General features: G+C 58.5%; 55 protein-coding genes, 1 tRNA gene, 3 pseudogenes and 1 riboswitch (1 of these 60 cut by a window edge). Of the genes and pseudogenes, 27 read left to right on the forward strand and 32 right to left on the reverse strand.

The window, feature by feature from the left end:
• Positions 1-140 precede the first annotated feature (140 nt).
• From EC915_RS04965 to EC915_RS05015, 11 genes and pseudogenes are all read right to left on the reverse strand, one after another.
• Positions 141-1,673, reverse strand: a complete 1,533-nt coding sequence (locus EC915_RS04965; RefSeq protein ID WP_133749434.1) for an IS66 family transposase — start codon at positions 1,671-1,673, stop codon at positions 141-143.
• A 17-nt stretch (positions 1,674-1,690) separates the two neighbouring features.
• A complete protein-coding gene (tnpB, locus tag EC915_RS04970; protein ID WP_256658665.1) occupies positions 1,691-2,050 on the reverse strand; it encodes an IS66 family insertion sequence element accessory protein TnpB in 360 nt (119 codons plus the stop codon).
• Positions 2,051-2,137: 87 nt separating this feature from the next.
• A pseudogene (locus tag EC915_RS04975) lies at positions 2,138-2,302 on the reverse strand (transposase); the annotation flags it as partial.
• A gap of 246 nt (positions 2,303-2,548) precedes the next feature.
• Entirely contained in the window at positions 2,549-3,649 is a 1,101-nt protein-coding gene (ychF, locus tag EC915_RS04980) for a redox-regulated ATPase YchF (protein WP_133749435.1), read from the reverse strand.
• Between the two features lie 21 nt (positions 3,650-3,670).
• Complete coding sequence (gene pth / locus EC915_RS04985) at positions 3,671-4,255, reverse strand: aminoacyl-tRNA hydrolase (RefSeq protein WP_133749436.1); 585 nt, start codon at positions 4,253-4,255, stop codon at positions 3,671-3,673.
• A 75-nt stretch (positions 4,256-4,330) separates the two neighbouring features.
• Entirely contained in the window at positions 4,331-4,939 is a 609-nt protein-coding gene (locus EC915_RS04990; RefSeq protein WP_133749437.1) for a 50S ribosomal protein L25/general stress protein Ctc, read from the reverse strand.
• A 139-nt stretch (positions 4,940-5,078) separates the two neighbouring features.
• The gene (locus EC915_RS04995) at positions 5,079-6,020 is read right to left on the reverse strand and encodes a ribose-phosphate pyrophosphokinase (protein ID WP_133749438.1); all 942 of its coding nucleotides are present in this window, start codon (positions 6,018-6,020) and stop codon (positions 5,079-5,081) included.
• 47 nt (positions 6,021-6,067) lie between these two features.
• Positions 6,068-6,142, reverse strand: a tRNA-Gln gene (locus EC915_RS05000).
• 35 nt (positions 6,143-6,177) lie between these two features.
• Positions 6,178-7,035: a 4-(cytidine 5'-diphospho)-2-C-methyl-D-erythritol kinase gene (gene ispE / locus EC915_RS05005; protein ID WP_133749439.1), complete on the reverse strand. Its 858-nt coding sequence runs from the start codon at positions 7,033-7,035 to the stop codon at positions 6,178-6,180.
• Positions 7,032-7,649, reverse strand: a complete 618-nt coding sequence (gene lolB / locus EC915_RS05010; RefSeq protein ID WP_133749440.1) for a lipoprotein insertase outer membrane protein LolB — start codon at positions 7,647-7,649, stop codon at positions 7,032-7,034. The genes ispE and lolB overlap by 4 nt, the downstream gene beginning before the upstream one ends.
• A gap of 3 nt (positions 7,650-7,652) precedes the next feature.
• Positions 7,653-9,380: a tetratricopeptide repeat protein gene (locus tag EC915_RS05015; protein ID WP_133749441.1), complete on the reverse strand. Its 1,728-nt coding sequence runs from the start codon at positions 9,378-9,380 to the stop codon at positions 7,653-7,655.
• Positions 9,381-9,637: 257 nt separating this feature from the next.
• Here EC915_RS05015 and hemA point away from each other — a divergent pair, with 257 nt between their 5' ends.
• The 6 genes from hemA (at position 9,638) to EC915_RS05045 (ending at position 15,020) form a co-directional block, all read left to right on the forward strand.
• The gene (hemA, locus tag EC915_RS05020; RefSeq protein ID WP_133749442.1) at positions 9,638-10,915 is read left to right on the forward strand and encodes a glutamyl-tRNA reductase; all 1,278 of its coding nucleotides are present in this window, start codon (positions 9,638-9,640) and stop codon (positions 10,913-10,915) included.
• Complete coding sequence (gene prfA, locus EC915_RS05025; RefSeq protein ID WP_133749443.1) at positions 10,912-11,994, forward strand: peptide chain release factor 1; 1,083 nt, start codon at positions 10,912-10,914, stop codon at positions 11,992-11,994. Before hemA ends, prfA begins: the two co-directional genes overlap by 4 nt.
• Positions 11,995-12,828, forward strand: a complete 834-nt coding sequence (gene prmC / locus EC915_RS05030) for a peptide chain release factor N(5)-glutamine methyltransferase (protein ID WP_133749444.1) — start codon at positions 11,995-11,997, stop codon at positions 12,826-12,828. It abuts the gene before it with no gap.
• Complete coding sequence (locus tag EC915_RS05035) at positions 12,822-13,577, forward strand: molybdopterin-synthase adenylyltransferase MoeB (protein WP_133749445.1); 756 nt, start codon at positions 12,822-12,824, stop codon at positions 13,575-13,577. Before prmC ends, EC915_RS05035 begins: the two co-directional genes overlap by 7 nt.
• An 11-nt stretch (positions 13,578-13,588) precedes the next feature.
• Complete coding sequence (gene murI / locus EC915_RS05040; RefSeq protein ID WP_133749446.1) at positions 13,589-14,389, forward strand: glutamate racemase; 801 nt, start codon at positions 13,589-13,591, stop codon at positions 14,387-14,389.
• A 112-nt stretch (positions 14,390-14,501) separates the two neighbouring features.
• A complete protein-coding gene (locus tag EC915_RS05045; RefSeq protein WP_133749447.1) occupies positions 14,502-15,020 on the forward strand; it encodes an acyloxyacyl hydrolase in 519 nt (172 codons plus the stop codon).
• A gap of 136 nt (positions 15,021-15,156) precedes the next feature.
• Here the strand turns inward: EC915_RS05045 and EC915_RS05050 are convergent, their stop codons facing one another.
• From EC915_RS05050 to EC915_RS05075, 6 genes are all read right to left on the reverse strand, one after another.
• The gene (locus tag EC915_RS05050; protein ID WP_133749448.1) at positions 15,157-15,474 is read right to left on the reverse strand and encodes a YkgJ family cysteine cluster protein; all 318 of its coding nucleotides are present in this window, start codon (positions 15,472-15,474) and stop codon (positions 15,157-15,159) included.
• Between the two features lie 129 nt (positions 15,475-15,603).
• Positions 15,604-17,049, reverse strand: a complete 1,446-nt coding sequence (gene phrB / locus EC915_RS05055) for a deoxyribodipyrimidine photo-lyase (protein ID WP_133749449.1) — start codon at positions 17,047-17,049, stop codon at positions 15,604-15,606.
• A gap of 9 nt (positions 17,050-17,058) precedes the next feature.
• Positions 17,059-17,994 (reverse strand): MerR family transcriptional regulator, encoded by a 936-nt coding sequence (locus EC915_RS05060; protein WP_133749450.1) that lies wholly within the window; start codon positions 17,992-17,994, stop codon positions 17,059-17,061.
• A gap of 3 nt (positions 17,995-17,997) precedes the next feature.
• Positions 17,998-18,978: a DUF523 and DUF1722 domain-containing protein gene (locus EC915_RS05065; protein ID WP_133749451.1), complete on the reverse strand. Its 981-nt coding sequence runs from the start codon at positions 18,976-18,978 to the stop codon at positions 17,998-18,000.
• A 167-nt stretch (positions 18,979-19,145) separates the two neighbouring features.
• Complete coding sequence (locus EC915_RS05070; protein ID WP_133749452.1) at positions 19,146-19,361, reverse strand: TIGR02450 family Trp-rich protein; 216 nt, start codon at positions 19,359-19,361, stop codon at positions 19,146-19,148.
• Positions 19,358-20,344 (reverse strand): NAD(P)/FAD-dependent oxidoreductase, encoded by a 987-nt coding sequence (locus tag EC915_RS05075; RefSeq protein WP_133749453.1) that lies wholly within the window; start codon positions 20,342-20,344, stop codon positions 19,358-19,360. The genes EC915_RS05070 and EC915_RS05075 overlap by 4 nt, the downstream gene beginning before the upstream one ends.
• A gap of 284 nt (positions 20,345-20,628) precedes the next feature.
• Between EC915_RS05075 and EC915_RS05080 the strand changes: the two genes are divergently transcribed.
• Positions 20,629-21,531, forward strand: coding sequence for a TIGR01777 family oxidoreductase (locus tag EC915_RS05080; RefSeq protein WP_133749454.1), 903 nt, complete (start codon positions 20,629-20,631; stop codon positions 21,529-21,531).
• A 14-nt stretch (positions 21,532-21,545) separates the two neighbouring features.
• A complete protein-coding gene (gene hemH, locus EC915_RS05085; protein ID WP_133749455.1) occupies positions 21,546-22,571 on the forward strand; it encodes a ferrochelatase in 1,026 nt (341 codons plus the stop codon).
• 169 nt (positions 22,572-22,740) lie between these two features.
• Here the strand turns inward: hemH and EC915_RS05090 are convergent, their stop codons facing one another.
• Entirely contained in the window at positions 22,741-24,021 is a 1,281-nt protein-coding gene (locus tag EC915_RS05090; RefSeq protein ID WP_133749456.1) for a uracil-xanthine permease family protein, read from the reverse strand.
• Positions 24,021-24,659: a uracil phosphoribosyltransferase gene (gene upp, locus EC915_RS05095; RefSeq protein WP_133749457.1), complete on the reverse strand. Its 639-nt coding sequence runs from the start codon at positions 24,657-24,659 to the stop codon at positions 24,021-24,023. The genes EC915_RS05090 and upp overlap by 1 nt, the downstream gene beginning before the upstream one ends.
• A 197-nt stretch (positions 24,660-24,856) precedes the next feature.
• Here upp and EC915_RS05100 point away from each other — a divergent pair, with 197 nt between their 5' ends.
• From EC915_RS05100 to EC915_RS05115, 4 genes are all read left to right on the forward strand, one after another.
• Complete coding sequence (locus EC915_RS05100) at positions 24,857-25,414, forward strand: hypoxanthine-guanine phosphoribosyltransferase (protein WP_133749458.1); 558 nt, start codon at positions 24,857-24,859, stop codon at positions 25,412-25,414.
• A gap of 173 nt (positions 25,415-25,587) precedes the next feature.
• On the forward strand, positions 25,588-26,073 hold the full coding sequence (locus EC915_RS05105; RefSeq protein ID WP_133749459.1) for a hypothetical protein: 486 nt from the start codon (positions 25,588-25,590) through the stop codon (positions 26,071-26,073).
• A 68-nt stretch (positions 26,074-26,141) separates the two neighbouring features.
• Positions 26,142-26,429 (forward strand): PA4642 family protein, encoded by a 288-nt coding sequence (locus tag EC915_RS05110; protein ID WP_133749460.1) that lies wholly within the window; start codon positions 26,142-26,144, stop codon positions 26,427-26,429.
• A gap of 245 nt (positions 26,430-26,674) precedes the next feature.
• Entirely contained in the window at positions 26,675-27,136 is a 462-nt protein-coding gene (locus tag EC915_RS05115) for a hypothetical protein (RefSeq protein WP_133749461.1), read from the forward strand.
• An 89-nt stretch (positions 27,137-27,225) separates the two neighbouring features.
• Here the strand turns inward: EC915_RS05115 and mqo are convergent, their stop codons facing one another.
• Complete coding sequence (gene mqo, locus EC915_RS05120) at positions 27,226-28,731, reverse strand: malate dehydrogenase (quinone) (protein WP_133749462.1); 1,506 nt, start codon at positions 28,729-28,731, stop codon at positions 27,226-27,228.
• A 727-nt stretch (positions 28,732-29,458) separates the two neighbouring features.
• Positions 29,459-29,692 carry a hypothetical protein gene (locus EC915_RS05125; RefSeq protein ID WP_133749463.1) on the reverse strand — a complete coding sequence of 78 codons (234 nt, stop codon included), beginning with the start codon at positions 29,690-29,692 and terminating at the stop codon, positions 29,459-29,461.
• Positions 29,693-29,923: 231 nt separating this feature from the next.
• Here EC915_RS05125 and EC915_RS05130 point away from each other — a divergent pair, with 231 nt between their 5' ends.
• The gene (locus tag EC915_RS05130; RefSeq protein WP_133749464.1) at positions 29,924-30,505 is read left to right on the forward strand and encodes a YajG family lipoprotein; all 582 of its coding nucleotides are present in this window, start codon (positions 29,924-29,926) and stop codon (positions 30,503-30,505) included.
• Between the two features lie 124 nt (positions 30,506-30,629).
• Here the strand turns inward: EC915_RS05130 and EC915_RS05135 are convergent, their stop codons facing one another.
• Positions 30,630-30,833, reverse strand: coding sequence for a hypothetical protein (locus EC915_RS05135; protein ID WP_133749465.1), 204 nt, complete (start codon positions 30,831-30,833; stop codon positions 30,630-30,632).
• 136 nt (positions 30,834-30,969) lie between these two features.
• Between EC915_RS05135 and EC915_RS05140 the strand changes: the two genes are divergently transcribed.
• The gene (locus tag EC915_RS05140; RefSeq protein WP_256658666.1) at positions 30,970-31,239 is read left to right on the forward strand and encodes a hypothetical protein; all 270 of its coding nucleotides are present in this window, start codon (positions 30,970-30,972) and stop codon (positions 31,237-31,239) included.
• A 186-nt stretch (positions 31,240-31,425) separates the two neighbouring features.
• Here EC915_RS05140 and EC915_RS05145 read toward each other — a convergent pair whose 3' ends face one another.
• Positions 31,426-32,589: a 1-acyl-sn-glycerol-3-phosphate acyltransferase gene (locus tag EC915_RS05145; RefSeq protein WP_133749467.1), complete on the reverse strand. Its 1,164-nt coding sequence runs from the start codon at positions 32,587-32,589 to the stop codon at positions 31,426-31,428.
• Positions 32,590-32,703: 114 nt separating this feature from the next.
• Here EC915_RS05145 and EC915_RS05150 point away from each other — a divergent pair, with 114 nt between their 5' ends.
• The 4 genes from EC915_RS05150 to EC915_RS05165 all read left to right on the forward strand — a co-directional run bounded on the left by EC915_RS05150 (position 32,704) and on the right by EC915_RS05165 (position 34,891).
• A complete protein-coding gene (locus EC915_RS05150; protein ID WP_081565514.1) occupies positions 32,704-32,895 on the forward strand; it encodes a CPXCG motif-containing cysteine-rich protein in 192 nt (63 codons plus the stop codon).
• Positions 32,895-33,155 carry a DUF2007 domain-containing protein gene (locus EC915_RS05155; protein WP_133750146.1) on the forward strand — a complete coding sequence of 87 codons (261 nt, stop codon included), beginning with the start codon at positions 32,895-32,897 and terminating at the stop codon, positions 33,153-33,155. Before EC915_RS05150 ends, EC915_RS05155 begins: the two co-directional genes overlap by 1 nt.
• 50 nt (positions 33,156-33,205) lie before the next feature.
• Positions 33,206-33,835, forward strand: coding sequence for an SOS response-associated peptidase (locus EC915_RS05160; protein WP_133749468.1), 630 nt, complete (start codon positions 33,206-33,208; stop codon positions 33,833-33,835).
• 237 nt (positions 33,836-34,072) lie between these two features.
• Positions 34,073-34,891, forward strand: a complete 819-nt coding sequence (locus EC915_RS05165) for a M48 family metallopeptidase (RefSeq protein ID WP_133749469.1) — start codon at positions 34,073-34,075, stop codon at positions 34,889-34,891.
• 154 nt (positions 34,892-35,045) lie between these two features.
• Here EC915_RS05165 and EC915_RS05170 read toward each other — a convergent pair whose 3' ends face one another.
• The 3 genes from EC915_RS05170 to EC915_RS05180 form a co-directional block, all read right to left on the reverse strand.
• Complete coding sequence (locus EC915_RS05170; protein ID WP_133749470.1) at positions 35,046-35,630, reverse strand: TMEM165/GDT1 family protein; 585 nt, start codon at positions 35,628-35,630, stop codon at positions 35,046-35,048.
• Between the two features lie 90 nt (positions 35,631-35,720).
• A riboswitch (yybP-ykoY riboswitch) is annotated at positions 35,721-35,840 on the reverse strand.
• 39 nt (positions 35,841-35,879) lie between these two features.
• Complete coding sequence (locus EC915_RS05175) at positions 35,880-36,878, reverse strand: class I SAM-dependent methyltransferase (protein WP_133749471.1); 999 nt, start codon at positions 36,876-36,878, stop codon at positions 35,880-35,882.
• Positions 36,879-36,963: 85 nt separating this feature from the next.
• Positions 36,964-37,929: a 2-hydroxyacid dehydrogenase gene (locus EC915_RS05180; protein WP_133749472.1), complete on the reverse strand. Its 966-nt coding sequence runs from the start codon at positions 37,927-37,929 to the stop codon at positions 36,964-36,966.
• An 87-nt stretch (positions 37,930-38,016) separates the two neighbouring features.
• Here EC915_RS05180 and EC915_RS05185 point away from each other — a divergent pair, with 87 nt between their 5' ends.
• From EC915_RS05185 to EC915_RS05200, 4 genes and pseudogenes are all read left to right on the forward strand, one after another.
• On the forward strand, positions 38,017-38,646 hold the full coding sequence (locus EC915_RS05185; protein WP_133749473.1) for a LysE family translocator: 630 nt from the start codon (positions 38,017-38,019) through the stop codon (positions 38,644-38,646).
• Positions 38,647-38,823: 177 nt separating this feature from the next.
• Positions 38,824-40,500, forward strand: coding sequence for a fatty acid--CoA ligase (locus tag EC915_RS05190; RefSeq protein ID WP_133749474.1), 1,677 nt, complete (start codon positions 38,824-38,826; stop codon positions 40,498-40,500).
• A 353-nt stretch (positions 40,501-40,853) separates the two neighbouring features.
• The gene (locus EC915_RS05195) at positions 40,854-42,776 is read left to right on the forward strand and encodes a DUF1302 domain-containing protein (RefSeq protein ID WP_133749475.1); all 1,923 of its coding nucleotides are present in this window, start codon (positions 40,854-40,856) and stop codon (positions 42,774-42,776) included.
• Positions 42,777-42,909: 133 nt separating this feature from the next.
• Positions 42,910-43,104, forward strand: a pseudogene (locus EC915_RS05200) (response regulator transcription factor); the annotation flags it as partial.
• 46 nt (positions 43,105-43,150) lie between these two features.
• On the opposite strand, the gene EC915_RS05205 reads toward EC915_RS05200, so the two are convergent.
• Together EC915_RS05205 and EC915_RS05210 are read right to left on the reverse strand one after the other, a co-directional pair.
• On the reverse strand, positions 43,151-44,350 hold the full coding sequence (locus EC915_RS05205) for an HD-GYP domain-containing protein (RefSeq protein WP_133749476.1): 1,200 nt from the start codon (positions 44,348-44,350) through the stop codon (positions 43,151-43,153).
• Positions 44,351-44,706: 356 nt separating this feature from the next.
• On the reverse strand, positions 44,707-45,471 hold the full coding sequence (locus EC915_RS05210; RefSeq protein WP_133749477.1) for a helix-turn-helix domain-containing protein: 765 nt from the start codon (positions 45,469-45,471) through the stop codon (positions 44,707-44,709).
• A 110-nt stretch (positions 45,472-45,581) separates the two neighbouring features.
• On the opposite strand from EC915_RS05210, the gene EC915_RS05215 reads away from it, so the two are divergent.
• Together EC915_RS05215 and EC915_RS05220 are read left to right on the forward strand one after the other, a co-directional pair.
• Positions 45,582-46,391: a sulfite exporter TauE/SafE family protein gene (locus EC915_RS05215; protein ID WP_133749478.1), complete on the forward strand. Its 810-nt coding sequence runs from the start codon at positions 45,582-45,584 to the stop codon at positions 46,389-46,391.
• A gap of 313 nt (positions 46,392-46,704) precedes the next feature.
• Positions 46,705-47,406: an OmpA family protein gene (locus tag EC915_RS05220; RefSeq protein WP_133749479.1), complete on the forward strand. Its 702-nt coding sequence runs from the start codon at positions 46,705-46,707 to the stop codon at positions 47,404-47,406.
• Between the two features lie 105 nt (positions 47,407-47,511).
• Here EC915_RS05220 and EC915_RS05225 read toward each other — a convergent pair whose 3' ends face one another.
• The 3 genes and pseudogenes from EC915_RS05225 to EC915_RS05235 all read right to left on the reverse strand — a co-directional run bounded on the left by EC915_RS05225 (position 47,512) and on the right by EC915_RS05235 (position 51,066).
• The gene (locus EC915_RS05225) at positions 47,512-48,417 is read right to left on the reverse strand and encodes an acyltransferase (RefSeq protein WP_133749480.1); all 906 of its coding nucleotides are present in this window, start codon (positions 48,415-48,417) and stop codon (positions 47,512-47,514) included.
• 84 nt (positions 48,418-48,501) lie between these two features.
• Entirely contained in the window at positions 48,502-50,592 is a 2,091-nt protein-coding gene (pta, locus tag EC915_RS05230; RefSeq protein WP_133749481.1) for a phosphate acetyltransferase, read from the reverse strand.
• A gap of 140 nt (positions 50,593-50,732) precedes the next feature.
• Positions 50,733-51,066 (reverse strand): annotated as a pseudogene (locus EC915_RS05235) (DUF3565 domain-containing protein).
• On the opposite strand from EC915_RS05235, the gene EC915_RS05240 reads away from it, so the two are divergent.
• The 3 genes from EC915_RS05240 (at position 51,065) to EC915_RS05250 (ending at position 53,559) form a co-directional block, all read left to right on the forward strand.
• Positions 51,065-51,550 carry a peptidylprolyl isomerase gene (locus EC915_RS05240; protein WP_133749482.1) on the forward strand — a complete coding sequence of 162 codons (486 nt, stop codon included), beginning with the start codon at positions 51,065-51,067 and terminating at the stop codon, positions 51,548-51,550. The pseudogene EC915_RS05235 and the gene EC915_RS05240 sit on opposite strands and share 2 nt — an antisense overlap.
• Before the next feature lie 131 nt (positions 51,551-51,681).
• Entirely contained in the window at positions 51,682-52,179 is a 498-nt protein-coding gene (locus EC915_RS05245; protein WP_133749483.1) for a glutathione peroxidase, read from the forward strand.
• 276 nt (positions 52,180-52,455) lie between these two features.
• Complete coding sequence (locus EC915_RS05250) at positions 52,456-53,559, forward strand: NADH:flavin oxidoreductase (RefSeq protein ID WP_133749484.1); 1,104 nt, start codon at positions 52,456-52,458, stop codon at positions 53,557-53,559.
• A 353-nt stretch (positions 53,560-53,912) separates the two neighbouring features.
• On the opposite strand, the gene cysZ is transcribed toward EC915_RS05250, so the two are convergent.
• Positions 53,913-54,583: the 3' portion of a sulfate transporter CysZ gene (gene cysZ / locus EC915_RS05255; RefSeq protein WP_133749485.1), read on the reverse strand. It continues 94 nt past the right edge of the window; only the last 671 of its 765 coding nucleotides appear in the window; its start codon lies beyond the right edge, outside the window; it ends in the stop codon at positions 53,913-53,915.

Consider the following 54,583-nt stretch of genomic DNA (forward strand, 5'->3'; position numbering starts at 1 on the left):
TTCCGGGCACGTCGACTGGACGGATTGGTCGACCAACCTGGGCGTGGACGCAAGTCGTCTTTGCCTGAGGAAACGGTTCGCCGGGTCTTGGAACAGAGTGCGATCCATAAACCCCACCTACCGTCGGAGGCGCTTCCCGGTTACCGTGACATTTCTGGCGAACAATTCCACGGCAGCAGCGCTTCGTAGTCGGCTACCGATTGCGCCTGCGGCAGCCGCTCAAGCACGTGGCGCAGCCATGTATAGGGCTCTTGGCCGTTGACCTTCGCGGTCTCAACCAAGCTGTAGATCTGTGCACTGGCGGTGGCGCCTTTAGGCGTGTCGCTGAAAAGCCACGCCTTGCGCCCAATAACAAACGGCTTTATCGCTCTTTCGGCGGCATTGTTGTCGATCGGTAAAAATCCGGCTTCCACGTAGCGTTCCAGCCGGCTCCAGTTGTTCGCCAGATAGTTCACTGCCTTGCCCAATACACTTTGTGGCGTTACTTGGGGCTGCGTTTTATCCAGCCAGCTTTTCAACTGCGCCAGGATCGGCAGACTCCTTTCCTGACGACCAATAAACCGCCGCTCGTCGCTGCCATCTTTTAGTTCACGCTCGATGCCGTACAGCTTGTTGATCATTGTCATTGCGATATCTGCACGCCCAGTCTTGCCCTTAGGCTGCACTTTCTGTGCTTCCACGAACTTGCGCCGGGCATGAGCCATACACGCCAGGCGTTCCACGCCCGGTTGCAACGCCAACGCGTTGTAGCCCGCGTAATCGTCGGTCATCACATAGCCGCGATAACTTTCCAGCAGGCGCAACGGCACTTCCTGCGCACGGCTGGACGTGTAGTCAAACAGCACGACTTTTCTGTCCGGCGGCCCACTGGCCTGCACCCACATCCAGGATTGGCGGGTCGGGTCTCGATCCGGTTCTTTCAGCACCTGAACGCGGGTTTCATCGCAGTGGATGACCGGGCTCTCCAGTAGCCGGTCGCGCATCAAATTCAACAACGGTTGCAGATGCTCGCCGCATTGGATAATCCAGCGAGCCAGGGTTTGACGCGAGATTTCTATGCCGTGACGGCTCAGCACTGTCTCGAAACGATGCAACGGCAAGCCGTCGACATACTTGGTGGTCAGCAGCATGGCCAGCACGCTCGGGCTGGCCATGCTCTTTTCGATCAACTGCGCAGGCTTGTCGGCAGTGGCAGGGGCCGACTCACAACCCCGGCAGCCGTAGACTTTGCGGATGTGTTTGATCACGCGGATTTGCGTCGGCACGATATCCAGCTGCTCGCTGGTTTCTTCGCCGATCACATGTTTACGGCAACCGCAGGCGCAGGTCAGCTCGTGTTCGGGCAGGTCGTGGATGACTTCGATGCGCGGCAGATCAGCCAACAACGGCTTGCGCTTACCTCGACGCTTGACCGGGGCAACGACCTCTTCATCAGCGTCGCCGACCGCAGGCATCGGCTCGCTTTCAGGCTCGTTGAACAGCGCCAGTTGCGGCGTATTGGGCTCGACCGTCTGCTCGGATTTACGACCGAATAGACGGTCACGCAACAGCTTGATCTGTTCTTTCAGATCAACGATGTGGGTGGCGTAGGCTTCTTTGACTTCCTGGGCATCAAGCAGCATCTGCTTGAGCGATATCGGGTCATCAGGGAGGTCTTCAGGCATCAATTTCATACCCCGGATTATACCCGTCAGGCCACAAATCTTGGCGTCAGAACCTTATGCGGGCGGTTGCGCCATAGATCAAATCCGTCCAGTAACCAGTTCAACTCTTGCACGGTCAGCACGATGGCCTCATCGAGTTCATCGGGTGAAGTTTTGAAACGCTCGCACTCCAGACGCTTGAGCCAAAGGCAAAAGCCGTTGCGCTCCCAATACAGCACTTTGACTCGGTTGCGGTGGCGATTCAGGAAAACGAAGAGTACGGGGTCAAACACCGCCACTTTGATATCGAGTTCGACCTGGGCAGCCAAGCCGTCGATGGATTTGCTGAAGTCGACGGGTTTCGGGTAGAGGTACACTTTTTCAACGCTGGCGTCGGGACGCATCATGGTAAGCGGCTCCTGAGAGGAAATCGGGAGCTCAGCATCAGCTGTCAGCTATTCGCTTGGAATGTGGGGTTCGTGGAGCGGTTACAATCGCTCGGGCATATCTCGCCATGCTGCGCCAGAGCAAAGCACCCAAAGGATACCGTTAAGCATTAGGCGATCATCGGCCCGAGGGCGCCCGGTGCGTTGGGTTTTGGTGAAGATATCTGCAACCAGATCCCAGGTTGCGTCGGGGAGTTCATACCGCTTTGCCATCTTGGCCTCCTGGCTTTGATGGCGATGTATTTTACAGAAAATCGTATTTTCTGGGTTTACGTACAGAGCCTAACGCTTTACGGAGTAGAAGCTTGGGTCAGCGAAATATCGGCAGCTGGGTCAATTCTGCATCAGCGGAACAAAAGGGACATTCTGAAACAGTAAAACCGCGCAAAGGCGCGGTTTTAATGGGGTTTGATCAGTTTCTCAGTGTTTCAAAAAACACCCTGAAACTTAATATGCCGATCAGACGTTGAAGCGGAAGTGCAACACGTCACCGTCCTTGACGATGTAGTCCTTGCCTTCCAGACGCCATTTGCCTGCTTCCTTGGCACCGGCTTCGCCCTTGTACTGGATGAAGTCGTTGTAGGCGACGCATTCGGCGCGAATGAAGCCTTTTTCGAAGTCGGTGTGGATCACACCAGCCGCTTGTGGCGCTGTGGCACCGACGCGTACCGTCCAGGCGCGGACTTCTTCGACACCGGCAGTGAAGTAGGTCTGCAGGTGCAGCATCTCGTAACCTGCGCGGATCACGCGGTTAAGGCCGGGTTCTTCGAGGCCCAGAGCTTCGAGGAACATGTCCTTTTCTTCGCCATCGTCGAGCTCGGCGATTTCGGCTTCGATCTTGTTGCAGACCGGCACCAGCATGGCGCCTTCTTCTTCAGCAATGGCGCGAACCACGTCCAGGTGCGGGTTGTTTTCGAAACCGTCTTCAGCGACGTTGGCGATGTACATCACCGGCTTAGTGGTCAGCAGGTGAAAGCCCTTGACCACGGTTTTCTCGTCGACACCCATGTTCTTCATCAGGCTGCGCGCAGGTTTGCCTTCAGTGAAGTGGGCGATCAATTGTTCCAGCAAGCCCTTCTGGACCACTGCTTCCTTGTCGCCGCCCTTGGCGTTGCGCGTGACCTTCTGCAGTTGCTTCTCGCAGCTGTCGAGGTCGGCGAAGATCAGTTCCAGGTCGATGATCTCGATGTCGCGTTTCGGGTCGACGCTATTGGAAACGTGAATCACGTTCTCGTCTTCGAAGCAGCGGACCACGTGGGCGATGGCATCGGTTTCGCGGATGTTGGCCAGGAATTTGTTGCCCAGACCTTCACCTTTCGATGCGCCTGCTACCAGACCTGCGATGTCGACGAACTCCATCGTGGTCGGCAGGATGCGCTTCGGGTTGACGATGTCAGCCAGCGCCTGCAGGCGTGGATCGGGCATGGCTACGATGCCGCTGTTCGGTTCGATGGTGCAGAAGGGAAAGTTCTCCGCCGCAATACCGGATTTGGTCAGGGCGTTGAACAAGGTGGACTTGCCGACGTTGGGCAGGCCGACGATGCCGCAGTTAAATCCCATGGTGTATCCCCTCGAGTGATGTCAGGCCTTCTGGCTGTGCAGGACACGCATCGCCTTGGCGAAGTCGCCTGCGAGGACATCCGGCAGCACGCCGAGGGCAAAGTCGATACTGGCGTCCAGTTTTTCCTGTTCGGCGCGTGGCGCACGACCCAGAACAAAATTGGAGACCAGACTGGCATCGCCGGGGTGGCCGATGCCGAGCCGCAGGCGATGAAAGCCGTTCTGGTTACCGAGCTGCGCAATAATGTCGCGCAGCCCGTTATGCCCGCCGTGCCCGCCACCCAGTTTGAGTTTGGCGACGCCCGGAAGCAGGTCGAGTTCGTCGTGGGCCACCAGAATGGACTGCGGTGGGATCCGGAAGAAACCCGCCAGTGCCACGACGGACTGGCCGCTACGGTTCATGTAGGTGGTGGGAATCAGCAGACGAACGTCTTGGCCCTGATGGCTGAATTTAGCCGTCAGGCCGAAATATTTGCGGTCAGCGGTCAGATTGACGCGCTGGGCGCTGGCAATACGCTCAACGAAAAGAGCCCCTGCGTTATGCCGGGTCTGTTCGTATTCGGGGCCTGGATTTCCCAGGCCGACGATCAGTTGGATGGCGGTCACGTCAGGGGCTCTTCCTTGGGTCGAGTGTGATGATGCCGCGCATCATCACGGGTTCAACCGGCTAGCGAGTAATAATTACTCTGCTTCGCCTTCTGCGGTGCCTTCTTCGTCCTGGACAATGCGTGGAGCGTGGACGTTTGCGATGTCCAGGTCCTTGCCGTGTGCCAGAGCGACGAATTCGACACCGTTAGGTGCCTTGACGTCGGACAGGTGAACGTTGTCGCCAATTTCCAGCGCGCCCAGGTCAACTTCGATGAACTCAGGGAGGTCTTTAGGCAGGCAGGTCACTTCCAGCTCAGTGGTAGTGTGCGAGATCTCGCCGCCTTTCTTGACCGGTGCTTCTTCGTTAATGAAGTGCACTGGGACGATAGCGGTCAGTTTCTGGCCAGCTACGACGCGGATGAAGTCGGCGTGCATGATGAACTGCTTGGCAGGGTGACGTTGCATCGCTTTAACGATCACGTTCTGCTTGGCGCCATCAACGTTCAGTTCGATAACGTGGCTGAAAGCCGCTTCGTTTTCGAACAGTTTGGCCATTTCCTTGGCTTCGATAGTGATCGAAGCTGCTTCTTTGTCACCACCGTAGACAACGGCTGGGACAGAGGCAGCGAGACGACGCAGGCGGCGGCTCGCACCTTTCCCCAGGTCAGTACGCGCTTGGGCGTTCAGAATAAAATCAGTCATGTGGTATCTCCAAAATAGCCATTCCCGAGTGACGTTTGCGACCAGCGCCAACACGGCATGGGCAAAAAAGCCCCGCCCCAACGGTGATGGTTGGGGCGGGGCGCTTTTCGTCAACGGATGATTCGAGAGGGCAGGGCCCTTATCGGAACATCGCGCTGATCGATTCTTCATTGCTGATGCGACGCATCGCTTCAGCGACTACCGGTGCGATATCCAGTTGACGGATACGGTTACAGGCTTGTGCTGCAGCGGACAACGGGATGGTATTAGTGACCACCAGCTCGTCCAACACGGATTTTTCGATATTCTCGATGGCCCGACCCGACAGCACAGGGTGTGTGCAGTAGGCGAAAACCTTGGCAGCGCCATGTTCTTTCAGGGCTTTAGCCGCATGGCACAGGGTGCCTGCGGTATCGACCATGTCGTCGACGAGAATACAGGTACGACCTTCGACGTCACCAATGATGTGCATCACTTCGGAGTGATTGGCCTTCTCACGGCGCTTGTCGATGATCCCGAGATCGACGCCCAGGGACTTGGCTACGGCACGTGCACGCACGACGCCACCGATATCCGGGGAAACGATCATCAGGTTTTCGAAGCGTTGGTCTTCGATGTCATCCACCAGAACCGGGGAGCCGTAGATGTTATCTACCGGAATATCGAAGAAGCCTTGAATCTGGTCTGCGTGCAGGTCAACGGTCAGCACCCGGTCGATACCGACAACGGTGAGCATGTCCGCAACCACTTTGGCGCTTATAGCCACGCGTGCGGAACGCGGACGGCGATCCTGACGGGCATAACCAAAATAAGGAATAACAGCAGTGATACGAGTAGCCGAGGAGCGACGGAAGGCATCAGCCATCACGACGAGCTCCATCAGGTTATCGTTGGTCGGAGCGCAGGTCGGCTGAATAATGAAGACGTCTTTACCACGAACGTTTTCATTGATCTCGGCTGTAATTTCACCGTCGGAGAACTTACCGACAGAGATGTCACCGAGAGGGATATGCAGCTGACGTACGACACGCCGAGCCAGATCGGGGTTGGCGTTCCCCGTAAAGACCATCATCTTGGACACGCGCAGTACCTGGAGGCTTAGGGTATGCCTGGATGACTATAGGAAAATGGCAGGGGCGGCTGGATTCGAACCAACGCATGGCAGGATCAAAACCTGCTGCCTTACCGCTTGGCGACGCCCCTGTATCTGTTGCACGAGTGCCTAGCACTCGGTTCTCTTAGAGCAGTGTTTGCAACTTGCGGTGCAACATCGAGATGTTGCTGCCTTTTGCTACAAACCCTGTAAGGGTCTCTGTAAGAAGGGCCGAGACTTTATCAGCTTCAGCTTTGTTTGGGAAGGCCCCAAACACACAACTTCCAGTTCCGGTTAATTTTGCTTCGGTAAATTTACCTAACAAATTCAATGCGTTACGAACATCTGGATAACGCCTTGCTACAACCGGTAAGCAGTCATTCCGACTGTTTCCCTTGGGAACGGGGCGCACTTTAATGGGCGCAGTGTCACGTGTCAACAGTGGATCTGAAAAAATTTCTGCTGTACTTACAGATACTTGCGGCACAAGCACGATATACCACGGTTCTTCGGGGTTTACCGGGGTGAGGATTTCGCCGACACCCTCTGCAAATGCGGCGTGCCCACGCACGAAAACCGGCACGTCAGCCCCGAGCGTGAGGCCCAGCGTAGCAAGACGATCTTCGTCCCAGTCCAGGTGCCATAAATGGTTGAGACCCAGCAGGGTGGTGGCGGCATCCGAACTCCCGCCGCCGATTCCGCCACCCATGGGCAGTACTTTCTTCAGCCAGATGTCGGCACCCAGCGGCGAGCCGGACTGTTCTTTGAGTGCGCGCGCCGCTTTGACGATCAGGTTGCTGTCATGAGGAACATCTACAATTTCCGTTTGCAGGCGTACCTCTCCGTCTTCACGCAGGGCAAAACTCAGCTCATCGCCGTAGTCAAGAAACTGAAAAAGGGTCTGCAGCTCGTGATAGCCGTCAGGTCGACGGCCGAGAATGTGCAGCATCAGGTTCAGTTTGGCAGGCGCAGGCAGTGTCAAAAGAGGCCGGGACACGGTCATTGCCCAAGCTTGCGCGGTTGCCAGTCCTTAATCACCAGCGTGACGTCCAGGTCCTGACCGTGCAGTTTCATGCGCTCGGGAAGCCAATAGCCATTCTGCTCGGTGTAACTGAGGTATTCGATCTGCCAGCCGTCCTGCTCCAGTTTCGACAGGCGACTTTCGCCGTCCAGGGTCAGGCTGCTCTTGCTGTCGGGAGCGGGCAGGCCCCGGACCCACCAGACCAAGTGGGAAACCGGCAATTTCCAGCCCAGTTGATCCTTGAGCAGGGTTTCCGGGTCCGGCGCGTCATACCGGCCTTGGTTGGCGACTTCCAGCGAGACCGCGCCGGGACGGCCGGTCAAGCGCGCAGCGCCGCGACCCAGCGGGCCCGAGAGGCGAATGTCGTAGTAGTCCTGCCGTTGTAGCCAGAACAGCGTACCGCTGCCGGAATCCTTGGGTGCGCGAATGCCGACCTTGCCGTTGATCTGCCAGCCATCGAGCGTGGCGAGCTGCTCCTTGTTGACCCGCCATTGGCTGGCGTCGCCCTTGCCCTGTACGGCTTCATGCGACGTGATGCCGGCGCAGCCAGCGAGTAAAGCGATCAAACTGAATGCAAGTACGTGGCGCAATAACATAAATCAAAGGTTCTCGGAGCCGGTCAGGCGCTTGAGGGTGCTGCGCAGGGCCGGGCTGTCAGGTTGTTGTTCAAGGGCTTTGCCCCAGACTTTACGGGCTTCGCGCTGGTTGCCTTTGGCCCAGAGCACTTCGCCCAGATGGGCGGCAACTTCATGATCTGGAAAGCGCTCCAGAGCCTCACGTAGCAGACGTTCGGCCTCATCAAGATTGCCCAGGCGGTAATTAACCCAGCCGAGACTGTCGAGTACAGCCGGATCTTCGGGGTTCAGCTGATGAGCACGCTCGATCAGCTCTTTGGCTTCGGCGTAGCGCGTAGTGCGATCGGACAGGGTGTAGCCCAGCGCGTTCAGCGCCATGGCGTTGTCCGGCTCGCGTTTTAGAATCGCCCGCAGATCGGTCTCCATCTGCTTCAGGTCGTTGCGCTTCTCGGCCAGCATTGCGCGGGTATAGAGCAGATTGAGGTCGTCCGGGTACTGTTTGAGCGCCTGAGTCAACACTTGCCAGCCGCGGTCGCTTTGATTGTTGTTGGCCAGGGTTTCGGCTTCGATCAGGTACAGCTGAATGGTGTAATCGGGCTGATCGGCGCGCGCTTGGGCCAAACGCTTGGAGGCCTCGGCAGTGCTGCCATTGCTCATCAGAATATCGGCCTGACGAAGTTGTGCAGGCAGATAGTCATTGCCCGGCCCGACTTGCGCATATTCGCTGAGAGCGTCTTGTGGATCGTTGCGCTCTTCGTAAATGCGGCCGAGGTTCACATGGGCCGAATCGACGTGGCTGCCGCGGGTGACCAGATCTTCCAGATAACCTTGGGCTTCATCCCAGGCCTTGTTTTCCAGGCACACCAAGGCTAGCGAGTAACGCAGCTCATCATCATCCGGGTATTGCTGAACCAGGCTTGAGAACTGGACCTTGGCGTCCTCCATGCGGTTCTGTTCAACCAGCATGCGGGCGTACGTCAGGCGCAGGCGTTTGTCGTCCGGGTATTTCTTGATGCTCTTTTCCAGCAGGGGCATCGCTTCCTTGCCGCGGTTCATGCTTTGCAGCAGGCGTGCGCGCAGCAGAATCGGTGCAACCTCGCCTTCACCCGGCGGATTGTCTTCGAGCAGCTGGAGCGACGCCGCGTTGTCGCCTTCCTGTTGCAGCAGCAGGGCCTTGCCGAAAATCAGCTGGCCGTTTTTCGGGTATTTGGCAAGCAGGCGGTCGAAGCTGTTCAGCAGGCCTTTGCGCGTATTGGAGTCGGTTTCTGCCGCCGACAGCGCCAAAAAGTCGAAATGAGTATCGCCCTGGCCCTGCAGTACCTTCTCCATATAACGCATGGAGTCGTCATAGCGCCCTGAGCGGGCCAGTTGAATGGCCGCAGCGCGTTGCGCTTCAAGGTTGCCCGGGTCGTTCCGGGCCCAGATCATCGAAGTGTCGAGGGCGGCCTGATCGGCGCCCAGGTACTCGGCAATACGGAAAGCCCGCTCGGAAATGCCCGGATCCTGAGTCTGAATCGCCTGGGTCACATAGTTATCCAGCGCAATGTCGAAGCGATTGCGCTGTCCGGCCAGTTCAGCGGTCAGCAGGCTGACGACGGTTTCCTGGGTGAACGAACCATAGACCTGGGGCTTGGCATCAGGCGTGGACGTCGTCTCTTTCGCTGGAGCGGCAGACTCCGAGGAAGTGGGGATCGTAGACTGACAGCCACCGAGAGCGACAAGGGCAAGGAACAACGCGGAGGATTTATTCATATAGGAGAAAGGGCGGCTTACCTGCGGTTTGAAGGCATCATGACACAAGGCAGGGAGCAAACCCACAGCCCACTCGAAAACCAGGACCCGGCATTTACAGTCCGCGCCTGGACAATTTGTCGCAGCGCCAAGGCAGCAAAGCGAATCTCTATAGGGACAATAGCCATTGCCAGACGTTCTGAATGCATTGTGGTGGTTGTTCTGAATCTATTGAAGTAGGACAATTGCCGGCTTCACGTCACCATCAGCGACCTTGAATGGCCTTTCTTGCTCTGGGTATCAACCATAAGACTGCATCAGTGGACGTCCGCGAGCGCGTGGCATTTACCCCTGAGCAACTGGTTGAAGCGTTGCAGCAGCTTTGCCGTCTGACTCAGAGCCGCGAAGCGGCCATCCTTTCGACCTGCAATCGCAGCGAGCTTTATATAGAGCAGGACCAACTGACTGCAGATGTCGTATTGCGCTGGTTGGCCGATTATCACCACCTTAACGTCGACGAACTGCGCGCAAGCGCCTATGTGCATGAAGATGACGCGGCTGTTCGCCACATGATGCGTGTGGCGTCGGGCCTCGACTCGCTGGTGCTGGGTGAACCGCAGATTCTCGGGCAGATGAAATCGGCGTATGCCGTGGCTCGCGAAGCCGGAACCATTGGTCCATTACTGGGCCGCCTGTTTCAGGCGACGTTCAGTGCTGCCAAGCAGGTGCGCACCGACACCGCCATCGGTGAAAACCCGGTCTCGGTCGCGTTTGCCGCCGTCAGCCTGGCCAAGCAGATATTCAGTGATCTGCAACGCAGTCAGGCCCTGCTGATCGGCGCTGGCGAGACCATTACGCTGGTTGCACGGCACCTGCACGACCTGGGGGTCAAGCGCATCGTCGTTGCCAACCGCACGCTGGAACGCGCGAGCATTCTGGCCGAAGAGTTCGGTGCCCATGCGGTGCTGCTGGCTGATATTCCGGCAGAGCTGGTCAACAGTGACATTGTCATCAGCTCCACCGCCAGCCAGCTGCCTATCCTCGGCAAAGGCGCAGTGGAAAGCGCACTCAAGTTGCGCAAGCACAAACCGATCTTCATGGTCGATATCGCTGTCCCGCGTGACATCGAGCCGGAAGTCGGCGAGCTGGACGACGTTTACCTGTACACCGTGGACGATCTCCACGAAGTCGTCGCGGAAAACCTCAAGAGCCGTCAGGGCGCTGCCCAGGCCGCCGAGGAACTGGTGGGCGTCGGTGTCGATGATTTCATGTCGCGCTTGCGCGAACTGGCCGCGGTGGACGTGCTCAAGGCCTATCGTCAGCAGAGCGAACGTCTGCGCGACGAAGAATTGCAAAAGGCGCAACGCATGCTCGCCAACGGCAGCAACGCCGAGGATGTATTGATGGCGCTGGCACGCGGGCTGACCAATAAGCTGATGCATGCGCCAAGCGTGCAACTGAAAAAGCTATCTGCCGAAGGCCGCGTCGATGCGTTGGCCATGGCCCAGGAACTCTTTGCCCTCACTGAGGGCTCCACGGAAAAAACTCAGCAATGAAAGCTTCACTGCTCAATAAGCTGGACGTGCTCAGCGACCGTTTCGAGGAATTGACCGCGCTGCTTGGCGATGCCGAAGTCATTTCCGATCAGACCCGATTTCGCGCCTACTCTCGTGAGTACGCGGAGGTCGAGCCAGTGATCCAGGTGTACAGGCAACTGCAGAAGGTGCAGGGCGATCTCGAAGGTGCACAGGCGCTGCTCAAGGACAGCGACCCGGATATGCGCGAAATGGCGATCGAGGAAGTGCACGAGGCCAAGGATCAGTTGGAGGTACTGGAAAGCGACCTGCAGAAGATGCTGCTGCCCAAGGACCCCAATGACGGGCGTAACGTGTTTCTGGAAATCCGCGCTGGCACCGGTGGCGATGAAGCCGCGATTTTCTCCGGCGACCTGTTTCGTATGTACTCGCGTTATGCCGAGCGCCGAGGCTGGCGGGTAGAGATTCTGTCTGAGAACGAGGGCGAGCATGGCGGCTTCAAGGAAGTCATCGCTCGTGTCGAGGGTGAGAATGTCTACGGCAAACTGAAGTTCGAGTCCGGTGCACACCGCGTACAGCGGGTGCCCGAGACCGAATCCCAGGGCCGGATCCACACCTCTGCCTGCACCGTCGCAGTGTTGCCGGAGCCCGACGAGCAACAAACAATCGAGATCAACCCGGCGGACTTGCGCGTCGACACCTACCGCTCTTCCGGCGCCGGTGGCCAGCACGTGAACAAGACCGACTCGGCGATTCGTATCACGCACTTGCCGTCCGGTATTGTCGTCGAGTGCCAGGAAGAGCGTTCCCAGCACAAGAACCGCGCCCGGGCCATGTCCTGGCTGTCGGCCAAGCTTAACGATCAGCAAACCGCTGCGGCCGCCAACGCGATCGCCAGTGAGCGTAAATTGCTGGTGGGTTCGGGTGATCGTTCGGAACGCATCCGCACGTACAATTTTCCACAGGGGCGAGTGACGGACCATCGCGTGAACCTGACGTTGTATTCGCTGGATGAAGTTCTGGCCGGCGGGGTCGATGCAGTGATAGAACCGTTGCTTGCCGAGTATCAGGCAGACCAACTTGCGGCACTGGGTGAGTAAATGACCATTATCGCCAGCTTGTTAAGAAACGCTGAGTTGCCGGATTCGCCGACAGCTCGTCTGGATGTCGAACTGTTGTTGGCGGCAGCACTGGGCAAGCCGCGCAGCTTTTTGCACACCTGGCCGGAGCGTATTGTCAGCACCGAAGCGGCCCAGGCGTTCGCGGGTTACTTGCAGCGTCGACGCACCGGAGAGCCGGTGGCTTACATTCTGGGGCAACAGGGTTTCTGGAGCATTGACCTTGAGGTCGCCACGCACACGCTGATTCCTCGTCCCGAAACCGAGATGCTGGTGGAAACCGCATTGGAGTTGCTACCCGGTGCGATTGCTCACCGTTTGCTCGATCTGGGCACTGGCACGGGCGCAATCGCCTTGTCGCTGGCCAAGGATCGCCCGCAGTGGGAGGTCACGGCGGTCGACCGTGTGCAAGAGGCGGTCGAACTGGCCGAGCGCAATCGTCGGCGTCTGCATCTGGACAATGCGCAAGTGCTGCACAGCCATTGGTTCAGCGCGGTGGAGGGCCAGCGTTTTGACCTGATCCTGAGCAATCCTCCTTATGTAGCCGCCAGCGATCCGCATCTGGCCGAAGGCGACGTGCGTTTCGAGCCCAGCAGCGCGCTGGTTTCTGGCCCGGACGGGCTGGACGACCTGCGGCTGATCGTTTCCCAGGCGCCTGTGCATCTGGCCTCGGACGGCTGGCTGTTGCTGGAGCACGGCCACGATCAGGGTCCGGCTGTGCGTGATCTGCTCTTGGGTCATGGTTTCGAGCAGATCCAGACGCGACGGGATCTGGGTGATCACGAACGCATTACCTTCGGGCGCGTGTCGTGTTAAGCGACGAAGAACTGTTGCGCTACAGCCGGCAGATCCTCCTGCAGCACGTCGATATCGAAGGGCAACTGCGCCTCAAGCAGAGTCGCGTGCTGATCGTCGGCATGGGCGGGTTGGGTTCGCCGGTCGCGCTGTACCTGGCCGCCGCCGGGGTTGGCGAGCTGCATCTGGCGGACTTTGACAGGGTTGATCTGACCAATCTGCAGCGGCAGATCATCCACGACACTCAGAGCGTGGGGCAGAACAAGGTCGATTCGGCGATCAATCGCCTGACTGCGATCAATCCTGAGATCAATCTGGTGCCCCATCTTGCCGCGCTGGATGAAGATTCACTGGCGACCGCCGTCGAGTCGGTGGATCTGGTGCTCGACTGCTCGGATAACTTCACCACGCGCGAAGCAGTGAACGCAGCCTGTGTCGTGGCGGCCAGGCCGTTGGTCAGCGGCGCGGCGATTCGTCTGGAAGGGCAACTGTCGGTATTCGATCCGCGACGCGCCGACAGCCCCTGCTATCACTGTCTGTACGGGCATGGCAGTGAAAGCGAACTGACCTGCAGCGAGGCGGGCGTCATCGGGCCGTTGGTAGGCCTGGTGGGAAGCCTGCAGGCGCTCGAGGCCCTCAAGCTGTTGGCCGGGTTTGGCGAGCCGATGGTGGGCCGTCTATTGTTGATCGATGCATTGGGCACGCGCTTTCGCGAGCTTAAAGTCAAACGTGATCCGGGTTGCAGCGTGTGTGGGGCGGCCCATGAATAGAACGGTCGAGCATGGCTAGAGACAACGACGCGCCTGTGGGGGTATTCGACTCCGGTGTCGGCGGAGTGTCGGTGCTGGGCGAGATACGTCAGTTACTGCCTAATGAATCCCTGCTTTATGTGGCCGATTGCGGGCATATCCCCTACGGTGAAAAGACGCCTGAGTTCATTCGTCAGCGCTGTGTCGCCATTGCCGAGTTCTTTCGTGAGCAGGGCGCAAAAGCCCTGGTGCTGGCTTGCAATACCGCCACCGTCGCCGCTGTTGCCGACCTGCGCGAGCGTTATCCTGACTGGCCGCTGGTCGGCATGGAGCCTGCGGTCAAGCCAGCAGCGGCTGCGACAAAAACGGGTGTCGTGGGGGTTCTGGCGACCACGGGTACCTTGCAGAGCGCCAAGTTTGCCGCCTTGCTCGACCGCTTCGCCGCTGACGTCCAGGTCATCACCCAGCCCTGTCCGGGGCTGGTGGAGCTGATCGAGACCGGGGATCTGGACAGCCCGGTCATCCGTCAATTGTTGCAAAGCTACGTCGAGCCGCTCCTGGCGGCGGGCTGCGACACTATTATTCTCGGCTGTACCCACTATCCCTTCCTCAAACCGCTGCTGCGGGAAATGATTCCGGCGTCCATCAGTCTGGTCGATACAGGGGCCGCAGTCGCACGCCAACTTCAGCGTCTGCTCAGCCAGCAGGAGCTTTTGGCGAGTGGTCGTCCGCAGCCGACGCAGTTCTGGACGAGCGGAAATCCAGAAAATTTCAGAAACGTCCTACCTTTGTTGTGGAAAAAATCTGACAGTGTGCGAAGCTTCGTTTCGTGAAAAAAACGTGAATAGCACTGGTCAGCGCTGAACTATTGTTCTCTGGCGAATTTCTATAGCCAGTCTGTTGATATAAAAATTTCTACCTGCATTCGGAAATGGGATGTTTCAGATGAAGCGACTGTTTTGTTTGGCTGCGATTGCGGCTGCGTTATTGGGGCAAAGTGCGATCGCACAAGCTGATGGAGTCGAGTTTTCGGTCGGGCACACCGGCGAATCCACGATGACCTATCGTTTGGGCGCGCAATTTGATTGGGATAAAAGCTGGTGGCAGACCGGTGTTGGTCGTCTGACCGGCTACTGGAGTGGCGCTTACACCTACTGGGAAGGTGACAAGAGTGCCAGCAACAACAGCCTGTCGTTTTCTCCGGTGTTCGTTTACGAATTCGCCGGCGACAGCGTCAAGCCTTATGTTGAGGCGGGTATCGGTGCCGCAGTGTTCCAGCGCACGGAAGTTGAAGGCAACAAACTGGGCAGCGCATTCCAGTTCGAAGACCGTCTGGGTTTCGGCCTGCGCTTTGCCGGTGGTCATGAAGTCGGCCTGCGTGCCACTCACTACTCCAATGGCGGCATGACTAGCAATAACGATGGTATCGAAAGCTACGCCATTCATTACACGATGCCGTTCTAAGCGATCAGTCGCTGCAAGTCTGTAGGGGCGAATTCACTCGCAAGGTCAACACAGCCGAAGAGCATCATCGTCTGTATCACCTCTTCGCGAATGAGTTCGCTTCGACAGGGGTTCGGGTGCTTACGCCTGACCACGCTTATAAATACGCCGTCGCAATGCCTTCGCGCTCGGTAATGCACTCCGGTGCACCCATCTCGAATTCCCTGCAGATCAACGGTCTTCTGTCGTAGATCGTGCACATCATCGTGTCGCGATCCAGCGCTGCGCACCAGCCGTCGTCCAGACGCAGCATCACTTCTCCACCCCAGTCGTCAGTATCGATAAAACGCTCAGGGACGCCGGTGTCCGTGATCAGCATCACCTCCAGCTGGCAGCAACAGGCTGCGCAGGTTGAACAGGTGATGGCGGGTTCGGTGGATTCCACAGGAAGTTGAAACAAGGGGATGACTTTCATGTGCGACATTGTAAAGCAGCGGCACCGCCGTCGGGAGCCGGGCTGATATTCGATTGCCCAAGCGCCCGGCCGAAAATGCCGAGCGATGGCGCACGTTTGATGAAAACCCCGGCGTCATCATGCTGCAAGTCAGTCATGGGCCTGAATCTCAACCTGTCGGCGAGGCAGGGATTTAAAGGCCGTGAGTGCGCGCTCGCGGCTGGATTTGAGGTCGACGATCGGCGCGGGGTAGCCGTCGATGGCGAATCGTCCGCCCAGCGCCGAAGGGTCGTGGATATCGCGCTTGTTCAGTTCTGCCAACTCCGGGACCCACTTCCTGATGAACAGGCCTTGCGGGTCAAAGCGCTCAGACTGATTCAGCGGATTGAAGATGCGGAAATACGGCGAGGAGTCGGTACCGGTCGAAGAGCTCCACTGCCAACCGCCGTTATTCGCGGCCAAGTCACCGTCGATCAGGTGCTGCATGAAAAAGCGCTCGCCCTCACGCCAATCGATCAGCAGGTTTTTGGTGAGAAACATTGCCACGATCATGCGCAGGCGGTTGTGCATCCAGCCGGTCGTCAGCAGCTGGCGCATGGCGGCGTCGACAATCGGCAGCCCGGTTCGGCCCTGTTGCCAGGCTTCCAGTTCCTTGGGCGCGTGTCGCCATCTCAGCGCTTCGGTCTCCGGGCGGAAAGCGCGATGGCGGGAGACCCGAGGAAAGCCAACCAGTACATGTTTGTAAAACTCTCGCCAAAGTAACTCGTTGATCCAGGTCACCGATCCGACATTGCCGGTTTCGAACTCACCGTTGTTGCTGCGCAACGCCGCATGCAGACACTGCCGGGGAGAGACGACGCCCGCCGCCAGATACGCCGAAATCTGACTGGTACCAGGCTTGGCAGGGAAGTCGCGTTCGTCATCGTAGTAATGCACCTGATCGTCAGTAAACTGCTCAAGACGCCTGCGGGCTTCGTTTTCACCGGCCGGCCACAGCTTCTGCAGCGCCTGCGAAGGTGTCGCAAAGCCTTCTACGCTGTCGGGCAGCTCGTCGCAGATCACGTGCACAGGCGATTGCTTTTGCGGCAGGCGCACCAAGGCTGGCACCGAATGGTGAAGGCGTGCGTAGCAAACCTTGCGGAACTGCGTGAAAACCTTGAAATAGCCACCGCTTTTGGTCAGCACGCTGCCCGGCTTGAAAAACAGCTGGTCGAGATGGCGGGTAAACCCGACATCATCTTTCGCCAGCGCAGCCTCAACGGCCCGATCACGTTTTTCCTCGTTAACACCGTATTCCTCATTGACGTGGACCTGCTCGATACCCTGAGTCTTGCACAGATCCCGCAGGGCCTGTGGCGCCTTGTCCCAGGTGTCGGCGTGCACGATCAGTAACGGAACGTTCAAGGCCTGCAGTTCGGATTTCAAGGCCGACAGGTTACGCAACCAGAAGTCGACCTTGACTGGCGCGTCGTCGTGACTGCGCCACTGTGCGGGGCTGAGCATGTACACGGCAAGCACAGGCCCTTGTTCCATCGCAGCGCTCAGCGCGGTGTTGTCGTGTACACGCAGGTCGGTCCGCAGCCATATCAGTTGCATGTTCATTCCTTAAATGATGCCCAGCCGCTGTAGCGCGTTCTGGGCAGCCAAAGGGTCTTCGGCCAGGGTAAGGCCTGCGATTTGCTCGACAGACAGGGGCAGTTCGGTCGCATGGATACGCACGGTGGGGCCGATGATGAAGGTCGGGCAGGCGATGTTGTACAGCAGGCGTGGCAGCTGGCTCAGATTCAGCGATTTACTGGAATACAACAGCACAGCACGGGGCTTGAGGTATTCGCAGGCCAGGCTCAGCTCCCCAGGAGGAAGGGGCCAGTCAAAAACTTCCACAGGACAATCGGCGCTGCTCACAAGCCAGGCGGTCAGCCACAAGTGCGGCTCCAATGGCAGGTCCGACTGATTGATCAGTAACAGGGGGGCGCCGCTGACCTGCCGATTGTTGTTGTAAAGACGCGCGCCAAACTTGCTGCGCAGCCATGAGTAGAAGAATACCCGCTCAAGCTGCGCGCCGAATTGCCCCTGCCAGCGTTGCTCCAGTGAAGCCAGCAGCGGCAATAACAATTGCTCGCACAGGGTGCGCGGTGGATAGAGCGACATGGCCTGATTCAACGTGTCGTCCAGACGCCGCTCGGACAGCGTCGTGATCGCCTGCAGCAGGGTCTGGCGCAGTGGGTCCCAATCGTTTTCCAGGCTCGGCGGTGGTGGCTGTTGATGATCAATCAGCTGTTTGACCTGGCTGACCGATACACCACGATTGAGCCAGGTGAGGATGGTCAGCACCCGGTCAACGTGCGCAGTGCTGTACAGGCGATGACCCTTGGGCGTGCGGTGGGGCACGATCAGCCCGTATCGACGCTCCCAAGCGCGCAGGGTTACAGCGTTCACCCCGGTCAGACGGGCGACTTCCCGGATCGGCAGCCAGCCTTCTTCAAGGGCGTGAGCGTAATCTTGCGTATCGTTCTGCGGTTCGGAGTGGGTATCTTTCATGGTTCAGATGGCATTGCGCAGGCTGAGGTTTTCTGGATGCGGCTGCAGGTAAACCTGCAAGGCAATGTATGGGTCAGGGTGTTGGCGGAAGTGATGCTTGAGCAGCGTCAGCGGCACCACCAGCGGCACGATGCCTTGGTGATACTGATCGATGAGCATCTGGATTTCCTGTTTGTCGGAGGCGCTGATGGTGTCTCGCAAATAACCGCAGATGTGCTGCAGGACATTGGTATGGGTGCGGCGAGTGGCCGGAGTTTTCAGTGCGCTCATCAAAGCGCTGAAATAGCGTGGCGCAAGCTCGGCGGGGTCGCTGCGCCCCATATTGCCCAGCAGATTACCCAGCGCCCTGTACTGGCGTGGATCGTTGGCCATCAGTTGATATTTGTAGCGCGAGTGAAATTCGGTGAGCGCTCGACGCGTGACACCATCCTTGAGCACTTGCTGCCAGGCGGCGTAGGCAAAGACGCGGGTGATGAAGTTTTCCCGCAGCACCGGGTCGCACAGTCGACCGTCTTCTTCCACGGGCAAGTCCGGCTGTCTGGCGCAGAACGCCTGGGCATAGATGCCACGCCCACCGGCATCGAAGGGGGCGCCGTTCTCGCGATAAACCTTAACCCGCTCCAGACCGCAGGAGGGCGACTTCTGCATGAAGATATAGCCACAGATATCATTCATCTGCCTGGCCATTTGCTCGCCATATTCGGCCAGTGGGCGGGTGACGTTCAGGTCTTCATGGACAGTGCCGACCGCTTGGGGATGTTTGGGGTCACCCACCAGCCGGATCGTTTCACGGGGGATGCCCAGGCCGATGGCGACCTCGGGACAGGCAGGCACGAAGTCGAAATACTCGTTGAGCGCCCGGGTCAGCAGGTGCGACTCCTTGTGTCCACCGTTGAATCGTACCTCTGCACCCATCAAGCATGCGCTGACGCCCAATTTGGGTTTGGTTGTTTGTTGCGATGATTGCTGCAGGACTGCGCGCATGACAAACCTCGACGACTGCTTGTACAGCCTCAGGTGGCTGTACAACTTGTGTTCATCATAGATTTGGAGTTGTACAAGTCAAATAGTTTGTACAAGATTTTTAGCGGGGCGATGGACGGCGCTAGAGGAGGGGTGGCGCATGGCTGTGCCTTGGGGAGACGAATGCGCTATTGCCAGCCCATCAGCCAATGCTGCTTATCTTGCAATACCCGCCAGACAACCCGTTCGTTGCGGCGGGTGAGTACCGCTTGCAACTCGATCTCCAGCACGGTGCCTTCTTCATCGCAAAACAGCTCGGTCACCAGAAAATGCCTTTCGCGATTCAGAGGGTGGGCCGCCGTCCACTTCGACAGCAGCAATTTGCGCGGATTAAGACGATTCACTTGAGGTGCTCGAGTAAGCGGCGTGCCGCCTCTTGACCGCTGAGCCATGCGCCTTCCACTCGCCCGGACAGGCACCAGTCGCCACACACGTACAGTCCCAGATCGGGATCGGACAATGCACCGACTTCACGCCCACCCGCAGGCCGCGCATACAGCCAGCGATGGGCAAGGGTGAACGCCGGAGCTGGCATCGCACAGTTGATAAGCTCGGCAAACGCCCCGTGCAGGTGGTCGATGACCTGCTCCTTGGGCATGTCCAGATGCTGACGGCTCCAGACGCTGGTGGCGTGCAGCACCCAGGTGTCCATGCTTTCGTCGCGCCCGGGCTTGCTTCTGTTGCGCGCAAGCCAGTCGATAGGGCTGTCCTGCACGAAGCAGCCTTGCAGCGACGTTTGCAGTGGGGCGTCGAAGGCCAGGGCGACGGCCCAGGTAGGCTCCATTTTCACGCCCGCGACGACACTGGCCAGCTTGGGCGCGGCCGCGAGCAGCGCCGTTGCTTGCGGCGCCGGAATGGCGATGACCACCTGGCTGAACGGCCCGTGGCTGCGACCTTCGGCGTCGAGCAGGCTCCAGTGTTCTTCGCCATGAAACACTTCAGTGATGCGGCAGGAGAACGTGACCGGCATGTCAGCGAGCATCGCGCGGGTGATGGCGCTCATGCGCGGCGTGCCGACCCATCGCACTTGCTCATCGGGCGACGGGCCAAGCTTGCCACTGCGGAAGGTGTAGAGCGTGGGCGTCCATTCGGCGACATGCCCATCGGCCTGCCATTGCTGAACCGCAGCGGCAAAGCGGCGATCACGCGCGGTGAAGTACTGCGCGCCCATGTCCAGTGCGCCCGCATCGCTGCGTTTACTGGACATGCGCCCGCCGCTGCCACGGCTCTTGTCGAAAAGATGAACGCCATGCCCGGCAGCGTGCAGTGCGCGGGCGGCAGAGAGTCCGGCGATACCGGTACCGATGATTGCGATAGGTACAGTCATAGGGGCCTCGTTACCTTGTCTGCACAGACTACGCCGTAGTTAAAACCTGTACAATGCTGTTTTTCGGTATAACTTATCGTCCTCCGACATGCAGGACGCTGACCGCTTTGCGATCAATATCGACAGCGACGCTTCAGCAGAATCGGTCAACAGCGTGGGTGGCGCCAGCAAACGTGGAAGGCCGGCCTGTTCTCCATAGCGTGGCCTACGCTTTATTCACATGCGTAGTCTTGTGAAGAAATAGACTACTCAATTGCGATGATCGCTACGCGAGGAAGATACCCATGCATATTTTGCTGACCGGCGGTACAGGTTTGATGGGCCGGCGCCTGTGTCAACACTGGCTCGATCAGGGGCATCGGCTGACGGTATGGAGCCGCAAGCCTGACCAGGTACAGCGCCTTTGCGGGACCAGCGTGCGTGGTATCGCTCATCCGGACGACCTTGGTCAGGAGCCTGTGGATGCGGTGATCAATCTGGCCGGGGCGCCGATTGCCGACCGCCCCTGGACCCGCAAGCGCAAGATGCTGTTGTGGGACAGCCGCATTACTCTCACTGAACAACTGATGACCTGGCTTGAGCGTCGCGAGCAGAAACCTGGCGTGCTGATCTCTGGGTCTGCAGTGGGCTGGTACGGCGACGGGGGCGAGCGGGAGCTGGACGAAACTTCTCAGCCGGTCAGCGAAGATTTCGCCAGTCGGCTGTGCATCGCCTGGGAGGAAACCGCGCAGAGGGCGCAGGCGCTTGGCATTCGCGTGGTGTTACTGCGCACCGGCCTGGTGCTCTCCAGCGACGGCGGCATGCTCCAGCGTCTGTTGCCGCCCTTCAAGCTGGGCATGGGTGGGCCGATTGGCAGCGGACGTCAGTGGATGCCATGGGTTCACATCGATGATCAAATCGCCGCGATTGATTTTCTGTTGAACCGTAAGGATACCCAGGGTCCCTATAATGCCTGCGCGCCATTGCCGGTTCGCAACCGAGACTTTGCCAAAACGCTGGCTGCGATCCTGCATCGCCCCGCGTTCATGCCCATGCCCGCCATCGCCTTGCGCTTATTGATGGGCGAGCTGTCGATCCTGCTGCTGGGCGGCCAGCGTGCACACCCGAGCCGATTGCAGGAAGCCGGGTTCACTTTCCGATTCACCGATCTGCACGCGGCCCTGGAAAATCTTTTAGGCCGCCACTGACATTAAGGTGTTGCATGACCGATCACGCGTTGCTGCTGGTTAACCTGGGTTCGCCAGCCTCTACTGAAGTTGCGGATGTTCGCCGCTACCTCAACCAGTTCCTGATGGACCCTTACGTCATCGATCTGCCTTGGCCAGTGCGTCGTTTGCTGGTGTCGCTGATTCTGGTCAAGCGCCCGGAGCAGTCGGCGCATGCCTATGCTTCGATCTGGTGGGACGAAGGCTCACCCCTGGTGGTATTGAGCAAACGTCTGCAGCAGGCCATGACTGGCGAGTGGGCTCACGGCCCGGTTGAGCTGGCAATGCGTTACGGCGAGCCATCGATTGAAACCGTGCTGACGCGGCTGGCAGCGCAAGGCATCAAAAAAATCACCTTGGCGCCGCTTTATCCGCAGTTCGCCGACAGCACGGTGACGACCGTCGTCGAAGAAGCCAGACGTGTGATTGGCGATAAGAAGCTCAGTTTCGAGCTGGCCCTGCTGCCACCGTTCTTCAATCAGCCCGAGTATCTGCAAGCCTTGGTGCAGAGTGTTCAGCCCTATCTGGCGCAGGATTACGATCACCTGCTGCTGAGCTTCCATGGCTTGCCTGAACGACATATCACCAAGCTTGACCCGACCGGAAATCACTGTTTCAAGAATGGTGATTGCTGTGCAAAAGCCCCGCCCGAAGTGCTTGCCGTTTGCTACCGCGCGCAGTGCATGCGCTCATCTGCCGAGTTCGCCAGACTGATGGGCATTCCCGACGGCAAGTGGTCGGTGTCGTTCCAGTCGCGGCTGGGACGGGCCAAATGGATCGAGCCCTATACCGAGGCGCATCTGGCCGAGCTGGCAGGGCAGGGCGTGAAGAAGTTGCTGGTCATGTGCCCGGCGTTTGTTGCCGACTGCATCGAGACCCTGGAGGAAATCGGTGATCGCGGCGCGGCGCAATTCAGGGAAGCGGGCGGAGAAGAGCTGGTGCTGATTCCTTGCCTCAATGACGACCCGAACTGGGCCAAGGCGTTAAACACACTGTGCGAGCGGGCGCCTGCGATGGTCTGAGTGCCTGACACTCGCTCGGCTGTCGAAGCCAATTCATGCACAAAAAAGGTCCAGCCGGTAGAGAGTGGCTGACTGTGAATATGTCTCGCGAATAAATAGGCTCCCACAGGTGAATGGCCGTACACATAAAAGGGGCCTCGTCATGAGGCCCCTTTTTAACGTACCCAAGCTACGGCAACTGGTCATCCAGATGCTTGTTCTTCCAGGCGTCGTTGCCCGGCAGGATCAGATTCAGCAGGATGGCCGTGACCGCGCACAAGGCAATGCCCTTCATGCCGAAGTCATCCGGGCCGTTGCCGGTTCCAATCAGCACGCCACCGATGCCAAACACCAGCGTTACCGAAACAATCACCAGATTGCGCGCTTCGGCCAGATCGACCTTGTGGCGAATCAGCGTATTCATCCCCACTGCCGCAATGGAGCCGAACAGCAGACACAGAATTCCGCCCATCACCGGCGCCGGAATACTCTGCAACAGCGCCCCGAACTTACCCACAAATGCCAGCGTGATCGCAAAAACTGCCGCCCAGGTCATGATCTTCGGGTTGTAATTCTTGGTTAGCATTACCGCGCCGGTTACCTCGGCATAGGTGGTATTGGGCGGGCCACCCAAAGCCCCGGCGACGGTGGTCGCGATCCCGTCACCCAGCAATGTGCGATGCAACCCAGGCTTCTTCAGGTAATCACGCCCGGTCACGCTGCCGACCGCAATCACGCCACCGATGTGCTCGATGGCTGGCGCGAGCGCTACCGGAACGATAAACAGGATCGCCTGCCAGTTGAACTCAGGCGCGGTGAAGTGTGGGATGTCCAGCCATGGCGCGGCAGCGATCTTCGCCACATCGACTACGCCGAAATAGAACGACAGGGCAAAACCTACCAGCACCCCGGAAATGATCGGCACCAGACGAAAGATGCCTTTACCGAACACCGCAACGATCAGCGTGGTCAGCAGCGCTGCCATTGAGATCACGATTGCGGTGTGGTAGGGAATCAACTCCGCCGCGCCATCACCTGTGCGCCCCATGGCCATGTTGGCGGCAATCGGGGCCATCGCCAGACCGATGGAAATGATCACCGGGCCGATCACCACCGGTGGCAGCAGACGATCGATGAAGCCGGTGCCCTTTATCTTCACGGCCAGGCCGAGGAAGGTATAAACGAAGCCCGCTGCCATTACGCCGCCCATGGTCGCCGCCAGACCGAACTGATTCTTGGCGAGAATGATCGGGGTGATGAACGCGAAGCTGGAGGCGAGGAAAACCGGCACCTGACGGCCTGTTACCACTTGAAAGCACAGCGTACCCAGGCCTGCGGTGAACAGCGCAACATTGGGATCGAGCCCGGTGATCAGCGGCATCAGCACCAACGCACCGAACGCCACGAACAGCATTTGTGCGCCCGAGAGTACAGTGCGCCACAGTGGATCGTTGAACTCATCCTGCTTCATCAGGCGTCCTTCTGCTTGGTGCCGAAAATCTTGTCACCGGCATCGCCCAGACCTGGAATGATGTAGCCATGCTCGTTCAGGCGCTGATCGATGGACGCGGTATAAAGGTTAACGTCCGGATGCGCCTTCTCGACCACGGCAATACCTTCCGGCGCAGCCACCAGAACCATGGCGCGAATATCGCGGCAACCGGCTTTTTTCAGCAAGTCGATGGTGGCGACCAGCGAACCACCGGTGGCCAGCATGGGGTCGATGATCAGCGCAAGACGCTGATCGATTTCCGGCGCGAGTTTTTCCAGATAGGTATGCGCTTCGAGGGTTTGCTCGTTGCGCGCCACGCCTACGGCACTGACCTTGGCGCCCGGAATCAGGCTGAGTACGCCTTCGAGCATGCCGATCCCGGCGCGCAGGATCGGTACTACGGTGATCTTCTTACCGGCAATTTTTTCGACCTGAACGGTCCCGGCCCAACCTTCTATATCGTAGGTTTCCAGGGGCAGGTCTTTGGTCGCCTCGTAGGTCAGCAATGCGCCGACTTCTTGCGCCAGTTCACGAAAGTTCTTGGTGCTGATATCAGCGCGGCGCATGAGACCGAGCTTGTGACGGATCAGCGGATGGCGGATCTCACGAATGGGCATAAGGGAAGGCTCCAGCGGACGGGCAAAAAAAACGGCTTAGATTAATCTATTCAGCTGTAACTTGTCTTACCGGTTAGGTTCGCGTTTCTCACATTCGTGGAGCGCTGTGCAACGTTAGTCCAGAAAAGCTTGCCCTGACTGGATCGGGTGCGTACCTTTGCCCGCTTTTCCTTACACAGCCCCCTTTGGAGAGCGCCATGTCCGCTGATCTCGAGCATATCCGTCAAGTCATGCGCGAGGCTGACTGCCTCTATACCCATGCCGAAGTCGAGGCGTCCATCGCCCGCGTTGGCGAGCAAATCAACGGCGTGCTGGCCGACCGCAATCCGGTGGTGTTCTGCGTGATGAACGGCGGCCTGATCTTCGCGGGAAAACTGCTGACTCACCTGAATTTTCCACTGGAGGCCTCCTACCTGCACGCCACCCGTTATCGCAACGAAACCAGCGGCGGCGAGTTGTTCTGGAAGGCCAAGCCTGAAGTCTCGTTCATTGATCGCGACGTGCTGATCATCGACGACATTCTCGATGAAGGTCACACCCTGGGCGCAATTATCGATTTCTGCAAACACGCTGGCGCCCGTGCTGTGCACACCGCCGTGCTGATCGACAAGGATCATGATCGCAAGGCCCGTGCAGACCTTAAGGCCGATTTCGTCGGCCTGCCGTGCATCGACCGCTACATCTTCGGTTACGGCATGGACTACAAAGGTTACTGGCGTAACGCAGCCGGTATTTTTGCCGTAAAAGGTATGTGATCGACGCGCCTTTGTATCGGCAGGAGCGAATTCATCGCCATGCCGCGCGTCGCCCGATGAAAGTTTACAGGGCCGATGCGTCTGGCGAATGAATCCGTTCCACAGGCAGGTGTGTTGAGCCGAAGGGCCCTGTCTGCATGCTAGAGTGCTTCCCACTTTTTCGGGAGGCACCCATGACGTTATCGTTTCGTAGTAAAGCTGCGTTGATGTTGCTGTTGACCCTGCCGCTCCCGTCCATCGCTGAACCGATGCACGCTCAATACCTGCCGCCTGACGAGTTGTCCCTGCGTGAAGGCGAGCCAGAGCAGCAGCAACTGTTGCAGATCACCGACTACTCCGTCGTTGCCGGTAGTCAGCGCCAGTCCAACCAGCAACCCATTCCTGTCACATCCCCGCTGAGTCTGCGCCTCAAGGGCAAGCCCATGAATAAGGGGGCGACCATCTCCGAGGTATTGATTCATTTCGACGGCGAAAGCAAGAGTCTGAAAAAGCCGGTTTATGACGGCGCCAGCCGCATCCTGACCCTTTATTACCCGGCGAGCCAATATCGCGTACTGATAGATCTGCTGCGTAACGAGAAGGTGTATTGCCAGTTCCTCCGTTACGCCAATGGTCACGTTTGGGCAGACTTGCACACCGGTAACGTACGCGCGCGTTGAGCCTTTGGCCGGGCGAGGGGTAAACTGCCGGCCCGTGAAATGTCCCGCAAAGTCAGTTGGAGTCAGCAATGCGTAAAGATAAGAAGCAGGTGATTGGCGATGAAATCGGCGATGCCCAGATCAAGTTGTTTCTGGATTTCGAGCCGGTGGATGCAACTTCGCCGTCGTTACACAAGCTGATCAAGGCCTACCGTGGCCTGCGTGTTGATGACTTCGAGCGGTTCCTTGGTTTCTTCAAGGAAGCAGGCTATGGCCTGGATGGCAAGGATGAGCAGGGCAATGATTTCATCGTGCTCATCAAGGATCAGCGTAACGCCGAGGAATACATCGAACTGATCGAAAAAGCACGGCGCTGATAACCGAGTCCTTTTCAGGGCGCCTTACTGGCGTCCGTTGCGAAATGCATCCGAGCGTGTGTGGGATCGATCCCGCCCGCGTCGATGGCATTACGCTTTGCTTCATTTCTGAAAGACGATTCCTACCCTCTCACTCCGTTTTCGCTCCTTTTCAAAAAAAGGCGCGCCTTCATACTTTTTCTCGTGTCCTGAGACACAGTTGCAGAGCATGAAGCTCTGCCATTTGAGCGAAAAGGAATTCAAAAATGAAGGCGAGCAAACTTCTTATCAGCGGCTGTCTGTCAGCGGCGTTTATCACTGCCCTCCCCGTATCCCAAGCGGCCTACCCCAAAACCATGGAGGTCATCGTTGAAGTCTGGAACGATGGAAGGCAGCACCTGAACATGACTTATGCCAGTTGGATACCGGATGCAGTCCGACTGGATGAGTACCAGACTGACGCTGAACACGGGGGCAGTCGATTTGGTGTGACGCTGAGAAATGCTCGTAACGATGCTGCAACCTTTCGTTATGGCACTGAGGATGGGAAAGTCTGCCAGTTCAAAATGGGCCACGAGGCGCGTTTCAGCTGGTTCGGATTAAATCCGGCACCCAGTAAAGCTGCGACCGCCAAATCCGTCGGGACGGTTGCAGCCCAATGTCATGCACTGGTCACCAAAGGCATCAACTCGCTAGAGAGTTACAGCGTCAGGTTTTCAATGAAGTGATCCGAGCTTCGAAATATCAGCGAAACTGAAAGCCTCGCTGCGTGGGCGGGGCTTTCAGCTTCTTTCACCGATTCAGAGAGGTCCCTGGGTCAGGCGAAACTTGCCGCCGGGCTGTTCGAAACCAGATCCAGGCTCTCGTCACTCTGGGCGCTGACACGCTGATACAGCTGCGCGTCGGTTTCCAGGGCTTTTTCCCGAGCCGGGAATATCTCGTTCAGCTTGGCGGCCCATTCGGTTTTGGCTTTCTCGGGGAAGCAGCGTTCGATCAAGTCCAGCATGATCGAGACCGTCACCGATGCACCCGGAGAGGCTCCCAACAGGGCCGCGAGGGATCCATCCTTGGCCGACACCAGTTCGGTGCCAAATTGCAGGACGCCGCCTTTCTTCGGGTCTTTCTTGATGATCTGTACCCGCTGGCCCGCCACTTCCAGACGCCAGTCTTCGGCTTTGGCCTGCGGATAGAAACGACGCAGGGCTTCCAGACGCTGTTCCATGGATTGCCGCACTTCGCTGATCAGGTACTTGGTCAGGTCCATGTTGTCGCGGGCCACGGCCAGCATTGGCGCGATGTTGGCCGCGCGAATCGACAACGGCAGGTCCATCAACGAACCGTGCTTGAGGAACTTGGTGGTAAAGCCGGCGTAAGGACCGAACAGCAGCGAGGTCTTGCCATCGACGACGCGGGTGTCCAGGTGCGGAACCGACATCGGCGGAGAACCGACGGCTGCCTGGCTGTAGACCTTGGCCTGATGGTGCTTGACCACGTCAGGGTTGTCGCAGCGCAACCACTGGCCGCTTACCGGGAAGCCGCCGAAGCCTTTGCTTTCCTCGATGCCGGACATTTGCAGCAGCGGCAGTGCCGCACCCCCGGCGCCGAGGAAGACGAACTTGGCGTCGATTTCACGCGTACTGCCGCTGTTGACGTCCTTGATGGTCACGCTCCAGCCACTGCCGTTGCGGACCAGACCCGTGACACGCTTGCAGTATTTGACCTGCGCATCGGGTGCGCTGGACAGGTGCTTGAGCAATTGATTGGTCAGGTTGCCGAAGTTGACGTCGGTGCCGTGCATGACGCGAGTTGCGGCAATCGGCTCGTCCGCAGGGCGCCCCGGCATCATGAGCGGCATCCACTCTGCCAGTTTTGCCTTGTCTTCGGTGTATTCCATGGACGCGAAAGCGTGGTGCTGATGCAGCGCCTCATAGCGCTTCTTCAAATACGCCATGCCTTTTTCGCCCTGCACGAAGCTCAGGTGCGGAACCGGCGTGATGAACGAACGCGAAGCGCCGAAAGTGCCCTTGCGAGCCAGGTAGGCCCAGAACTGTTTCGAGACTTCGAACTGGGAGTTGATGTGAATTGCTTTTTTGGTGTCGATGGAGCCATCCGCCGCTTGCGGCGTGTAGTTCAGCTCACAAAGGCCAGCGTGCCCGGTACCGGCGTTGTTCCACGGGTTGGAACTCTCCGCAGCACCGGAATCCATCAGCTCGACCACCTCGACTTTGAGGTTCGGTTCGAGCTCCTTGAGCAGCACGGCGAGGGTGGCACTCATGATGCCTGCCCCAACCAGTACCACATCGACTGCTTCGTTATGCGCCATTAACGCGTCTCCAAAAAATCTGCAGCACCAAATTGACGGCATGGGTTCCCGAGGTCAGTTGCCGGGGGCGGCGCGTCTACGCGCAGTGCCTCGTACCACCCGACCGGGATCGTCATGTCCGATTCTTCGCAATTTTTTGCATTTCAGCGCACGCCTCGAGACGGCCTGGTTGATGCTTTTATGAAAAGCATGAACTCATTTTTTGGCCCGGACAGCCATTCGACTATCGTCAAGACGCTCGGTCATGCAACCAAATCCTTAGCGGACAGGCTTTCAGGTTCTGGTTGTGGAGGCTGCGATGCAGTCGGTCCTGTGCAAGGGGGCTGGGTCAGACGTTAACGGTGCATTTACAAACGCGTAACTATTCATTTGCTTGCCACACTCTTGTGAAGTTGTGAAAACCCGTTTTTTTCACGCTCTTTTGGAGACGCGAACCTCAAAAAAGGGGCTGCGCGATGCAGCTCCGACAGATCAGGTTCGAACTCAGTGTGGGCAATGGCCTGCGGGAAAAGTCCGAGCGAGTCGAGTTTTCGCGCCTGCAAGCGGCCACACCGGGCTGCACATGTCTGTTGTGGAAGGCTCTCTGTGGGCGGTACGGAGGAGCTGATACCTGGTATCAGCAATGCTGCGAGGCCCGATCAGGAGACGTCCTTATAATCGGGGGAAGATTATAGCGATGAAACGTGCAGAATTGATCCAGAAAAAATGACTTTTATTCTTCGTTCGGTCAGATGCTGAGCAAATGTCGGGCGGTAATCGCCCGCGCCCGGTAGACGATACGGGCGCGGGTTGGCAAAGGCTGACGCAACCAGCTCAGGTTGGGCTCGCCGATTTCCACCCATTGCTGACCTTTTGGCGCTTCGCGGCAGTGCTTGAAGGACAGGCAGACGCCGTTCGGGTCCAGCAGGGCGTAGTAACGACGGCGACATTGCAATAAGAGCAGGGTCCGGAGAAAGTCCACGGCGGGTATTCCGTATTCCGGTAGGTGTGAAAAGTATGTAGTGGGGCCATGACATCGCGATGACCATCAGTGTTGCTCGATGATGTCTTGGCATCACCGCTGCTGACCCGCTAGCGGGACTTCGCAGGAACCGGAGAAGTGGCGCTTTGTCGTATCTTTACGCTAGTGAGTGACCTCGGTAGGTCGTTATACTGCGGCACAATTTGTGCCTTGGCCCATGGAGAAATGAGCATGTTGCGTCGTGTTTTGTTCGGTTTGCTTGCAGTCGGCAGTCTGACGCTGGTGGGGTGCGCCCACAGTCCGCAATCCCTTAACCCGCAACCCAAGCTCAATGCCCAGTTGGCCGCCGTAGGGCATGGTCAGCAAGTGGTGGTGCGGGTAGTCGACGGTCGTCCTTCGCCGACCTTGGGCACGCGTGGCGGTCTGTATCCGGAAACCAGTTCGATCACGGTTCAGGGTCAGCAACTGGTGCCTCAGCTTCAGGCTCAGGCCGAAGCTGCCGTGCGGCTTCTGGGGTTCACGCCGGTGCAGGGTGGCAGCGGCGCGCAGTTGACTGTCACGCTGGCCGATCTGAAATATCAGTCGCCCAAAGAGGGCATGTATGTGACCGAGGCCAGCATCAGCACGACCTTCCGAGCGGATGTACAGAACAATGGCCGCAGCTACAGCGGGCGTTATGCTGCCTCTCTGGATCAGCGCTTCGGCATGGCACCCAACGAAGAGACCAACACCAAGCTGGTCAGCGATGTCCTCAGCGATGCACTGACCCGCGTTTTCCAGGATCAGACCATCGGCCGCACCTTAGGCCAGTAAGCGCTCTGGCTGTACGCCAAAGCCCCGGCATCGATAGATGTCGGGGCTTTTTTGTGCGCGCAATAAGGGGCGTAATCCCCCGCTGTGGGGGCCAGACGCTGTGCTTGATACGCAGCTGAAGGATTCAAGCCGTCTGATAAAGATCGGGAAAGCTGACACCCGTCAACAGGTCGACCTCCGGCAAGTCTCGATGCGGGTGGCCGCCCAGCGCACAGTAGACCAGCCAGTGCCGATCCTGAACATTGAAGGCCAGACCATCGATCAAGGCTTGTTGTTCGTCGCTCGGACAGATGTGGTACAGGCGGTCCTGATTGTGGGCGTGCAGCATGTGAACTCCGTCTCTGAAGGCGCGTAAAGGCGCTACACAGTGACCGGTTCAGGTGACGTTAAGGTGACAGGCGATACCGTACCCTCCAGACCGAAATCCATCCGCGGCGCAAATGACAGTGCGCTATCGAGGCCTCATGTCGCTCATCCAGCAATCCCCCGGGATTGTCATCAACCTCTTCGCGCTACTGGCGGCAGGCCCTGGTATCTGGTTGTTGCACACGACTCGCCGCCATGAACAGCGAGAGACCACCCACCTCAACGCCCTTACCCGGCAGGCTCCGATTGATGAGCCCATGCACCTGATGGACGTGCCGACGCTGCGCCTGATCCGTCAGAGCTACCGGATCGGGGCCGCCTGCCTGTGGTTTGCGCTGTTGTTATCGTGGGTGAGTACAAAAATCTAACGGCGGTTGCAGACTAATGTGGCCGCGAATTCATTCGTGATGGGTCACTACAGCCGACGCAGCTCTCTGGCCTGCACGGGCCGCTCGCGAATGAATTCGCGATCACAGGCGTTGTACCGCCGATAGGTCATGTGGCAGGCAATAAAAAACGGCGCCTGGGCAGGCGCCGTTTTCAGGCGCTAGCGATCAGAGCGGCAACCCGGCCTTGACCCGATACTGATTGCGTACCGGCGTTGCGTATTGCAGCACCAGAAAAGGACGATGCTCTTGAGGGCAGCCACTGAGTCGTCGCTGCCACTCTTCCTGGGCGCGTTCCAGCTCATCAGCCTGAAACACCTCGGCGGCGCTCGGCACCTTCAGGCTCGGATCGGCATCGGCCCATTGCGCATAAGCCAGGTAATGCACCGGGAACAGGCGGTAGCCACCCAGGATCTGCCGGTCCATCTCTATTGCCAACTGCTTGGTGTCTTCGAACACGTCGGTGATCGGCGGGGCAAAGTTGACGTGTACCCGGCCCTTGTAACCGGTAATACCCAGCGCAATGCTGACGTCATCTTCGCCTGGCGCCTTGGTGTAGCCGCCGGTGGTGGCGCGGATGTACAGCTCGCGGGCCTTGGCGTGATCGCATGGGTCGTATTCATAGCTGATCGACACCGGGGTGAGGTTCAACGACTGAATGACTTCGCCAAACGGCTCGTCCTTGCGGCTCATGTGGAACATCTTGAGGATGGCCGACTCGGTCCGGTCATCGCCGTCTTTGGCGCGACCTTCGGCCTGGGCGATCCAGATCGACTGGCAATCGTTGCGAATCGAATGGTTGATGTAGGCCGAAAGCAACTGATACGCCGCCATCTTCTCCCGGCGCCCGGTGATGGAGCGGTGCACGATGAAGCTCTTGTTCAGGCGCATCAGGTCGCTGACGAACGGCTTCTGCAGCAGGTTGTCGCCAATGGCAATGCGCGGCGTTGGCAGGCCCGCATGGTAGACCGCGTAATTGACGAAGGCCGGGTCCATCACGATATCGCGGTGGTTGGCCAGGAACAGGTAGGCGATGCCGGATTTGAACTGCTCGACACCGGTGTAGGTCACACCGTCGGTGGCGCGTTCGATTGTGTGGTCGACGTAATGTTCGACCTTGTCCTGCAACGCCGCTACCGATTCGATCCCGGCGAACTGGCGGCGCAGCTTGCGTGCGATAGCAGGCTGCAGAATCCAGCCCAGGGAGCCGGCCAGACGCGGGAAACGGAAATGCGTGAGGATCGCGAGAAACGCTTTGTCACCCAGCAGCCGATCGAGTACGGCTTTTACTTCGGTGTCGTCGTAGGGTCGGATGGCATCGAATTCGCCCATCATGCTCTCTTGTTGGAAAAGGCTAGGGTAAGGTAGGTCGAGTCGCGATCCAAGGATGAACCCGGCCTGCAAACAAGTGAGCGATTATACGCAAAACTGCCGTCGGAGACTGTGATGCACGAAATACAACCTGCAGCGCCTTACGAGTGCCCTTACTGCGGCGAGCCGGGAGAAACCGTTCTGGACCTCTCGGAAGGTGACAATAACTTCATCGAGGATTGTCACGTCTGCTGTCGGCCGATCGAGTTTCACCTGGAAACCGACGGCGAGCAATGGGATCTGGAAGTCCGTGCCGAGAACGAATGATGCGCAAAATCTATGAGCCTGAAAACCTGCTGGAAGGCGAGCTGCTGCAGTCAGTCCTTGCCAGTGAGGGCATTGAATCGCACATCACCGGTCGGCACCTGCTGGGCGCTGTCGGCGAGCTGCCGGTTTTCGGCCTGCTCGGGCTTGCAGTCGATGACGCTCAGGCTGAACGCGCACGCCAGTTGATCACTGAGTACAATGGCGCCTTTCCGTTGTCTGGCGACGAGCCCGACAACTACCCCGATGTGTTGTTGTGCTGAAGCCGGTACGGCGTCGCTTGATTCGCTTTTCAAAAGAGTTGCCCTGAGCCATGTGTGGACGTTATGCGCTGTTTCGTTGGACGCCCGCGTTCGCAGCCTTGCCCGGATTCCCGGCGGACCAGCAGGCGCAATGGAACATCTCCCCCGCCGACTCGGTACTGATGATGCGTCAGATGCCGGGCGAGGAGGGTGGTCGAGAACTGGCGGGAGCGCGTTGGGGGCTGACGCCGCCCTGGTTGACCGATTTGTCGCGCACCCCGGCGCATGCGCGTGCCGAGACGCTGGCCGAGCAGCCGATGTTTCGTCAGGCCTTTCGCGAGCGTCGTTGTCTGCTGCCAGCCAACGGCTTTTATGAGTGGCGCGGCACGGTACGCAAAAGGCCTTTCTGGCTGACGCCGGGTGAGGGCTCTGCGCTGTACTTTGCGGCGATCTGGGAGGCCTATCCGGTCGAAGGTCACGTCTACTTGAGCGTTGCCGTAGTGACCCAATCGGCAATGAGCCAGCGCAGACCGCTCATTCTGGATGTGGAAGGGCAGGCGGCCTGGCTTGATCCGGACAGTTCGCTGACGACCCTGCAATCACTGCTCGCAGCACCGCAGATGCAGCTGCGTGAACGGCCATTGGCGAATCTGGTGAATGATCCCAGGCTCAACGCGCCGGAGTGTCTGACCCCGCTTTAGTGAGCGGCCTGATATAAGCCTCCGTTAAAAACAATGAGTCCCGGGGGCGCACCTGACAACTCGACGGGGCATGACCTTCCCTGAGACGCGGCGAAGCTGCAATGCGCTCGTTTTGATATTTCATCCCTGCTACATAGCTGCACTTTTTCCTGCCATTTCGAATGGACAGCGCCTGCCATCTGGCACTTGGCGGGTGTTACGCCTAGGATGTGCGGCTTGTTTCCAGGGAGATACAAAATGCGCAAGACCTTTGCTCTTTGTGCCTTGAGCGCAGCGTTACTCGTTGCGGGCTGTCAGGCCGTTAACACCACCAGTGGAGATTCGGTGGGCGTCCAGCGCAAGCAATACATGTTCAGCATGTTGTCGACCGATCAGGTCAACGAGATGTACGCGCAGTCCTATCAAGAGACAGTTACCGAGGCTACGACCAAGGGTGTGCTGGACAAGAACAGTGCGCAAGCCAAGCGTGTACAGACGGTGGCTAACCGTTTGATCGCCCAGGCGCCGAAATTGCGTGCGGATGCCGCGCAGTGGCAGTGGCAAGTGAACCTGATCAAGAGCGATGAACTGAACGCCAACTGTGGGCCGGGTGGCAAGATCATCGTTTACAGCGGGCTGATCGACACCCTCAAACTCAGCGACGATGAGTTGGCAGCGGTCATGGGGCATGAAATCGCCCACGCCTTGCGCGAACATGGGCGTGAAGCCATGTCCAAGGCCTACGGTATCCAGATGGCCAAGTCCGGGGCCGGTTCCCTGCTTGGTCTGGGTCAGGACAGCCTGGCGCTGGCCGATACCGTGGTCAATTACAGCCTGACCTTGCCCAACAGCCGGGCCAACGAAAACGAAGCGGACTTGCTGGGTCTGGAACTCTCGGCCCGTGCCGGTTACAACCCCAATGCCGCGATCACGTTGTGGCAGAAGATGCAGGCTCAGGCGGGCGCGTCCCAGCCTGAATTCATGAGCACTCACCCGGCTTCGTCCAACCGGATAGCCTCATTGCAGGCGGCGATCCCCAAGGTGATGCCATTGTATGAGCAGGCGCCGAAATCATAAGCGTATGAAGTGAACGGTCTGGCCCGTGCCTGTCGGAGCGAGCTTGCTCGGGAATGCAGTCGTTCAGTCGATATCGATTGTCTGGCTGGACGCTTTCGCGAGCAAGCTCGCTCCCACAGATGTAAATACGTTGCCGTCAGGTCCGGTTAAAGGCTTAAACCCAACCGCTCACCTGCATCGCCTTGTACACCGCAACGATTGCCAGAATGAAGAAAGCGCCCGCTGCCAAGCGACGAATCAGCGTCAACGGCAGTTTTTCAGCTGCGAAATTACCCGCCAGTACCACCGGGACGTTGGCCAGCAGCATGCCCAGCGTCGTGCCCAGAATCACCAGCCAGAGATGGGAGTACTGCGCCGCCAGCATCACCGTGGCGATCTGCGTCTTGTCGCCGATTTCAGCGATGAAGAACGCGATGAGCGTGGTCATGAACGGGCCGAACTTGCGTGCGGTGTTGGCCTCGTCGTCATCCATCTTGTCCGGCACCAGGGTCCACAGGGCAGTGGCGGTGAAGCTTGCGGCCAGAATCCAGTGCAGTATGGCGTCGGAAAGGAAACTGCTGAACCAGGCACCTACCGCACCGGCGGCAGCGTGGTTGGCCAGGGTTGCCGCGACAATGCCGGCGATGATCGGCCAGGGCTTGCGAAAGCGGGCAGCAAGAATGAGCGCGAGGAGTTGGGTCTTGTCACCGATTTCGGCCAGTGCGACGACTGCGGTGGGGACCAACAGGGATTCCAGCATCAGGATTTTCCTAAGGGGCGGGTCAACACGGCTATGACACGTACAACCTCCCCGCCCCGGGTCAGGATGTTCGTGTCATAGGTCTTGTCAAACCACCGATCCGTCTGGGCGGATCTGGGGTCGCACGCACCATGGCCTTAGGGCCAAGTATGTTGATGCGTGCCGGACGAGCATGGCGCTCGTGGGAGACTACTCCCCTAGGACGGAGCGGATTCTGCCTTCGAGAACCCGGTTCGGCAAGCGTTAATTTCAGGCGCGTTTGGCCCGGTAAATCCGGAAGCCATTTGCTTCGGCCATGACGGCACAGACGCCAAGGTGCTGCTCGATGATCGGTTGATAACGCAGGAAGCTGTTGGCGACAAGCCGCAGTTCGCCGCCTTTTTTCAAATGTTCGCGTGATTTTCGCAACAGATTTTCAGTGGCTGCATAATCGGTATGGACGCCGGTATGGAAGGGCGGATTGGTCAGAATCACATCCAGATGCTTAGGCGCTGCGTCAATGCCGTTGCCCGTGATCACTTGTGCTTCCAGGCCATTTGCATCAAGGGTCAGACGGCTGCTGGCCGTGGCGAACGCATCGACATCGAGCATGGTCACGTTCATGTCAGGGTTGCGACGCTTGACCGCTGCGCCGAGCACGCCTGCGCCACAACCGAAGTCCAGCAGATGGCCGGTGGGCAGTCGGTCAAGGTTTTCCAGTAACAGGGCGGATCCCCGGTCCAGCCGACCGTGACTGAATACGCCCGGCAGGCTGACGACTTTCAGCGGTGCGCCTTCGACCTCGATCTCGAAGTGCCTGGCCAGCGTAGTCAGCTCTACAGCTTGCGCAGGGTTCTGCACCGTCACTTGCCAGAGCTGGCAATGACGCGCGCTGTCGAGTTTGCAGGCGCGGCCAAAGGGGCTCAGTTGACGCGCAGCGGCTTCGATACCTGCACGCTTTTCGCCCACCAGAAACAGCTCTCGGCCCGCAAGACGAGAGGCCAGTGCGTTGATCAGGTAGTCGGTGAGGTCGCGTGCTTTGGGCAGGAACAACACCGCAGCGTCAAAAGGTTCGGTGGGAGCCTCTGTGCCGAAGTGCGTGCGATCAGCGAAGCGGGCCTCCAGCGCCGCGAAATCCCCGGCATGCCAGCTCCAGCCCTGCGCATTGGGCAGCGTGCCCAGCAAGTCGTCGGCAGGCAGACCGGTCAAAAGCAACGAGCCCTGAAACAACTCGGCCTGACGGAGTAACACTTCACTGCGCGGGTCCATCATCGGCTCCTGAAAAAAGGGCGCAGTCTAGCAGGTGATGACAGGTCCGCTGTAGGAGCGCACGCTCCCACATGACTGCGCAGGTTTAGCTGACAACCCGAATCGGCTTGCCGGCATAGAACGCCTGGGCGTTCTCGTTGATCTGGCCGACGATGCGCTGGCGTGCTTCCTGGCTGCCCCAGGCGCTGTGCGGGGTCACGATCAGGCGCGGAATGTCACCAGACAGCAGCGGGTTGCCATTGACCGGAGGCTCGACTGTCAGTACATCGGTCGCCGCGCCGCCCAGATGGCCGTTGCGCAGGGCATCGGCCAACGCCTGCTCATTGATTAGCCCGCCGCGCGCGGTATTGACGATAAAGGCTTTGGGCTTCATCAGACTCAATTCATGGGCGCCGATCATGTCACGGGTGTGTTCGTTGAGCGGGCAGTGCAGGGTCAAGGCGTCCACCTGAGGCAACAGTTCATGCAAAGGGGCGCGGTCAGGGCGGGCAGGGCGACCGGGAATCTGCCCCGAAACAACGCGCATGCCGAATGCCTCGGCCAGCTTCGCCACGGCTCCTCCCAGTTCACCATGCCCCAGCAGGCCCAGCGTCTTGCCTTCCAGTTCCACAATCGGGAAGTCCAGCAGGCAGAACTGCTTCGATTTCTGCCATTGGCCTTGATGGATGGCCTGTTGGTAATCCGGCAGGCGCGTTGCCATCGCCAGCAGCAGCATCAAGGCGTGCTGCGCCACCGACGGTGTGCCATATCCCTGGCAATTGCTTACTACCACACCGTGCTTGCGCGCCGCCTCGAGGTCGATGTTGTTGACCCCTGTCGCAGTCACCAGCACCAGCTTGAGCTCAGGACAGGCGTCGAACGTGGCGGCATTGATCATGATCTTGTTGGAGATCGCTACCTGAGCCCCTTGCAGTCGTTCAGCCACCTGCTCAGGGCGGGTCGCCGAATGCAGCACCAGTTCGCTGAAGGTTTCGCGCCAGGGTGCAAGGTCCAGATCGCCGAGATCCAAAGAGGTGTGATCCAGGAAAACTGCTCTGCTTTGACTCGACATCAGCTGTGCCTTTTGCTCGGTGAGGGGGAGGCGTAAGGTAGCGAGCGTACCAGAGCCCGCCATTCGTAAAAACGTTGGAGACCTACTATGTACTGGACGGAATTTTTCACCGTAGCGCTGATTCATCTGCTTGCCGTCGCCAGTCCCGGTCCGGATTTTGCGGTGGTGGTGCGTGAAAGCGTGACCCATGGGCGCAAGGCTGGAACCTATACCGCCATGGGGGTGGGCACCGCGATTTTCCTGCACGTTGGCTATTCGTTGCTGGGCATCGGGCTGATCGTTTCCCAATCCATCGTGCTGTTCAATGCGCTGAAATGGGCGGCAGCTGCCTATCTGCTGTACATCGGCATCAAGGCTCTGCGCGCCAAGCCGGCAAACGCTTCGGATGCGCCGGTAGATCTGGCCAAGGGTGAGCGCACCGCTCGCGGCGCTTTTACCGCAGGCTTTGTGACCAATGGCTTGAACCCGAAAGCAACGCTGTTTTTCCTTTCGCTGTTCACCGTGGTCATCAACCCGCACACGCCGTTACTGGTTCAGGCCAGTTATGGGGTGTACCTGGCATTGGCGACCGGCGTCTGGTTCTGCCTGGTCGCGCGGCTGTTCAGTCAGGAACGCGTACGTGCCGGTTTCGCCCGCATGGGGCACTGGTTCGACCGTGCAATGGGTGCAGTGCTGGTGGCACTGGGAGTGAAGCTGGCGTTGACCGAAATGCATTGAGGGCCGCAGTGCCCCAACGCGGGTCGCGTGGGCGTAAGGGCGCCCCGTCAATGCGCCTGGATGCCGGCATTGTCGCCCGTTATGAGAATCATTCCTTCGGCTGGTTTGGCTGGCGGGTGAAGGCTCTAGAGTGCATATTTTTTCAGCACCTCCCATGCGTCTTGAAAAGGAATTTTCATGCTGCAGACACGCGTGATTCCGCCTGCCGAGGGTGCTTACCCGTCCCCTTTGTTGATCAAAAGCCTGCTGCTGTCGGGCCACCGCTATGAACGAACGCGGGAAATCGTTTATCGGGACCAATCGCGCTATTCGTACCTGACGCTCAACGAGCGGATCTGCAGGCTGGCGAACGTGTTGACCGAAGCGGGTGTAAGGGCGGGCGACACCGTAGCGGTCATGGATTGGGACAGCCACCGTTACCTGGAATGCATGTTTGCCATCCCCATGATCGGTGCTGTGATCCACACCATTAACGTGCGTCTGTCGGTGGAGCAGATCCTGTTCACCATGAATCACGCCGAAGACCGGTTGGTGCTGGTCAACAGCGAATTCGTATCGCTCTACAGCTCTTTCGCCAGCAAGCTGACCACGGTCGAGAACACCTTGCTGCTGACCGATACCGCCGAGAAAGCGGCTGATCTGCCCAATCTGCTAGGCGAGTACGAGACGCTGCTAGCGGAGGCCAGCCCAAATTACCGGTTCGAGGATTTTGACGAAAATTCGGTGGCCACGACGTTCTACACCACGGGCACCACCGGCGATCCGAAAGGGGTCTACTTCACCCACCGGCAGTTGGTGCTGCATACCCTGGCGGTGGCCACCATTCTGGGCAGCGTCGAGGGCTTGCTGGGCACTGACAAGGTCTACATGCCCATCACGCCGATGTTTCACGTGCATGCCTGGGGCGTGCCGTACGCCGCGACCATGCTTGGCGTGAAACAGGTCTATCCCGGTCGCTACGACCCTGAATTGTTGGTTCAGCTGTGGCGCAAGGAAGGGGTGACTTTCTCCCATTGCGTACCGACGATTCTGCAGATGGTGCTCAACGCCAAGGCTGCCAAGGATGCCGACTTCACAGGCTGGAATATCCTCATCGGTGGCAGCTCGCTCAATCGCTCATGGTATGAGGCGGCCAAGGCCAAGGGCATTCAGCTGACCGCCGCTTACGGCATGTCCGAAACCGGGCCGCTGGTGTCGGTGGCGCATTTGAATGACGAACTGATGGCGAGCAGCGAAGACGAGCGCACCGCATACCGGATCAAGGCTGGCGCGCCGGGTGTATTGGTTGAAGCTGCAATTGTTGACGGCGAGGGCAGCTTCCTGCCGTCCGATGGCCAGGCGCAGGGCGAACTGGTGCTGCGGGCGCCATGGTTGACCGCAGGCTACTATCGCGAGCCGCACAAAGGCGCCGAACTGTGGGCTGGCGGCTGGCTGCATACCGGCGATGTGGCGACGCTGGACAGCACGGGTGGCATTGATATTCGTGATCGAATCAAGGATGTGATCAAGACCGGCGGCGAATGGGTTTCTTCCCTCGAACTGGAGGATCTGTGCAGTCTTCATCCCGGCGTACGCGAGGTGGCGGTGGTCGGTATCGCCGATCCGCAATGGGGCGAGCGGCCGTTCGCGGTGCTGGTCGCTCACGAAGGCCATGTGATCGACGCCAGGACGCTGAAGGAGCATCTCAAGCCGTTCGTGGAACAGGGACACATCAATAAATGGGCGATTCCAAGCCAGATCGCCCTTGTTCCCGAAATTCCCAAGACCAGTGTCGGCAAGCTCGACAAGAAGCGAATTCGCCTGGATATCATCGAATGGCAAAGCACGAACAGTGCTTTTCTCTCTACGCTCTGAATCTTTTTTTCGCACACAGGGGTCTGATTTCGTTCATCGCAATGTGCCGCGAGGGCTCTGCGCAGGCGTCTGCCTTGCTCATTCCAAATTCAGCCATCCTCTTTTGCCGCGCCCCCGTCCGCCGAAATCGACGAGTCAGGGGTATTGACGCTGCAAATCACATTTTAGAGGGATTAAGCAGTAGCACCTGCCGGCCATAGTCGGCAGTAGGTCGGCACCAGAGAGAACGCCGCTTCGCTTCGCAGCTTACGGGCTGCCGACAAGCGCTGAACCCAGGCACTGCGGATCGGTCTGCCTGAGTCGTTTCTGGAAGCACCTACTGCCATAAAATAAAAGCACACGGAGTAGCGTTGATGACATCACCAAACCTGTTCTGGCGCCGGGCAAAACTGCCTCTGGCTGTCAGCCTCGCTTCCACGCTTGCCAGCCCTGCATTCGGCGTCAGTTTCAACATCGGTGAAATCGAAGGTAATTTCGACTCGTCACTCTCCATCGGCGCCAGTTGGTCCACCCAGAACGCCAACAAGAATCTGATCGGATCGAACAACGGCGGACACGGCCTTTCGCAGACTTCCGATGACGGCCATCTGAACTTCAAAAGCGGGGAAACATTCTCGAAGATATTCAAGGGCGTTCACGATCTGGAGCTTAAATACGGCGACACCGGCGTGTTCCTGCGGGGCAAGTACTGGTACGACTTCAAGCTCAAGGATGAAGACCTCGACTTCAAGAACGTCAGCGACTCGGGCCGCAAGGAGGCCGGCAAATCTTCAGGTTTCGAACTGCTCGATGCGTTCGTCTATCACAACTACTCCATAGGCGATGAGCCGGGCTCGGTGCGTCTGGGCAAGCAGGTGGTCAACTGGGGCGAGAGCACGTTCATCGGCGGCGGTATCAACAGCATCAACCCGATCGACGTCTCGGCGTTCCGTCGTCCTGGTTCGGAAATCAAGGAAGGCCTGGTTCCGGTCAACATGTTCTACCTGTCCCAAAACCTGACCGAAAACCTTTCCGCCGAAGGTTTTTACCAGTTGGAGTGGGACCAGACGGTCGTCGACAACTGCGGCACGTTCTTCTCGCAGTCGGACGTGGTTGCCGATGGTTGCTCCAACAACCTGGCAGTACTGCGTACTCGCAACAGCCTGAACTCCGCGTTGCCTGCTGCATTGCGCACGCCGGTGCAGGCAACACTGGCCGCCCGTGGGGTGAGCTACGGCAGCCCGGATGAAGGCGCCGTGGTTGCTCGTGGTCCTGACCGTGACGCCCGCGACAGTGGCCAGTACGGCCTGGCCATGCACTACAACTTCGAGCCGCTGAACACCGAGTTTGGCGCTTACTACATGAACTACCACAGCCGTCTACCGATCTTCAGTGGCAAGAGTGGGCCCGCCAGCGCCTACAGTACCTCGGGTTTGGCCGCAGGGCTGGTGAGCAGGGGCGTGCCGCAGGGTGTTGCGACCCGCCTGGCACCGACCCTGTCGCCGCTGGTGGCGGCGGGCAACTCCAGCTACTACGTCGAATACCCTGAAGACATTCACCTGTTTGGCCTGAGCTTCTCCACTACGCTGCCAACAGGAACCGCGTGGAGCGGCGAGCTCAGTTACCGTCCAAACGCCCCGGTGCAAGTCAATACCACCGACATCCTTTATTCCGGCCTGTCGCCGCTCAACCCCAGCGTATCGCTGTTGCAGGGTGCTCCGAACACCGACCAGAAAGGTTATCGACGCAAGGAAATCAGCCAGGCGCAGACCACGTTCACGCAGTTCTTCGATCAGGTGATGGGTGCCGAACGGCTGACCGTGATCGGCGAAGTGGGCTGGACCCATGTCGGCGGATTGGAGAGCACGTCAAAACTGCGTTACGGCCGTGATCCGAGCTATGGCCCCGGACCGCTGCCCAATGGCCAATGCACTGCGCTCAATGCCAGCACCCTGGCTGGAGCGTCTTTGAATAACCTCAGCCGCTATTGCGAAAATGACGGCTTCACCACGACCGATTCATGGGGTTATCGCGCCCGTGCCATCTGGGACTACAACAACGTGTTCGCCGGGGTGAACCTCAAGCCAAGCGTTGCCTGGTCCCACGACGTTGACGGTTACTCGCCAGGTCCCGGTGGCAACTTCGAGGAGGGTCGTAAAGCCATCAGCCTGGGTGTGGAGGCTGAGTATCAGAACACCTATACCGCCAACCTTTCCTACACCAACTTCTTTGACGGCAAGTACACCACGGTGGATGACCGCGACTTCGTGGCCCTCAGCTTCGGGGTGAACTTCTAAGGAACGACCATGGAAATGAAAACAAGAAAAAGCCTGTTGCTGGTCGGCTATCTGCTCGACCAGTTCGCGTCCGATAAGGGCAAGCAGATACCTTGCGCACGGGACGTCATCGATCCCATTCCATGCTTGGGACGAGGCCCTTGGCACGCGCGAACTCGGTGTCCTGCAACTCATCGCTCAAGGCTGTTTTAATCGGGAAATCAGCGACCGGTTATTTATTTCCCTGCACACCGTCAAGACCCACGCCAGCCATATCAACGGCAAGCTGGGCGTCGAGCGCAGAGCACAGGCCGTGGTCCGGGCGCAGGAATCGGGTTTGCTGGGCTAGGAGCGAGAAGGCCGCCGACTATCTTCCAGCGACGTATTGTAGAGGCTCAAGACGCCCCTGCGCCTGCCCACATTTTTTCAACATCCTGCACCCCCCAGTCCTCAGCCAGTTCGAACTTGATGATCGCGTCCTTTTCGACGGGATTGGCCAGGTTAATGACATGTGGTTCGAATGCGATTCGGGTTCGGGTGGAGAGAAATACCTTCACTTTTGGGTGCAGCAGTGATTTCTCGCCCTGCTCGACGACAACGCCAAGCCGTTCGCTTTTCAGACGTACAAGCGCGCCGACCGGGTAGATACCGACGGTCTTGACGAAGTGCTGGAGGATTTTTTCGTCGAAATGACCTTTCCAGGACGCCATCTCTCGGATAGAGCGTGCGGCGTCCCAACCTTTCTTGTAAGGCCGGTCCGAGGTGACGGCGTCGTATACATCACACACCGCCCCCATTTTTGCGAACAGGCTGATTTCTTCGCCTTTGAGGCCATGAGGGTAACCACTGCCGTCGATTTTCTCGTGATGGTGCAGACAGACGTCCCGCACGGCACTGGTGACTTGCTGGCAGTGCTCAAGAATTTCCAGCCCGGCCTGCGGATGGTATTTCATCGCCTCGTATTCATCGACAGTCAGGCGAGCGGGTTTGTTGAGGATGGCGGGCGCAATCATCATCTTGCCGACATCGTGCATCAACCCGGCCACGCCTGCTTCGCGTACCAGCTCCTCGTTAAGTTCCATCTGCCGCGCGAGCGCAACCATGAGCGCGCACACCGCCACTGAGTGCATGTAGGTGTATTCATCGGAAGTCTTCAGCCGCGACAGGCTGATCAACGCGTGGGGATGACGCATCACGGAAGTCGAAATCTCCTCGACAAGGAGGTCGACGTCTTTCACATTCATTGCGCGGCCCATGCGGGCATCAGTGAACATGACCGTCACGGCATCTTTGGCACGGCCACAGATCATTCTGGCGCGCGTCAGCTCTCTTTCCATGCTGGCAGGCGCTGTGTCGCTTTCACTGACCCTTTCCGAAGCCGCGGCGAGGATGTGTACTTGAGGCTCCGGACTTTTTCCACGCCCGGTGTCGATCCACACTTGGCGGGTCGATTCCTGAATGCGCTGGAGCACGCCTTCGTCAAGCAGCTTGCGCTCAACATGCAGTGTCCAGAATGGATCATGGTTTCGTGGGCGACAGAACTCGTGGATATACATACCCAGCGTTAGATCGCAGACCGCGATTTTTCTTAGCATGGAGGCTGCTCGTTTCGCATTGGGCTTGGGCTGCCTTGCGTATTCATAGAGTCGACTTCATATCGTCTCGTGCGCTACACATATCGAGTGGTTGCGCATTGCCAGTATATGAGGGGTATTTAAAAAAATACATCAATGAACAGCACACCGACACCTGTATTTTTAAGCGTTTAACCATACTGGTTACAGGGTTGAAGACGTTTTTCCAGGCAACACCAGAGTTAAGTAAAAAATAAATAGACGAGGTGCTTTAACTCAAGCAGAAAGTTACTCAGTTGGGTGTAGAGGCCTAAATAAAAGTTGTCATAGGCATACTGAAACACGCGCGGGCGTCGCGGCCGGTGGCCCGCAACGCTTTAGACCGTAGCGTAGTGACTCGGTGCGCAACCGACCAGACGACGAAACATGGTCGAAAAGGCAGCAGGGCTTTCATAACCCAGATCCAGCGCGATGCGGGTGATGGGGTCTCCCGCTGACAGTCGTGACAGGGCAAGCATTACACAGGCGCGCTGGCGCCATTGGCCGAAACTCATCTGTGTCTGCTCGCGAAACAGGCGGCTGAACGAGCGCTCACTGACGAACAGTTCCCGCGCCCAATCGTGTGGCGATTGGTGAATATCCGGGTGTTGCAGGAACCGCTGACAGCGATCCAGCAAACGAGGATCGTCAGGCAAGCGAATGTGCAATGGTAGCCCTCTTGCCAGCTCGATTTCCCACAGTGCCAGCGATATCAACGCCCCGTCTCGACCTTGAGGGTCATACACCAGTGGCATCTCCACGGCCTCGATCAGCAACTGGCGCAGCAGCGGTGAGACACTGATAACTTCGCAGACCCCGCGTGAAACAGGCACTGCGGACGGCTCGATGTAAAGGCTTCGGGTACTGACCCCAAGCATCAATACTTCATGCTCCAGTTGCGCAGGAACCCAGACGGCTTGCTGGGGTGGCACTACCCAATCACCTTGTTCGGTCGAGACTTTCATGACCCCCGTGGAGCCATATAGCAGCTGCGCGCGTCTGTGATAGTGCCGCCGTAACAGGTGGCCTTCGGCATAGTCATTGCCGATCGCAACGACTGGGCGGGGCGTGTCGTCGAGGTTGTCGATGGAAATATTGCGCATGACATATCCTATGGAGTCTGGCCGAAACACAAACATGAATGGCCTGAGTCCTCAAGCTCTGAGCGATGAAACTGCTTATCGTCGGCGGATATTCTTCAGGGCACGGCGCGATGACTTATCTACTACTTGCACTCTTTGGCGGTGTTTCCGGGATCACGACAGTGCTGTTCGGTTTCGGTGGCGGCTTTGTAGTCGTACCGGTTCTTTATGGCGTGCTGATCAGTGGTGCAGGCGGCGCGCTGGCGGAGCAGGCGGCCATGCACGTAGCCGTAGCAACGTCCACCTGCGTGATGATCGTCAATGCCTCGCTAAGCACGCGCCGATCGGCCCGCGCCGGAACCCTGCTCAAGGCCTGGCTCTGGCCACTGGGGGGCTTCATCGCTGTCGGTGCACTGATCGGAGCAGTCGCAGCAGGATTCGTCAGTGGATCGGTGTTGCGCGCAGCATTTGTCATTTATTTAGCAATTACCATTGTCGATTGCCTGTGCCGACGCGGATTTGTCTCTGCGGCATGCAAAGGCGAACCTCGTCGTCTGAGTCGCTGGAGCGTCGGGCCGGGTGGCATTGTCATCGGTGCCATCGCCACGTTTCTCGGGGTTGGCGGTAGCGTGATGACCGTCCCTTTGTTACGCCGCAGCGGTTTGAGCATGACTCAGGCGACCTCCATGGCCAACCCGTTGAGCCTGCCTGTTGCGCTGGTCGGCACGGCCACCTACATGCTCACCGGTCTGAGCGGCAATGCGTTGGGGGCCGGCTACCTTGGCTACGTCAATCTCGGTGCTTTCGCCGTGCTGACCCTGGGCGCATGGTTCGGTATGCGTCTGGCGGCTCGCTGGGTGGGGCGCATTCCGGATCAATTGCACGCGCAGTCGTATGTGGGATTGCTGGTAGTCGTGATGATTAGCATGGTTCTGGTGTGAGCTGCGCGTTACCAGATCAACCAGAGGATTCACCTGCGCCGTTTGTGTCACAGACGTTGTCGACGTAAGCGGTTACGAACCACTCTGGAATCTCTTCGCAGTGGTACTGCAGATCCGTACCTTCTGTGACCTCTGCCAGCAAGATGGACTTGTCAGCGCAGTTTATCGACGAAATGGGTAGCGAATCCTTTCCGCCGACGGTGATCGTTCAGGCGGCGTTAAGGAATTTTTGACTACTGTCATGCTCTAACCGAGCACATGGCCTCGGTTTTCTATCGTTGTGCCAATACAAGCAATACAGGAGCTCTCGTTGATGTTTACCCTTCGCCGTTCGATCATCGCTGCTACCGCGCTCGCTGTCTTGTCTGGCTGCGCGACGCAGAATCCATATGACAATCAAGGGCAGGCACAAGATTCCGGCGGTGTGAGCAAAACCGCCAAATACGGTGGCCTCGGTGCGCTGGCAGGTGCCGTTGCCGGTGCTGCCATCGATCATAACCACCGCGGCAAAGGCGCCCTGATCGGTGCAGCCGTGGTCGGTGCCGGTGCAGCCGGTTACGGTTATTACGCCGACAAGCAGGAAGCTGCCCTGCGCGCGAGCATGGCCAATACCGGCGTTCAAGTGCAGCGTGAAGGCGACAACATCAAGTTGGTCATGCCAGGCAACATCACATTCGCTACAGATTCTTCGGCGATTGCCAGCAGCTTTTACTCGCCGCTGAACAACCTTGCCGGCTCGTTGAAGCAGTACAACCAGAACCTGATCGAAATCGTCGGTTACACCGACAGCACCGGCAGCCGCCAGCACAACATGGATCTGTCGCAACAGCGTGCGCAGAGCGTGGCGACCTACCTGACCTCACAGGGCGTGGATGCTTCTCACCTGTCGGTTCGCGGGGCGGGCCCCGATTCTCCTATTGCCAGCAACGCCGACGTCAATGGCCGAGCCCAGAATCGTCGTGTAGAGGTCAACCTCAAGCCGATCCCCGGTCAGCAATATCAACAGCAGCAATAATGGCTTGAGTAATAGCGAAAACCCCGACTTTGGTGTCGGGGTTTTCGTTTGTGGTCGATATGGATTGCAGAGGGCATTCCTTCTGACCGTCCTTTGTGCAGTGCGTCAGGATTTGCGCAGATAGCGCTCATGCATGTCCCCGAGCAGCGCATCCTTGTCTTCCCACAGTCGATTGATCCATTGCTGGAATTCAGCTCGATACGCCTCGTCCTGGTCGTAGCTCTTGCCGATGAACTGCTGAGGGATCGGTACTTGCTCGAAGTGCGCGACCACCTCGCGAACCCGGCCGCATAGCAAATCCCAGTAACCCGGCTGACCGGCGGGATAGTGAATGGTCACGTTGACGATGGATTCCAACTGCTCTCCCATCGCGTCCAGCACAAAGGCAATGCCGCCCGCCTTGGGCTTGAGCAGGTAGCGAAATGGCGAGTTCTGTTGGGCGTGTTTGCTTTTGGTGAAGCGCGTGCCCTCTGCGAAGTTAAAGATGCCTACCGGATTATTGCGAAACTTGGCGCAGGTGCGACGGGTGGTTTCCAGGTCCTTGCCTTTCTTTTCCGGGTGCCTGGCCAGATACGCTTTGCTGTAGCGCTTCATGAACGGAAAGCCCAGCGCCCACCATGCGAGGCCGATCACCGGCACCCAGATCAGCTCCTGCTTGAGAAAGAACTTCAGCGCACGGATGCGCCGGTTCAGCACGTACTGCAACACCATGATGTCGACCCAGCTCTGATGGTTGCTGGTCACCAGATAGGAGTGCTGGTAATCCAGGCTTTCCAGGCCGCTCAGGTGCCAGCGGGTGTGACCCAGCAGGTTCATCCACGCATTGTTGTTGCTGATCCAGGCCTCGTGGATATGGCTCATGAGCCAATCAGTCACCTTCTGCGCAGCCGGGAAGGGCAGGCACAGTTTGAAGATGGCGATGATGAACAGCGGCGTGCAACAGACAATCGTATTGAGCGCCAACAGCAGCGAGGCGATGACGCCGCGCAAAGAGGCGTGCAAGAAATCCATGGGGAATCGAACTCCGAAGGTAAGACAGCCGCCAGTGAGGCCCGGCGGCATTATTGTGGGTCAAGAATATTCAGACCCGCGTTATCAAGGCAGAGTTGCCGCCTGAATCGCGGTGAGCGCAATGGTGTAGACAATGTCATCGACCTGGGCCCCGCGCGGCAGATCATTGACCGGTTTGCGCAGGCCTTGCAGCATCGGCCCCAGGCTTACGCAGTCCGCACTGCGCTGCACCGCCTTGTACGTGGTATTGCCGGTGTTGAGGTCGGGAAACACAAAGACATTGGCGCGACCGGCGACCGGGCTGTCCGGTGCCAGCTGTCGCGCCACATTCTCGTTGGCCGCCGCGTCGTATTGCAGCGGGCCATCGATCAACAGGTCGCGTTGGGTTTCCTGCGCCAATTGCGTGGCTTCGCGGACCTTTTCCACTTCCTCGCCACTGGCCGAGTTGCCGCTGGAGTAGCTGATCATCGCAACCCGCGGCGACAGTCCGAAGGCTATCGCCGAATCAGCACTCTGCACGGCGATTTCCGCCAACTCCCGAGCCGTGGGATGGGGATTCATGATGCAGTCGCCATAGACCAGCACCTGCTCGGGGAACAGCATGAAAAATACCGAAGAGACCAAGGTGCAGCCCGGCGCGGTTTTGATCAGTTGCAGGGCAGGGCGGATGGTGTTGGCAGTCGAATGAATGACGCCGGACACCAGACCGTCGACTTCATCCAGCGCCAGCATCATGGTGCCGATCACCACCGGGTCTTCCAGTTGCTGCTCGGCCATCGGCGCGTTGAGGCTCTTGCTTTTGCGCAGATCGACCATCGGCCCCACGTAGCGCTCGCGAATGTCATCCGGGTCGAGGATTTCCAGCCCCGGCGGTAACTCGATGCCCTGAGCGCGAGCAACTGCCTGAACGTCTTCAGGCTTGGCCAGCAACACGCAACGCGCGATGCCTCGGGCTTGACAGATCGCTGCAGCCTGCACGGTCAACGGCTCTGCGCCCTCGGGCAGCACGATGCGCTTGTTCGCCGCCTGAGCGCGTTGAATCAGCTGGTAACGGAACACGGCTGGCGACAGGCGCATTTCCCTCGGCGTGCCGCACTGCTGATGCAGCCAATTGGCATCCAGATGGCTGGCAACGAAATCGGTGATGATTTCCGCACGTTCGCGGTCGTCGATCGGGATTTCCTTGTTCAACTGATTGAGCTGGTTGGCCGTGTCGTACGACCCTGTGCTGACCGACAAGACCGGTAAACCGGCCTGCAACGCGCCACGGCACAGGTCCATGATGCGCGGGTCGGGCAAGGTGTCGCTGGTCAGCAGCAGGCCGGCCAGCGGCACGCCGTTCATGGTCGCCAGGCTCACGGCCAGAATGATGTCGTCGCGGTCGCCCGGGGTGACTACCAGCACCCCCGGCTTTAACAACTGCAGGGTGTTGAGCACGGTGCGCGCGCAGATGATGATTTTCGACATGCGTCGCTGTTCGTAGTCGCCGGCGTTGATCACCTGCGCGCCCAGCAGATCCGCGACATCGCGGGTGCGCGGGGCATTGAGGTCGGCCTGGAACGGGATGCAGCCCAGCAAGCGAAAATCACCACTGCGCAGCAATGGGGAGTGTTCTTTCAGACGCGCCGAGAAGGCTTCCATGCTCTCGTTCGTACGCACCTTGTTGAGGATGACACCCAGCACCTTCGGGTCCTTTGGACCACCGAACATCTGTGCCTGCAACTCGACGCGACCTGAAAGTTCAGTCAGCACCTCGTTTTCCGGCGCGGAGACCAGAATCACTTCCGCATCCAGCGCCTTGGCCATGTGCAGGTTGACCCGCGCGGCGTAACTTGCGCTGCGGGTCGGCACCATCCCTTCGACGATCAACACGTCGCGGCCCACGGAGGCCTCTTGATACAGGTTGATGATTTCTTCCAGCAGCTCATCCAGCTGTCCTTCGCCGAGCATGCGTTCGACATGGGCCAGAGCCAGCGGTTTGGGTGGCTTGAGGCCATGGGTTCGGGCGACCAGTTCGGTCGAGCGTTCAGGCCCCAGATCTCCAGGGTGTGGCTGGGCGATAGGTTTGAAAAAGCCGACTTTGAGTCCGGCGCGCTCCAGGGTGCGCACCAGCCCCAGGCTGATGGACGTCAAACCCACGCCGAAGTCTGTGGGCGCGATAAAAAAAGTCTGCATGCGGGCTTCTCGAAGGTGAGCGTGCAAGGGGCGTGGCGTCAGGCTTTGGGCGATAAGTGGCTGTGCCTGCCAGCTTTTCGTACAAAGCACCAATATGCCAGAGGGCCGGGTAACACAGGACGCTGTTCAATCGCAGCGTCTCAACGGGGCACAAGGTTATCGCTATCTGCCCCTTGCGCGCACCCGCCACAGTGAAAGGATTGGCCTATTTTTTCCTGTCGCTTGCCCGCATCCAATACCTAGGCCCGCGACTGCCAGGGCGGTTGGTGGCGCAGGTGCTGGCTGTGACCGCAGGAGAGTTCAACGACCCAGTGAGCGTCCTGGTCAGGGTGGAAACCGATAATGATGGTGTCGCTGTGAAGCAATGCAGGGTCGTGCAATCGGGGCCGTCCGTCTGAGTTGCGTTCGCTTTCACGCCAGTGCTTGGTTAGACTTGTTCGTTCATATCTCTATTTGCAAAAGGTCTCGCCCCATGCCGATCGCCGCCAACAAGGCTGTCTCCATTGACTATACCCTGACCAATGACGCTGGTGAGGTCATCGACAGTTCTGCCGGCGGCGCGCCGCTGGTTTACCTGCAAGGCGCAGGTAACATCATTCCGGGTCTGGAAAAGGCACTGGAAGGCAAGGACATCGGTGACGAACTGAAAGTCGCCATCGAGCCTGAGGACGCCTACGGCGAATACTCGGCCGAGCTGGTCAGCACCCTGAACCGCAGCATGTTCGAAGGTGTCGACGAACTGGAAGTCGGCATGCAGTTCCACGCTTCCGCTCCGGACGGCCAGATGCAGATCGTCACGATTCGCGACCTGGACGGCGACGACGTGACAGTCGACGGCAACCATCCACTGGCCGGGCAGCGTCTGCACTTCCAGGTCAAGATCGTTACCATCCGTGACGCCAGCGAAGAAGAACTCGCTCATGGCCACGTACACGGCGAAGGTGGTCATCACCACTGATTTGTCCTGCTAAGCTGAAGTGAGCTGGCAAGGCGTCCTCGCGGGCTTCGTGAAAGTGTTTTGTTTTCACGGCCTGTCAGGGCGCTTTTTTCGGCCTATGATTTTTGTATGCAGAGCAGGGGAGCTTCGTCATGAGTGTATTTCACAACCTGAAATTAAAAGCTCTGGATGGCCAAGAACTGCCTCTCGCACCCCTAAAGGGCAAAGTGGTGCTGGTGGTCAATGTGGCCTCCAAATGCGGCCTTACGCCGCAATATGCCGCGCTCGAAAGTCTCTATCAGAAGTACAAAGACAGGGGCTTCAGCGTCCTGGGCCTGCCTTGTAACCAGTTCGCGGCACAGGAACCCGATGCTCAAGAGCAGATTCTGCAATTCTGCTCGCTGAATTACGGCGTGACGTTCCCGCTGGGCGACAAGCTCGAAGTGAATGGTCCGCATCGCCACCGGCTATATCAAATGCTGGCGGGCGAAGGCGCTGAGTTTCCCGGGGACATCACCTGGAATTTCGAGAAGTTTCTCGTGGGTCAGGACGGCCGGGTGCTTGCGCGTTTCTCGCCGCGTACCACGCCGGATGATCCTTCGGTCATTCAGGCAATCGAAAAGGCGCTGCACCTATCCCAACTCGCCTGAGTCGACTCGGCTCATGGGCATTTGAATGCTGACCTCAGGTTGGCCCTTTCGAAACCTTGCGTGCGTTCAAAACATTGCATTCGTATTTGAGCGATATCTTGAGAGTCCATGCCCAGCCACCGGAGCAGGCACTCGTCGACGCTCCGCGAGTCAGGTGCATCCTGGCCTCCTTTCGTTTTAAACCCTAATCACCCAAATCAATAGTGCTGTGCATGGCGCGCCTGGCGGCCCATTCTGGGTGATTGATTCTGTCTCCCTATTCGTCGAGGACGTTACATGCCAGTCAAAGCCTTGTTCAAGCCCTTCCGCATGGGCAGCCTGGAATTACCGACGCGTGTCGTGATGGCGCCGATGACCCGCTCGTTCTCGCCGGGCGGTGTGCCCAATGCCAAGGTCATCGAGTATTACCGTCGTCGCGCTGCCGCAGGCGTTGGCTTGATCATCACCGAAGGCACCACGGTCGACCATAAGGCGTCCAACGGTTACCCCGATGTGCCGCAATTCTTCGGCGAAGCTGCACTGGCTGGCTGGACGAAGGTGGTCGAAGCCGTTCATGGCGAGGGCGGCAAAATCGTTCCCCAGCTATGGCACGTGGGCGCAGTGCGTCGGCTCGGCACCGAACCCGATGGCAGTGTTCCGGCTTACGGCCCGACTGAAACACTCAAGGACGGCCAAGTCGTGGTTCACGGCATGAGCATGCAGGACATTGCCGACGTTATCGCGGCATTTGCTCAAGCTGCCAGAGACGCGCAAGCCATCGGCATGGACGGCGTGGAGATTCACGGCGCACATGGCTACATCGTCGATCAGTTTTTCTGGGCAGGGACTAACCAGCGCACCGATGAATACGGTGGTGATCTGGCCCACCGTTCGCGCTTCGCCATCGAGCTGATTCAGGCAGTGCGCGCAGCTGTCGGGCCTGATTACCCGATCATCTTCCGGTATTCCCAATGGAAGCAGCAGGACTACAGTGCACGGTTGGTGGAAACGCCGGAAGAGTTGGGGGCTTTCCTCAAGCCGCTTTCAGACGCAGGTGTGGACATATTCCACTGCTCGACGCGCCGTTTTTGGGAGCCAGAGTTCGAAGGTTCTGATCTCAATCTGGCTGGCTGGACGCGTAAGCTGACCGGTAAACCGACCATCACCGTTGGCAGTGTCGGGCTGGACGGGGAGTTTTTGCAGTTTATGGTCAACACAGACAAGGTCGCACAGCCAGCCAGCCTGGAAAACCTGCTTAAACGCCTGAACGATGATGAGTTTGATCTGGTGGCAGTGGGCCGCGCCCTGTTGGTCGATCCGGATTGGGCGGTGAAAGTGCGCGATGGTCGCGAGAGCGACATTCTGCCGTTCAGCCGCGATGCGTTGGGTAAGCTGGAGTAAGGATTCAAGCCGGTGAGTGTGAGCTTGCTCACGATTGTTGCAGCTCAGTGATCGCGATGTCTCTGACACGAGGCCTTCGGGAGCAGTTTGCTCTACAGATGCGATTTAGGACTAAACGCTCAACGCCATGCTTTCCGGGGGCTCGGTGGCGGCTTGCAATGTGAAATCAGCGCAGGTACGAAGTCGGCAACCAGGTTACGAGCCAGTCTGCTGGCGCAGGCAAATGTCAGGCTACTCGTCTGCGCCTGACCTACTGCTTTCGTCATCTGCGACGTCCTGGCAGGGTTTGCTGTTTCCGGGATTGGACCTGCATGCACAGGCCCCGCACAAACCGGTTTGAAAAATGTGGAGCTTCAGGGCGTTGAGCCTGCGCGCTCCGCCAGCGTTTGCGCGCCACGCTCTCTCACCCAGAACAACGTTGCCCCAGCCACAGCCGCAGGCATCATCAGCAGGTTGACGACCGGAATCAGCAACACGAGATAGACGATCCCGCCAAAACTCATGCTCTGCCAGCGCTTGGCGCGCAGCCATGCAAGCATGTCTTGCCAGCTCATTTTGTGATTATCCGCCGGGTAGTCGATGTATTGGATGGCCATCATCCACACCCCGAACAACAACCAGAGCGGTGCGGCGATGATGTTGACCACCGGGATCCATGACAGGATGAACAGCCCTGTGGCGCGGGGCAGGAAGTAGCCCAATTTGCGCATCTCCCTGCTCAGGGTCCGCGGGATCATTTCGATCAGTTCGGACCAGCTGAATGCAGGAAAGTCATCGGTGCCACGTAGCACCACCTCGACTTTCTCCGAGAGAAATCCGTTGAACGGCGCGGCAATGACGTTGGCGATCATGGTGAAGGTGAAAAACACCATCAGTATCACCAGCACCACAAACAGCGGCCAGAGGATGTAATTGAGGAAGCTCAACCAACCGGGCAAGTTCGGCATGAACGAGTCGACCCAGAGGCTGAATTGGTGACCGGCGAAATAAATCAGTGCGCCGAACAGCACGACATTGATCGTCA

This window comes from Pseudomonas sp. LP_7_YM (genome assembly GCF_004364435.1).
In the GTDB taxonomy this organism is placed as follows: Bacteria; Pseudomonadota; Gammaproteobacteria; order Pseudomonadales; family Pseudomonadaceae; genus Aquipseudomonas.

What these genes read in the sequence shown, in the direction of transcription:
- EC915_RS04965 (WP_133749434.1), bottom strand. Translation starts at nt 1,673, where the DNA reads ATGAAATTGATGCCTGAAGACCTCCCTGATGACCCGATATCGCTCAAG.
- tnpB (WP_256658665.1), bottom strand. Translation starts at nt 2,050, where the DNA reads ATGATGCGTCCCGACGCCAGCGTTGAAAAAGTGTACCTCTACCCGAAA.
- ychF (WP_133749435.1), bottom strand. Translation starts at nt 3,649, where the DNA reads ATGGGATTTAACTGCGGCATCGTCGGCCTGCCCAACGTCGGCAAGTCC.
- EC915_RS04990 (WP_133749437.1), bottom strand. Translation starts at nt 4,939, where the DNA reads ATGACTGATTTTATTCTGAACGCCCAAGCGCGTACTGACCTGGGGAAA.
- ispE (WP_133749439.1), bottom strand. Translation starts at nt 7,035, where the DNA reads ATGACCGTGTCCCGGCCTCTTTTGACACTGCCTGCGCCTGCCAAACTG.
- lolB (WP_133749440.1), bottom strand. Translation starts at nt 7,649, where the DNA reads ATGTTATTGCGCCACGTACTTGCATTCAGTTTGATCGCTTTACTCGCT.
- EC915_RS05015 (WP_133749441.1), bottom strand. Translation starts at nt 9,380, where the DNA reads ATGAATAAATCCTCCGCGTTGTTCCTTGCCCTTGTCGCTCTCGGTGGC.
- hemA (WP_133749442.1), top strand. Translation starts at nt 9,638, where the DNA reads ATGGCCTTTCTTGCTCTGGGTATCAACCATAAGACTGCATCAGTGGAC.
- prfA (WP_133749443.1), top strand. Translation starts at nt 10,912, where the DNA reads ATGAAAGCTTCACTGCTCAATAAGCTGGACGTGCTCAGCGACCGTTTC.
- prmC (WP_133749444.1), top strand. Translation starts at nt 11,995, where the DNA reads ATGACCATTATCGCCAGCTTGTTAAGAAACGCTGAGTTGCCGGATTCG.
- murI (WP_133749446.1), top strand. Translation starts at nt 13,589, where the DNA reads ATGGCTAGAGACAACGACGCGCCTGTGGGGGTATTCGACTCCGGTGTC.
- EC915_RS05045 (WP_133749447.1), top strand. Translation starts at nt 14,502, where the DNA reads ATGAAGCGACTGTTTTGTTTGGCTGCGATTGCGGCTGCGTTATTGGGG.
- EC915_RS05050 (WP_133749448.1), bottom strand. Translation starts at nt 15,474, where the DNA reads ATGAAAGTCATCCCCTTGTTTCAACTTCCTGTGGAATCCACCGAACCC.
- phrB (WP_133749449.1), bottom strand. Translation starts at nt 17,049, where the DNA reads ATGCAACTGATATGGCTGCGGACCGACCTGCGTGTACACGACAACACC.
- EC915_RS05060 (WP_133749450.1), bottom strand. Translation starts at nt 17,994, where the DNA reads ATGAAAGATACCCACTCCGAACCGCAGAACGATACGCAAGATTACGCT.
- EC915_RS05065 (WP_133749451.1), bottom strand. Translation starts at nt 18,978, where the DNA reads ATGCGCGCAGTCCTGCAGCAATCATCGCAACAAACAACCAAACCCAAA.
- EC915_RS05075 (WP_133749453.1), bottom strand. Translation starts at nt 20,344, where the DNA reads ATGACTGTACCTATCGCAATCATCGGTACCGGTATCGCCGGACTCTCT.
- EC915_RS05080 (WP_133749454.1), top strand. Translation starts at nt 20,629, where the DNA reads ATGCATATTTTGCTGACCGGCGGTACAGGTTTGATGGGCCGGCGCCTG.
- hemH (WP_133749455.1), top strand. Translation starts at nt 21,546, where the DNA reads ATGACCGATCACGCGTTGCTGCTGGTTAACCTGGGTTCGCCAGCCTCT.
- EC915_RS05090 (WP_133749456.1), bottom strand. Translation starts at nt 24,021, where the DNA reads ATGAAGCAGGATGAGTTCAACGATCCACTGTGGCGCACTGTACTCTCG.
- upp (WP_133749457.1), bottom strand. Translation starts at nt 24,659, where the DNA reads ATGCCCATTCGTGAGATCCGCCATCCGCTGATCCGTCACAAGCTCGGT.
- EC915_RS05100 (WP_133749458.1), top strand. Translation starts at nt 24,857, where the DNA reads ATGTCCGCTGATCTCGAGCATATCCGTCAAGTCATGCGCGAGGCTGAC.
- EC915_RS05105 (WP_133749459.1), top strand. Translation starts at nt 25,588, where the DNA reads ATGACGTTATCGTTTCGTAGTAAAGCTGCGTTGATGTTGCTGTTGACC.
- EC915_RS05110 (WP_133749460.1), top strand. Translation starts at nt 26,142, where the DNA reads ATGCGTAAAGATAAGAAGCAGGTGATTGGCGATGAAATCGGCGATGCC.
- EC915_RS05115 (WP_133749461.1), top strand. Translation starts at nt 26,675, where the DNA reads ATGAAGGCGAGCAAACTTCTTATCAGCGGCTGTCTGTCAGCGGCGTTT.
- mqo (WP_133749462.1), bottom strand. Translation starts at nt 28,731, where the DNA reads ATGGCGCATAACGAAGCAGTCGATGTGGTACTGGTTGGGGCAGGCATC.
- EC915_RS05130 (WP_133749464.1), top strand. Translation starts at nt 29,924, where the DNA reads ATGTTGCGTCGTGTTTTGTTCGGTTTGCTTGCAGTCGGCAGTCTGACG.
- EC915_RS05135 (WP_133749465.1), bottom strand. Translation starts at nt 30,833, where the DNA reads ATGCTGCACGCCCACAATCAGGACCGCCTGTACCACATCTGTCCGAGC.
- EC915_RS05140 (WP_256658666.1), top strand. Translation starts at nt 30,970, where the DNA reads ATGTCGCTCATCCAGCAATCCCCCGGGATTGTCATCAACCTCTTCGCG.
- EC915_RS05145 (WP_133749467.1), bottom strand. Translation starts at nt 32,589, where the DNA reads ATGGGCGAATTCGATGCCATCCGACCCTACGACGACACCGAAGTAAAA.
- EC915_RS05150 (WP_081565514.1), top strand. Translation starts at nt 32,704, where the DNA reads ATGCACGAAATACAACCTGCAGCGCCTTACGAGTGCCCTTACTGCGGC.
- EC915_RS05155 (WP_133750146.1), top strand. Translation starts at nt 32,895, where the DNA reads ATGCGCAAAATCTATGAGCCTGAAAACCTGCTGGAAGGCGAGCTGCTG.
- EC915_RS05160 (WP_133749468.1), top strand. Translation starts at nt 33,206, where the DNA reads ATGTGTGGACGTTATGCGCTGTTTCGTTGGACGCCCGCGTTCGCAGCC.
- EC915_RS05165 (WP_133749469.1), top strand. Translation starts at nt 34,073, where the DNA reads ATGCGCAAGACCTTTGCTCTTTGTGCCTTGAGCGCAGCGTTACTCGTT.
- EC915_RS05170 (WP_133749470.1), bottom strand. Translation starts at nt 35,630, where the DNA reads ATGCTGGAATCCCTGTTGGTCCCCACCGCAGTCGTCGCACTGGCCGAA.
- EC915_RS05175 (WP_133749471.1), bottom strand. Translation starts at nt 36,878, where the DNA reads ATGGACCCGCGCAGTGAAGTGTTACTCCGTCAGGCCGAGTTGTTTCAG.
- EC915_RS05180 (WP_133749472.1), bottom strand. Translation starts at nt 37,929, where the DNA reads ATGTCGAGTCAAAGCAGAGCAGTTTTCCTGGATCACACCTCTTTGGAT.
- EC915_RS05185 (WP_133749473.1), top strand. Translation starts at nt 38,017, where the DNA reads ATGTACTGGACGGAATTTTTCACCGTAGCGCTGATTCATCTGCTTGCC.
- EC915_RS05190 (WP_133749474.1), top strand. Translation starts at nt 38,824, where the DNA reads ATGCTGCAGACACGCGTGATTCCGCCTGCCGAGGGTGCTTACCCGTCC.
- EC915_RS05195 (WP_133749475.1), top strand. Translation starts at nt 40,854, where the DNA reads ATGACATCACCAAACCTGTTCTGGCGCCGGGCAAAACTGCCTCTGGCT.
- EC915_RS05205 (WP_133749476.1), bottom strand. Translation starts at nt 44,350, where the DNA reads ATGCTAAGAAAAATCGCGGTCTGCGATCTAACGCTGGGTATGTATATC.
- EC915_RS05210 (WP_133749477.1), bottom strand. Translation starts at nt 45,471, where the DNA reads ATGCGCAATATTTCCATCGACAACCTCGACGACACGCCCCGCCCAGTC.
- EC915_RS05215 (WP_133749478.1), top strand. Translation starts at nt 45,582, where the DNA reads ATGACTTATCTACTACTTGCACTCTTTGGCGGTGTTTCCGGGATCACG.
- EC915_RS05220 (WP_133749479.1), top strand. Translation starts at nt 46,705, where the DNA reads ATGTTTACCCTTCGCCGTTCGATCATCGCTGCTACCGCGCTCGCTGTC.
- EC915_RS05225 (WP_133749480.1), bottom strand. Translation starts at nt 48,417, where the DNA reads ATGGATTTCTTGCACGCCTCTTTGCGCGGCGTCATCGCCTCGCTGCTG.
- pta (WP_133749481.1), bottom strand. Translation starts at nt 50,592, where the DNA reads ATGCAGACTTTTTTTATCGCGCCCACAGACTTCGGCGTGGGTTTGACG.
- EC915_RS05240 (WP_133749482.1), top strand. Translation starts at nt 51,065, where the DNA reads ATGCCGATCGCCGCCAACAAGGCTGTCTCCATTGACTATACCCTGACC.
- EC915_RS05245 (WP_133749483.1), top strand. Translation starts at nt 51,682, where the DNA reads ATGAGTGTATTTCACAACCTGAAATTAAAAGCTCTGGATGGCCAAGAA.
- EC915_RS05250 (WP_133749484.1), top strand. Translation starts at nt 52,456, where the DNA reads ATGCCAGTCAAAGCCTTGTTCAAGCCCTTCCGCATGGGCAGCCTGGAA.